Below are 57,671 nucleotides of genomic sequence, written 5' to 3'. Positions count from 1 at the left end.
TAATACCAATTGCATAAATACCATACGTTAAAGCAATCCACATCAATTGGTCGTTCTTAGCTAATGTTGAAAAAATTTGTTTGAAACCAACGGTATCTTTAACGTTTTTACGTAAGTCAGACTGCACTTCCTTGGTTCCCAAACCAACAACCCATGAAGTTGCAATACCAACCAAAGCAACGATTAAACCAAAGGCAAACCAACCACGTGAATCACCTGTACCATTTACTTGGTTAACTGAAAGGAACAATACTAATGGCATTACCACAACACCAACAAGGCCACCACCTAAAGTTGAACCAATACGCGCAAATGATGATGTCCGTTCACGTTCTTTTGAATTAAACGACAATGCCGGAATCATTGACCAAAATGCAACGTCTTTAAAGGCATAAAAATATCCATGATGATATATAAAATTGCAAAGACTACTAAATATAAATAAGGATGGCTTTGATTCAATCCCCCCAAATCAGTGAATAGTAACAACAACATAATTGATGTAATCGTTCCACCAATCACAACCCATGGTTTAAATTGACCAAAACGCGTTTTCGTGCGATCAATCCAATTACCAATAAATGGATCAATAATTAATTCCACAACACGTAAAATCGTAATAATCGCCGTGATATACATAATCATGCGATCATTTTGTGCCTTATCACCTGTGTTAAACAAGTGGGTTGTCACAAACATGATAAAGTACGTTGATAATGCGCCATAAAAAACATCATTACCAAACGCACCGAATGCATACGAAACCCGCGAAATTGCTTTTTGCATCGGACTTTGTCTAGCCTGATCGTTCATTTTTTCCATAATACTTCCCCTAAGATTTATTAAAACAGTGTCTGTAAACAAGTAAATAGCGTCCCTTTGTTTACTTGTTTACCAATCCAATAATTAAATTGTAACCGCTTTCTTTTTAAAAATCAACTTATTTCAAATAAAAGCCTAAGACAGGTATTATCCTATCTTAGGCTTTTAAAATGATAAACAAATTCTTTTTTATTTATATACTATCTCGTATTATTAATTTTGAATTAATAGTTAATTGAATTGCAGATTCACGATCACCAACTAATTTTTCACGAGCTAAGTTAATGGCTTCTTTCCCCATTTCTTTCGTGGCTGGTCGTACCGTTGTTAAGGAAGGATACAAATATTCAGACATCTCAATCCCATCAAAACTAACAACTGCAATATCATCTGGTATTTTATAAGCCATTTCTTGGATGACACGATAAATGCCAATCGCTTGTAAATCATTACTTGCAAAAATTGCAGTGGGGCGTTTTGCTCGTTGCAAGATTTTTTTGGTCACCTGCATCGCATCTTCAGATGTCCAATTCGTAATATGAGTATCTTTGTACGCCTCTAGTTGATGCAACGTCATCCAATCTAAATAGGCTTGATGGCGTACGTCTAACAATTCACTTTTTTTAATTTTTTGCTCGCCAACTAGCTTTTTTTCACCACCTATAAAAGTGATTTGCCGATGTCCTTTAGCAAAAAGCAAATCTAATAATCGTTTTGTTTGGCGTCCAAAATCATTTTGAATGACATCATAATTATCAAAAATGCGGTTATCATCGATAATCACAACATTTTTATTATATTGATAAATTGTTGCTAACACATCATTTGACAGCATACCCACAATAATAACTGCGCCGTAAACTGCCAAATTTTGCCAGTCAACATCGTTGTTTGCTGGCAGTCTAATACTATCTGCGATTTTCATGCCCCATAGTGTCGCTTGTTCATTGATACCAGCTAATATTTCTTGAAAATAAGGATCCGTTAATTCTTCTTGTGCTGTTAAAGCCGTCACAATTGCTAAATGTAATTTATCTTGATGATTGCGGTTAGCAACATTCGCTAATTTGTAATGTAATTGATTTGCTATTTGCCAAACGCGATTGCGCGTAACATCTGAAACTGAAAAACTTGGATCTTGATTTAATATTCTGGAAACCGTTGCTTTTGAAACACCAGCTAATGTTGCAATATCTTGAATACTTGCCATTTTTATCCCCTACTGCCTTATTAATTAAGATAATAGTACCATTTTTGACTTAAATAGATACTCATTTCATATCTCTTTAAATATTGTGAATGTTTTCACTTTATCTATAATTGAGTTTTTGTTATACTTTAATTGTTTTTAACAACTAACATTATCAGGGGGATAAACATTATGAAAGCAGCAGTTGTCAGAGATACTTGCGATGGATATGTCGACATAAAAGATGTTACATTACGTGAATTAAAATATGGTGAAGCACTTATTAAAATGGAATATTGTGGCTTATGTCACACAGATTTACATGTTGCGGCCGGTGATTTTGGTAACGTACCTGGTCGCATTATTGGTCATGAAGGCGTTGGTAAAGTCATCAAATTAGATGACGGTGCCGATAATCTTGCAATTGGTGACCGCGTTTCAGTCGCCTGGTTCTATCGTGGTTGTGGTCACTGCGAATATTGTACAACTGGCCGTGAAACTTTATGCCGTAATGTTGAAAACTCAGGCTTTAATGTAAATGGTGCCATGGCTGAAGAATGTATTGTACCAGCTGATTATGCTATTAAAGTGCCTGAAGGTCTCGATCCAATTGAAGCAACCTCACTAACTTGTGCTGGCGTAACAGTCTACAAAGGATTAAAAACTGGTCATGTGCAGCCTGGTCAATGGGTAGAAATCGTTGGTGCTGGTGGCCTAGGTAATTTAGCCGTTCAATATGCACATCATGTGTTTGGCGCCCACGTTGCAGCAGTGGACATTGATGACAAAAAATTGATGACTGCCAAAGTATTAGGTGCCGATTTAACCATTAATTCAAACAAGGAAGATGCCTCAAAAATTCTACAAGACCAAGTTGGTGGTGTTCATAGTGCACTGATTACTGCCGTTAATTCTGAATCATTTACAACAGCTGTTAATGCCTTACGTCCTGATGGTACCTTAGTTGCGATCGCTCTGCCTAAGGGAGACATGGGATTAAATATCTCTAAAACTGTTTTGGATGGTATTAAAGTTGCTGGTTCATTAGTAGGTACTCGTCAAGACCTAGCCGAAGCTTTTCAATTTGGTGCTGAACATCATGTCAAGCCAATTGTTAAAACACGCTCATTATCTGAAATTAACGATATCATTGATGAAATGAAAAATAATCAAATTATTGGCCGTATGGTAATTGACTTCACCCATTAACTTATCCAATAATTTCATACTTTTGTAATGCTTTATGCTATTAAAATTGTGGGCTCAAAATTAATACATTTTTAACTAAAAAATTGGGATACCTTCTTTGGACCCAATTTTTTTATATTCATTTAACTGCTGCAACAACCCTAATCCTTTCTTTTCACCTAAAACATTAAAAGTAATCCAACCAATGATCCAAACTAGTTTTATAGCATATTTTTATATATAAAGTATATGCATTATAAAAGTGAATTAATTTGCATAATGAACAATTAACAGTATAATGACTTATATAGATTATCAAAATCTATATGCTATCTGGTAAACACAAGAGATAAATGGGGGAATAAAATGAACGATAAGTTAACAACACAAACAGGACAACCTTGGGCTAATAACCAACATAGCTTAACGGCTGGTGCACGTGGCCCTGTCTTGATGCAAGACTACCAATTACTAGAAAAACTAGCCCACTTTGATCGTGAACGGATACCCGAACGAGTAGTTCATGCTAAGGGAGCTGGTGCCAAGGGTGTCTTTAAATTGACCCACGACATGAGTCAATTTACCAAGGCAAATTTGTTCAATGGGGAGAACAAAGAAACACCACTCGCCGTCCGTTTCTCATCAGTTGCTGGTGAATCTGGTTACCCTGATACAATCCGTGACGTTCACGGATTTTCAGTTAAATTCTATACAGAAGATGGTAATTACGACATTGTTGGTAATAACACCCCTGTTTTCTTTATCAATGATCCTTTGAAGTTCCCAGACTTTATCCACTCGCAAAAGCGTGACCCTCGTACGCATCGGCGTGATGTGAATATGCAATTTGACTTTTGGGCACATTCACCCGAATCAATTCACCAAGTCACTTACCTAATGGGAGATCGTGGTAATCCAACTAGTTTGCGTACGATGAATGGTTACGGTAGCCACACTTACAAGTGGGTCAACGCTGCTGGTGAACAATTCTGGGTCAAGTACCACTTTATCAGTGACCAAGGTGTGTCAAACATGTCTAATGAACTAGCTGCTAAATTAGCTAGTGAAGACACTGATTACCTACAGAATGAAATGTTTAACGCCATTGAAGAGGGTGATTATCCTTCATGGACCCTTTCAGTGCAAATTATTCCTTATCAAGAAGGTCTTGATTATAAGTATGATATTTTTGATGTAACAAAGACGGTATCCCATAAAGACTATCCACTCCATGAGGTTGGTGTCATGACTTTGAATGCAAATCCTGACAACTATTTTGAAGACGTTGAAGAAATTGCTTTCTCACCCGCTAACTTAGTACCAGGTATCGAACTTTCAATGGATAAGTTGCTACAAGGTCGTTTGTTCTCATACAAGGACGCACAACGTTATCGTTTGGGCGCTAACTATGAACAATTGAAGGCTAACCGTCCACGCAATGAAGTTCATAACTATGCTCGCGATGGCTTTATGGCACAAGGTCAAGATGGCAGTGTTAATTATGAGCCTAATAGCCAAAATGGTCCCGTTGAAGATCCACATGCGTCAATTACTAGCGACATGTTCCAAGGGATGACTGGTGCATACGAACCATACGATACGGATTACTATTCTGCTGCTGGTCGTTTGTACAGCTTAATGCCTGAAGACGAAAAGCAACGTTTAGTAGAAACATTTAAGAGCAATCTTGGTACCATTGACAGTCTTGAAAACAAGCAACTAATGGTGCAACAAATGGCTCGTGCTGATATGGATTACGGTAAGCGGGTTGCTGATGCAATTGGCGTTAATATCGATGATATTGAAATCTAATTAATCCTTAAAAAAAATGTCCCATAATTGTTAGGTGTATAAGCCAACAATTATGGGCATTTTTACGTTCATTTTCTTTTCTTAACTAAATACACAATACTAATAATTAAAATAGCTGTCATCATTATTGTCCCCAGCCAAGCGAAGTTTCCTTTTGCCAATGGCAGATGCATATTCATTCCGTAGAAGCCCGAAATAATTGGTGGTACTGCTAAAATTAATGACCAAATTGTTAAGAAGCGCATTGTATCGTTTAAAGTATTATTCAATAAATTATTATATGTGTTTGATAAGCGGTCCACTAACTCAGCTGTATCCTGCGTCATTTGCTGACTTTGTTTCGTTTCAACCTCGACATCTGCAATCAAATTTCGTTCTTTATCAGTTAGAACAAGCTCATCTGTCGCATCATTGCCATTTATTTTTATCTGTTGAATCGCCATTACATTATTGTCGATTGCGGTCGTTAAATGAACAAGCTGATTACTCAATGAAGACAATCTCTTAATTTGTCGGTTACTTGGATTATTATGAAACTTTGTCAACGCCTCACGTAGTATATTAATCTCATCAATTTGATCCATATAGTGATCATTTAATCGCCATAACAGTTGCAATAAAATCCTCAGCATACTTGTTAATGGCGTCCCCTGCTGCTCAAACAATGCTTGTAATGCCTGAGTAACCAAACTAGCATTTTTAGGATGAATTGAAATCAAAGTATCTTCTGTCACAATAAAGCTAACGGGTATCACTTGATACTCGGTCATTGATTCATGTTTAACAATCACTTGCCAAATTAGCATTGCTGTTTTAGTCTGATCATTATATTCAAATCGTGAACGCTCTCTTGCATCCTGCACATAAGACTGAAATTTACTTGTTAGGTGAAATTTTGCTTTTAATTGCTGTATATCTTCATCTTTCGGATCAATCACACTAATCCAGTGCTGACCATTTAAAACAACTTTTTCTTGATACATAAGCATTTCCCTTTCGTAACAACCTTGTACCTTATTATACCAATGGTTTTTATAAACGAAATGTTTTTAGTAACCTAAAATTAAAAGCAACGTATTATAAAAACAACCATTATACTAAGCTCAAAATTAAAATTTACTATCAAATATTACTACAACGATAAATGGATTAAAAAATAAAAACACATGCGTTAGATTTGTCTCGCTGGACAACATTATCTAACGCATGTGTTTTTTACTAGTGTTATTTTTCAATCAACGTTTCTTTGGCCTTATTAATTTGATACTTTACCTGATCAAACCCAGTGGACCCTAAAGAAATCCGACGCGCTACTGCGTTTTCTGGGTCAAGGATAGCATAGACATCGGCCGTTATCAGTGGTTCAAATTCTTGCAACTGTGTCAATGACATTTCTTGCAGCGGGGCACAATTCGCAATACCGTAATGAACTAATTTACCCACGACCTGATGCGCTTGTCGAAATGGTAATCCCTTATCAGCCAAGTAATCTGCGAGCTCAGTTGCATTTGAAAAATCATCTGTCAATGAGTCCTGTAGTTTATCTGCTTTAACTTGAAGTGTCGCTAACATGTCAGTAAACAGTGAAACACACGCTTTCAAGGTATCAATTGTGTCAAAAACACCCTCTTTATCTTCTTGCAAATCTTTATCGTAAGCCAGCGGCAACCCTTTTAGTGTGGTTAGTAACGAAAATAACGAACCATAAACGCGACCAGTTTTTCCTCGAATCAATTCGGCAACATCTGGATTCTTCTTTTGTGGCATGATCGAACTACCCGTAGCAAATTCATCACTGATTTCAATATAACCAAATTCATAAGAATTCCATTGAATAATTTCTTCACAGAAACGACTTAAATGCATCATTAAAGTCGCTGAAGCATGTAAAAAATCCAATAGATAATCACGATCGGATACTGCATCAATTGAATTTTGATAATTTTTTGCAAAATGTAACATTTGTGCACTGTACTCACGGTCAATCGGAAATGTTGTTCCCGCTAAGGCAGCAGCCCCTAATGGGGATTGATTTGCACTATTATAGGCTGTTTGAAATCTTTCACGATCACGTGAAAACATTTCATAATAAGCCATCAAATAATGGGCATATGAAATGGGCTGTGCGTGTTGTAAATGAGTATACCCTGCCATCAACGTCTTGATGTTCATGTCAGCTTTTGTGACCACAACTTCCAGTAGCTCGTCTAATAATGACATGATCGTCACGATTTCATCCTTCATAAAAAGATGCATGTCGGTAGCCGTTTGGTCATTTCGACTTCTAGCTGTATGCAATTTACCAGCTACATCCCCAATTTCTTGCTGCAAGAGATGTTCAATATTCATATGAATATCTTCAAACGTATCCGAAAAACCTAATTCACCTGCCATCAATTTTTGTTGTAATTTTTCGAGTCCTGCAACAATTTGCGTTCCTTCTAATTTTGAAAGTATCTTAGTGTGGGTCAACATCTTCGCGTGAGCTATCGAACCGATCAAATCATGTTTTGCTAATCGTTGGTCGAACGCAATCGATGCATTAAATGCCACAACATCTGATCGATTGCCCTTTTCAAAGCGACCACCCCACATTTGATTTGTTGCCATTAATTTGCCTACTTTCTACTTTAAAACTAATTGTTCAGCTGCTGTTAATTTTTGCTGCACTTGGGCATGAACAACTGAAGGTAAACTATACAGTTTAATAAAGCCCGCAGCTGATTCCTGATCAAAGGCATCTGCTGAAGTATACGTAGCCAAATCCAGGCTATATAGAGAGTTGTCTGATTGGCGACCTTCACAAATCACATTGCCTTTAAACATTTTGACACGAACAACACCGTTCACTTCTTTTTGACTTTCACGAATAAATGCCTTTAATGAATCAAATAATGGTGTATACCGTAAAGCATTATAAATGGTCTCAGCAATTTGTTTCTCAATAATTGGCTTAAAATGTGCCAAATCTTTTGTCGTTGTTAAATCTTCCAAATCTTTATGCGCTTTTAGCAAAACTTCGGCACCAGGTGCTTCATAAATTTCACGTGACTTGATACCAATCAAACGATTTTCTACATGATCGATACGCCCAATTCCATGCTTACCAGCCACTTGATTAAGTTCTTTAATGAGCTCAGCCAATTCATATGTTTGACCATTAAGCGCCACTGGGATTCCCTGATCAAAGGTGATTTCTACATAGTCTGGTGTGTCTGGCGTATTTTCTAGTGCATTTGTCCGCTCATAAGCATCCTCGGGTGCTGTTGCCCATGGATCCTCCAATAAACCACATTCATTGGCACGACCCCAAAGATTTTCATCGATGGAATAAGGACTTTCTTTTGTAATTGGAACAGGGATGCCATTCTCTTTTGCATACGCAATTTCCATTTCACGTGACATATGTTGATCACGGATAGGATCTTCAATCTTCATTTCTGGCGCTAATGCATGAATTTCTGTTTCAAAACGTACCTGATCATTACCTTTACCCGTGCAACCATGAGCAATTGCTGTTGCCCCATACTTGTTAGCAACTTCAACAAGTTTCTTTGCAATCAATGGTCGTGATAACGCTGAAATCAAAGGATACTCACCTTCATAATAAGCATGCGCTTGTAGCGCAACTAATACATATTCCTCTGCAAATTCCTGTTGCGCATCAATAACAACAGATTCACTAGCCCCAACTTGCTTCCCCTTCTCCTGAATCTTAACCAAATCCTTCTCTTCCCCAACATCAATACAACATGCAATCACGTCATACCCCGCATTTTTTAACCAGGCAATTTCAACTGAGGTATCTAATCCACCAGAATATGCTAAAACCACTTTCTTTTTGCTCATAATTGTTTCCCCTCTTTGACCGTTTTTTAAATAATAGAATAAATATACATAAAATGCAACGTTTTTTGCTTTTTATACATTATTTTCGTTAATATTCATTTTATATTGCATATTTAAACCATTAGTTCACCATTTAGTAAATTAATAGCAATGCCCTTTGCTTAAAAAATTAAAAACTAATCTCAGAATACTAATCGAATATTTAATGATTCACGCATCACGAATGTCCACCACCATAGCACAAAAAAAAAGACTACCAACATCACTGTCAGTAGTCTCATCAATTTGTATTCTAATTAAGCTTCAGGCGTCAAAATGTCTTTTGAAACAACATTCAAGTTTTCATCTAGGTCGTAAACCCAAGGTTGACCGTTAGCGATTTCAACACCCATGATATCTTCATCAGAGATTTGCTCAATGTGCTTTACTAGGGCACGCAATGAGTTTCCGTGAGCACCGATAACAACGTTCTTACCGTCCTTCAATGCCTTTGAAATGTCTGAATCCCAGAATGGCAATACACGTTCCAAAGTAACCTTCAAGTTTTCACCCTTTGGTAATTCACCAGCAGGTACATCTTGGTAACGACGATCCATTGCAGGATATGACTTGCCGTCAATAGTCATTGTTTCACTTTGTTCCTCTAGTAGTGGAGGCAAAACGTCATATGAACGACGCCATTGGTGAACTTGTTCATCACCCCACTTAGTTGCAGCATCGGCCTTATTCAAACCTTGCAAAGCACCATAGTGACGTTCGTTCAAGCGCCATGACTTAACTTCAGGTACCCACAATTGATCAGCTTCTTCCAAAGCCAAGTGCAATGTTGTGATAGCACGTGTCAAAACTGACGTATAAGCTTGATCAAATTGAATGCCTTTTTCAGCCAACAATTGTCCAGCTTCCTTTGCTTGCGCGATACCTTTATCGCTCAACTTTGTATCAACCCATCCATTAAATAAGTTTAATGCGTTCCATTCACTTTGACCGTGACGAATTAAAACTAACTTTGCCATTGGTACACCTCTTTTTTTATTTTTCTTCGTTACTATTGTAACAAATTTCACGAAGTTTTAGTAGTTACTGATGTTAATTAGTGTTTAACTGTACCATCTTCCACCGTTAATGCAGTTGAATGTGCTGGTCCCTTAACATCAGATAAAATATGTGTCATGAGATCATTAATTGCCGTTGGCGCTTCACCAAACCCGGTTGCAATAACATCATACTTACCAGCGTACACAGCAACATCCCCGATTGCATAAACATTTGGTACTGTCGTTGCCATATTTTGGGTAACGACAATTTTATTTTGTGCATCATGTTCTGGTTGAATTGACCAACCAGCCATAATTTTATTTTCTGTTTGAAACCCATAACTAATGACTATTTCATCAACAATAACGTCCTTGGTCTCTTCTGATCGCGCCAATTGTAGCGTTACTAATAACGCACCTGTTGTATCTCTGGTAATTTGCTTAATTGTATAGGGCGTTTCTAACGTCACTGATGAATTTGATAACTTCGTTAAACTATGTTCAAGTGCACGAAACTTGTCACGGCGATGTGTTAATTTAACGTTTTTGGCGGTTGTTTCTAATTTTAATGCCATTTCGACTGCTGAGTCACCACCACCAGCTACTAACACACGTTTTCCCGCAAAAATATTTAGATCATGAATCGAATAATGAATATTTTGGTTAACATTATCACCCAAAATTTCAGCCGCAATTCGGCGTGGCTCAAAAGCACCAGCACCAGTAGCTAATAAAACACCTTTTGTATGAAAACTATCTTGTTGATCGGTTTTAATTTGGAAACCATCGCCACTTGAAATGATATCTGTCACAGTTGTACCAAGTAACACTTTTTGTTCAAATTGTTCTAGTTGCTTTGTTAAATCAGCCACGATGTCTTTTCCCAAAACATTCACATAGCCTGGAATATCTAAAATGGTTTTTTTAGGATAAAAATTCGTAACTTGACCACCCAAATCAGCTAAACTTTCAACAATGACAACTTTTAATTCACGTAAACCTGCGTAAAAGCCTGCAAACATTCCAACTGGACCAGCTCCAACAATTGTTAAATCAACGTCTTCATTCATTACTTCACACTTTCTAAACATCCTTATTTATAACATTTAATCTAACGTACGATTATATAGACTATCAAATTCAGACAGATCAACTTGGAAATCATCCGCAAAGACAATATCTACAGCACTACCTTCTTCACCTGACTTTTCTTCAAATGTCGTGGCAATTTTTTGATATAAGGCCTGCACGTCTTCACGATCAGGCCCGCTCACGACTAACAAATAATTTGATGTTTGTGCATCATTGTTTGTTAGCCACAATAGATACATACTCTCGATTGCACCCATTGCATCATCTGCAATACCAATTAACTCATAACGTAATGGCGTTGGAATAATCTCTTCAGCAGATGAAATTTCCATATCACTATCGCCAGCATTCTCAGCAGCATTATCTTCTTCTTGGACAGATTCTGCAACTTGCTGTGCAATATACATAATATTATCTCTGGTAATTGGCATACCATTAGTAAATGGATTAACCGCTAAACCTTCAATACTTTGAGTGTCATCATTCTGCAAAATAGGTAGATAATCTGACAACGACATTCCCCAAGGATAAACAGGCAAATCTGCTTCAATCGTGTGTGCATTATAGGCATCCAAATCAGTGAAAACTGGAAAGACTCCATTACCATTTTCTAATTCAAATGTTACCAACTGCATCTGCGCATTTTCTGGAATTTCAATACCATCCCCATCCTCTTTAATAATAGGTGGCTCTGAAAAATTCACGGGTGCAATAAAAACAGCATCAATCAATGCTTGAATAAAATTATGTTCCGTAACCTCATTTTGTTCTTCACGAAAAACTGCTATTGCATCTAGTAGCTTATCATTGCGTAATTCTTCATCTTGGTTATCCATGCGCACTTATTCTCCTTACTTCTCTCATCTCTTTTTAACAAGTATAACGGATATCATTATCTTTGTCAGGCATCGCTATTTTATATCAAGACTAAAAAAGGTTGGTAAATTTACCAACCTTTTTTAGATTATGATAAGTTAAAGCGTAATTACCCCAATATTTGTAAGCATCTTTTTAACTACTATCACATATCCCTATATGTATTTTATATCGCTTGCGTTTCCCCTCAAGCATTATATTTATAATATCCCAAAAAATGGATATTGTAAACAAATAATTCGTCTTTAAAGCCCTAACACTCTGAATAAAAATAAAAATCCTGCGCAGCGTTCGTTAATAACGAACATTACGCAGGAAATATCTGTTTTTTAATATGTAACCGAATTTTTAATTACTAAATTTACTAATTATGCTGCTTTTTAGGAAGCCCTTTATAAAACAAACGATACAGCACCGCGCATATAATTGGTAACACTGCCACCATGGTATACATTTGCTTAAAATCAACAAATCGGCGCAAAGCACCCAATAAGTAAGGTCCAACACCAATGCCTAAGTCTAATCCCACAAAATAAGTCGATAATGCAACCCCGATACGACTAATATCTTTTTCTAAATGTAAAGCAACTGCTTGCCCATTTGACATAAAGGTACCATATCCTAATCCAATCAAAGCTCCTGATAATAATAATGACCATGATGACGTTGTCATACTTAATACTAACAATCCGATTGCTAAGAAAATATAGCTTGGATACATCACCGAATTCTCACCATATTGATCAAAAATTCGCCCTGCTATTGGTCGTGTAATTGTGATAACTAGTGCATAAACAACGAAAAATAACGAACTAATTGATACAAGATTAATTGTGACAACATACGACGCTAAAAACGACAAAACACTTGAATATGCCAGCCCCATCAGAAATGCAATCCCGGCAATAAACATAACTTTCGTATCAATAAAGGTACTTATTTGCCAACTATTAGCACTAAGGCGCTGTTCAGTCGTTAAGTGCATATTGTTAACCTTGATTGTAAAACAACCAATTGTTGTAACGATTAACATAACACTAGCCATGATAACAATAAAATTAATACTCGTTGTGTGTAATAATAACATTCCTAAAAATGGACCAATTGCTGCGGCTAAACTCGTACTTAATCCATAATAATTAATCCCTTCCCCACGTCGTTCAAGAGGAATATACGCTGTAACGATTGCATTAGTTGCCGTAGACACCATACCATAAAAGAAACCATTTAATAAACGGATGACGTATAACACAATCAGTGATGGCATATATAAATACATAATTGTTGTTACTAAATATAATACAATACCGATTCTTAATACCTGTTTACGCCCCATAACCTCAAGCTTTTTACCAATATAAAGACGGGCAATTAACGTACCAATAACATAGATACCTGATGCTAAACCTGCCTGACTCAGTGTTGCACCTAATTTATCTTGGGCGACCACTGCAATAATAACCATCAATAAATAATAAACAAAATAAACCAAAAAATTTATCAATGTGACACTGATAAACCCTTTATTAAACAACTTCTCTGTATTTACCACAAACCTTCTCCATTAAACCTATTTATTTAAACCTATACTGTTGCATTACCGATAATAACGCAACGAATATAATTCTCATTATTATTCACTAATAATGTAAAGTCAAATTTGTAACCGCTTACCCCTGTTATTAGTACCAAGTTTTTTGGTTTACCCTATTTATCGGAAATAAAAAAAACAAGCATCGGATAAACGATACTTGTTTGTAATTATTATTTACTTATTTTACTGAACTTTAACATCACCATCGATAATCTTCTTCTGAGCATCTTGTACAGCTGCCCATGTGTCCTTAGACATATGACCACGTGTCAAAGCAACACCCTTATCATCTAATCCATACACAAGGTGCTTACCACCAGGGAAGTTTCCCTTAGCAGTCTTTTCAGTCACATCACTCACAGCCTTACCAACCCTTTTAACAGAAGATGTTAGTGTAAAGTTAGATTTACCGTCCTTCGCTGTATAGGCACCGTCAGAATTTTGATCACGGTCAACACCAATTACCCAAACTTTATCAGCTGCATTTTGAGCTTTGTTTAGATCCTTAGCTTCTGTAAATACACCGGCTCCAGAACCACCAGCGGCCGTAAAGACCACATCAGTACCGCTTTGATACATCGTTGAGGCAATGGTCTTACCCTTACCAGCATCAGTAAAGCTACCAACATACTGTGCATCAACCTCAATATCAGGGTTAACTGACTTAGCGCCAGCAGTAAAGCCCTTTTCAAACGATTGCACAACCGCTGACTTCATACCACCGACAAACCCAACTTTGTCTGTTTTGGTTGTCTTAGCAGCCGCAACACCAGCCAAGTATGATGATTGCTCAGACTTAAACGTTACCGAAACCGTATTCTTACGTGCTTTAGCAATATCATCAATAATCATATAGTTAGTATTTGGATTTTTCTTTGATTGTTCGTTAATTGTTGAAACCAATTGGAAACCAATACCATAAATGTTCTTAAAACCATCAGAACGTGCTTGATCTATATTAGTGGTAAAATCTGCACTGGTCTTTGAAGGATAGTAAGCATAGCCACCCTTTCCTTCTTTAACACCATTATCCTTTGCCCAAGCTTTCATACCTTCCCAAGCTGATTGATTGAATGACTTATCATCAATTCCACCACCATCAGTTATCAAGGCAACTGAGGTTTTATCATCCTTAGTATCACCTGACTTGTTTCCAGACCAAGCGGCATATGCACCCCCTGCAATAATTACAACTGCGGCACCTGCCACCCACATCTTTGCGTTTGAAGCCATTTTTTACTCCTTTTTATCAAAAAACCAATTATATTGTTCGATAATTACGAACTACTCATTAAATATAATGTATAATGTTCCAAAATTAAAGTATTTTCCTGAAAAAAAGCACAAAAAAAACGTTACAGTGTCAAAACACGAACGTTTCGTTAATTATCTACATTTTTCAGAATTAACCAGGCGTACCAAATAAGATTCTGGCACAAAACCACTCACAGCATTGTAAATACGTTTGGCACGTGATGCCTTTTCAGTAACTGCAAATACCGTTGGCCCAGTTCCTGACATCTGTGCTGCTTCAGCACCAAACTCATACATTTTTTGTTTAAGTTTCAATATTTCTGGATATTTACCACCGGTTATGGATTCTAATACATTAAACATTTGTCGATAAGCCGTTTGAAAATCTGCTTGATTGACAGCTGTCATCAAAGCCGCCATATTACCATGTTGCATGGTATTATAGTTAACCATTTTTAATATTTTAGGGGTTGAAACACTAATACCTGGTTTAGCAACAATTACCCATAGTGGTGGTAACGCTTGCTTTAACGGTTCCACTATTTCTCCACGCCCCCGAACACGTGCTGGCCGTGAATAAACACAAAAAGGAACATCGGCATCGATTTTCAAACCAATCACAGCTAATTTTTCTTCCGTATAATTTAATTGCCAAATACGATTTAGCCCCCGAAGGACGGCTGCAGCATCTGAAGAGCCACCGCCTAACCCGGCTGCTACTGGCACTCGTTTCATGATATGAATTTCAATACCATCAGTCTTACCAGCAATTTCTCGCATTAAACGGGCAGCCTGGTAAGCTAAATTCTTTTCATTGAGTGGCAGGACACCACTTGTCGACTCAACCACAATTTCTTGATGGTCAGTAGTCGTACGAATGGTCACTGTATCAGCTAGATCGATAGCTACCATTAACATATCCCATTCTTGTTCGCCATTAGCATGGAGAAATGGGGTATCAAGGCTAATATTTAACTTAGCGTACGCTTGCTCTAATACTTCCATCGCGGCTTAATCCTTTCATAACATTATGTTAATTATAGCAAGTTGAACGAAATTGTTAAATAACCACCCGAAAGATTTCAACTTTGCCTAACATCATTTTATTGCTATACTTACATTTATATATTTATTAAGGAGTTGCTATGCGTTTTATTTACATTATTCTAGGTCTAATTACTTTTGGTATCGGTACTGTTTTTATTTGGGTGCCGGGTATTCCGACAACTCCTTTTTATCTACTAACCGCTTACTTTTGGAGTCGCTCTTCAAAACGTTTACAGAATTGGTTAGAGCATAATAAGTATTACCAACGGTATATCCATGATGGTATTTATAAACGTCAATTGACGCAGCAAAATCGCATTGTTATTTATATTGTGACAGCTGCTTTCATGTGTATACCATTCTTTATGTCAGGTAAGCTTTGGTTACAAATAACTTTAATTCTCGCATCACTATCCCAAATTTTAGCAATGGAAGGCTTCTATCGTGGTTGGTGGCTCACAAAGTGGTTTGTCGAAAAATAAGGTATCGAAAACAATTGGTTAGTCTACGCACTACCAATTGTTTTTTACTTTACTTTAAATATTGTTTTGCGACCTCACGATAAATATCAACCATCGCAAAATAAGCCTGTTGTGACACATATTCATTGGCTTTATGCGCCGTTGTATTTCCTGGTCCAATTATAGCTAGTTGGACATTTGGATTTGCATGAACAAATGCAGCAGCATCTGTGCCTAATGAAACGGCTATTGTTGGTGCAACCATGGGTTCAATTAAATAATTAGGGATGATGTCCTGCACAATTTTAATCAATTGACTATCTCGTGGTGTCACAACCGCATCATCATATGCATTAACGTGTAATGATAAATTCATTGTCTCATCACCTTGATTAAGATTAGCAATTAATGCTTGTAACCGTTCAATCAACGTTTGGGCTGGTAATTCTGGAATAGTACGTGTTAATTCAGTTAATGTTGCCAAATCAGAAACTGAATTTTGTTGAGCACCTCCCTGTATAATATTAGCGCCACGCATCGTTTTAGCTAAGATGGGACTCTCTTCAGGTAAAGTATCATAAAGCGTTTGTTCTGCTTGATAGTATTGCACCAAATGATTAATCGCATCCACCCCTAATTTAGGCATGGAACTATGGGCTGCTTTACCCGTTGCTGTAACATCATAGGCCAAAAAACCTTTATGAGCAAAAAAGATAAAATGCTGTTCCGCCGCCTTCGAAGTGACCGCCGCCTGCTGTAATTTTTTCAAGGTTGACGGGTCAATAACGGCACCACCACTAGTGAAATACTCTGAAATTTCATTCAAAGCAACACCTGTAGGTTCCCCAATGATAACCGCATCAATATCTGTCAAATACCCTTCTGCTGCTAATTTATCAGCACCTAATTCATTTTTTTCTTCATCAGCTGTTGCAATAAAACGTAACGTACCATGCAGTGGCTCATGACGATCGTGTAATTCCATAAAAGCAATCACAAAGGCGGCTAATCCGCCCTTCATGTCTGTAACACCACGACCAAATAATTTATCATTTTGTATATTTAACGTAAACGGGTCGGTATCCCAAGTATTGAAATCACCTTCGTGTACCGTATCTAGATGGCCAGCAAAAGCTAATACCGGACCTTTGCCATCACCAATTTCAGCAATTAAATTGGCTCTATTTGGCGCAACATCTACCAATTTACTATCAATACCATGTTGTGCAAAATAGTCTTGTAAATACACAGCAATCTTTTTTTCATGATCAGCAACCGTATTAATAGCTACCAAATCGCTTAATAAAGCTATTTTATCTTGATCTGTCATCTTATACTCCTCGTAGTATTCTAAAATAATCTTAATCTATTCTTTCATAATACGCAAAAAAGTGTATAACAAAAGATGACTTGAAACCAATTGTCACACGTTACATTCTGACGACTTTTTTGCACATAATAAAAGCGTCAATCTAAAAACCATTAGATCAACGCTCACTATTGCATTATTTAATTTTCTTCATAACGTATAGTATGACGATATCCCGTAAGGATACTAAATAACAAGCCAAAGAATGCAACAAATGTTAAGGCTGCTGCTGCATAAAATAAAGTGCCATAACCTTGTTGCTGAATGATTAACCCCCCTGCTAACGGTCCCACAGCGCGACCAACGGATGGGGCTGCTGCTGACAACCCTTGGTAGCGTCCTTTTAATGATACTGGGGTTAATTCATTAACTAGTGCTGGAATCATTGGAAAAGCTGTTGCCTCGCCGATTGTCGTAATAATCATTGCGACGGCAAAGCCAAAAAAATGATGACTAAATGGCAAAATCAAAAATGATAAGCCAAACATGATAATGCCTAAGAAAATCTGAATAAACATTGAACGATGGTTACTTGATAAGTTCAAAGCATTCATTCCTAACTGAATAACAGCAATTAAAATACCATTAATCGTCCACAACATCGAATACTGCCATAATGGTAGTTTTAAGACACTGTTCATATAAACTGACAAGTTTCCCTGCCATTGCGCATATGAAATCCATAGTACAACCAATCCTAAGACACTCGCATAAACCAACGCCATATTCCATTTAGGTAATTTAATTTTAGTAATTGCTTGACTAGTTGATCGATTTTTTAGTGTGAAATTAAATTTGGCATGTACAATGACAAATAAAACAAGATATAAAATTAGCGCCAGAATAAATAACCACGTAATACCCAAAGGATAAATTGGACCAACTAATGCCGTTGAAAAAACCATGCCAAAGTTACTTGTAAAGTACAACATATTAAACACAAAACGGCCATCATGAGAACGTACTTGCGTCCCATATGAATTAACAGCCGCCGTAATCCAACCGCCAAAAAAGCCGACTAATGTTAAAATAATGGCGTAAACTGGCCAACCATGCCAAAAAATAAAGGTAATTTGGAGAATGATCATTGCAATCACACCAAACTGAATCAACACATATGGTTTAAACCGATCAAATAAACGACCACTAATTAACGAACCAATTGCTTGCCCTACAGCATTGGCCATCATAACCCACCCAATCGTTACTAATGTTTGATATAGCTCATTATACAAATAAACAGATGTTAGTGGCCAAATAAAGCCAAACGCAAAACTGTTAATAAAACTTGCTATTAATAGCCAACGTAATGACATGCCCTTGTTAACCTGCTGCATCATAACCCTCTTTTCTTTTCATCCACATAAAATAGAGCGAGGTCAATGATAAATATCATCAACCCCGTCTCTTTATTATGCCTGTTTAATTAAAATTACCCGATTCTTCATTATGATAATCAATATTTGAAAACTTATTATAAGATTTTACAAATAGTAATCGTGCTGTTCCACGTGCCCCTGAACGATTTTTTTCCAAGATAACTTCGATTTCACCAATATCTTGTTGTTCTTCATCACGTGGGTCATTTTGATTGTCATCATCTTCATTTGACTTCTCATAATAATCATCACGATATAAAAACGCCACAATGTCCGCATCCTGCTCAATAGATCCAGATTCACGAATATCTGATAACATTGGTCGTTTATCTTGTCGTTGTTCCACACTACGTGATAACTGTGATAAGGCAATAATTGGCACATTCATTTCCATTGCCATCATTTTAATTGCACGTGAAATGGCTGAAACTTCTTGCTGACGTCCTTCACTACGTGTTCCTTCAATCAACTGCAAATAATCAATAATGACTAAGCCTAATTGTCCCTCACGTTTATACAAACGACGTAATTTTGAACGAATATCTGTTACGCGAATACCAGGAGTATCGTCAATATAGATATTCGTTCGTGCCAATGAATCCGTTGCAACAACTAATGAATCCCATTCTTCTGATTCTAATTGACCAGTACGCATGTGTTGCGAATTAATATTACCTTCCGCTGCTAACATACGATTGACAAGGGATGTATCCGGCATTTCTAATGAAAAAATAACCACTGGTAATTTCGGATCAGCTACTGCGACTTTTTGTGCAATATTTAAAACAAAAGCTGTTTTTCCAACTGCAGGTCGTGCAGCAATAATAATCATTTCACCGTCATGAAAACCTGTTGTTAAATTATCTAACGCCGGGAAACCTGATGCTAAGCCAGTAACAGTATCCTCAGTACGAGAATTTTCTTCAATTTCTTCAAAGGATTTATTAACAACATCGGCAATGTTTTTAAAGTCGGCACTTTTTTCACCGCTATTAATTAAGTCTAATTTTGTCGATAAATCAGCGACAGCGTCATCAACAGAATCACTACCTTCATAAGTTTGTGTCAAACTATTTTGCAAGGTGTCAATCATATTACGACGTACAGAACGTTCCCGCACAATCCGCGCATAATACATTGCATTACCAGCAACTGGCACACTTGACGCTAATTCTGTTAGGTAGGCCATGCCACCCACATTTTCAACTTGATTATCTTTATCTAACTCATCTGTAATCGTTAGAATATCAATTGCTCTTTGTGTCTCATCTAAAGCCAAGATGGCCGTATAAATTAATCGATGAGCTGTACGATAAAAATCATCTGGTGCTAAAACTGTCATAATATCAGCCAACAAATCCTGTGGATCGGTTGCCAATAAAATTGATCCTAAAACCGCTTGCTCAGCTTCAACATCTTGCGGTACCTGTAATGGCACACCATCATTTTGATCAGCCATGTGAACACAACCTCCTTTCCATTGTAGATAAGTCTCAAACCTCGTTGTTATTAAACCACAACGAGATTTGGGTTAACGCTAAATTACATTGTACCAAATTAATAATCAGAATGGGAAAAATAAAATAGGCCGATCCTAGGTTAATGAAACCATGGACCAACCCTATTATCATAAATTTGATTAATTATAGCTCATCAGTGTGAATGCGAATAGTTGCTTCAACATCATGATGTAACTTAACTTTTACATTACGGTAACCCAATGCACGAATAGGTTCCTTCATATCCATTTTACGCTTATCAATTTTAATACCAAATTGATCGAGCAAACCAGCAACAACTTGCTTTGATGAGATAGCACCAAATAAACGACCATCTTTACCAGCTTTGGCCTTTAATTCAATAACTGTTTTATCATCTTCTAATTGCTCTTTCAATGCAACGGCGGCTGCTTTTTCTTCAGCCGCTTCACGATCAGCTGCTTTTTTTTGTCCGCGTAATGCTGAAACATTGGCATTTGATGCTGGTTTAGCCTTATTATTTTTGATTAAAAAATTATTTGCGTAACCATCAGGCACATTTTTAACTTCGCCTTTTTTACCGCGACCTTTAACATCTTCTAAGAAAATAACTTTCATTAATTTATACCTTCTTTTCTATTCATTCTCTTGATCATTATCTTTATTAAGTTTTGTTAACAGTAATTCATAAACATCATCTGTCGTTGTGTCCTTAACTTGTGTTGCTGCATTACTTAGATGGCCACCGCCACCCATAGCTTCCATTACTAATTGGACACTGACATTACCAGTCGAACGTGCTGATACAGCAACTGTATTATTATCACGACGACTAATAACATATGCTGATTGAACCCCAATCATTTGAAGCAATGAATCAGCTGCCTGTGCAGCCACTACTGAATCATATTGAATATCATCTTCACCTGTAACAATAGCAGCACTATCATGGATTTTTGCTCGTTCAATTAAATGAGCGCGTTGTCGATATGAACCAACTGACTCCTTCATGAAATCCTGTAGCAATGAACCATCTGCACCCACTGCACGTAGGTAACTAGCTGCATCAAATGTTCGGGTACCTGAACGTAACGTAAATGATTTGGTATCAATTTGGATACCCGCTAACATCGCAGTTGCTTCTAAACGACGTAATCCTTGTGCCCGACGTGGTTGATACTCAAATAATTCCGTTACCAATTCAGAAGTTGATGACGCATACGACTCAACGTAAACCAACTGAGCCTCATCAGGAAACTCTTCGCCACGACGATGATGATCAATAATCACGACACTGTCTTTCATTGCCTCATAAACATCCTTTGATTCTGATAATGATGGTTTTGAGTGATCGACAATTACTAATAAACTTTGATCCGTCATCTGAGCAATAACGTCATCTGGTGCTAAAATAGCATTTTCATCAGAAGCATCCGTTGCCATTTGATCTAATAATAAGCGAATATCAGAATGTTCTTGACCAGTTTCTTCATACACAACCCATGCTGGTTTACCTAACATTTCTGCTAACCGTCGAACACCTAATGCCCCACCAAATGAATCCATATCAGGGCGTTTATGTCCCATCACAAATACTTGATCAGCTTGATCAAATAAATCAGCTAACGCTTGTGAAATTACGCGAGCACGAACACGCGTACGCTTAGCCATTGGGTTAGTATTACCACCATAAAAGCGTGCTGAGCCAGTTGAAGATTTAACAACAACTTGATCACCACCACGACCAAGTGCCAGATCCAAGTTAGACTGCGCATTTTCTGCTAACACATCAATTGCCATTTCATTATAAGCAATACCAATACTTAATGTAATTTGCGTATTTTGCATTGATGTTGACTCACGAATAACCTTTAATAAATTGAATTTATCATTTTCTGCTTTTATCAAGGATTCACGATAACCAACTAATAAGTAACGATCAACAGAAAGACGTCGTGCATAAATATCATGTTCCGTCATCCAATCGGATAGTGTTTTAGTTACATAAGTTCGTAATGTTGACGCCTCTGCGTCACTCATCCCCTCTGTAACTTCATCGTAATTATCTAAAGAAACAATCCCTAAAAACAATTTATGATTCTCATAATCAGCTGTAACTTGTGCTGATGCCGTCATATCCATTAAATAAATCGCATTTAATTCTGGCTGAACTTGTACTTGAAAAAAATGATCTAACCAATCACATTCAGTCATGCGTTTTTCATTATCTGACCATAATTCAACAATTTCAGTTAATGTATTTGAAACATCTTTTAAGTTCTGACCAACAATTGTTTGTTCACCAAGTAATTGTTGTAAATAGGGATTAACCCATTCAATATCACCATTATCAGTAAACAACATAACACCTAGTGGCATTTGAATAATTGATTCTTGTTCACCACGATTAATACGATAAGACAAATTTTCAATATAATGTGTTGTTTGTTCACTTAGATCTTGCAAAGTTTTAAAAATAACAATCAATGCAATAACAACTAGTATTACCCAAATGATTCCTACAACCCAATTAACTAACCATGCTAAAATTGCTCCTACAACGGCAATAAATGACACTAATGCTGCCATACTACCAAGGCGTTGGTTTTTAAAGAATGTCGGTAACGCCGTAAATTTTCTCACCCGTTTCACCTAGCCTATTATTTTATTTGTATCGTATCATTATAACATAAAGGAACTTTGCAATAAAATACTGCTAAATTTGCATAAAAAGCCTACAAACACTTCCTAATCAAGCGCTCACAATTAATTTACAAGCATCAATGACTAATCTTGGGTGTCTCACTACAAAATAAAACACATAACTAAAAAGTTTGCAAAGCTGACAAAGTGTCAACTTTACAAACTTTTTTAATTGATTTTATTAAATTTTTACGCTATTTCCTACAAGTAGTCAGGCTATTAGTCAATCAACCCAAACTCACGCGCACGCTCTTGATACATGGCAATTTCATCCTCAGCTGCCCAAACAAAATGTTGCGGTGCAATTTCAATCATCTGACGATCACGACCGTCTAATTCAGCAGTCGGATCATAGACAATTGGGACACGTTGCTCTTCAACAGTTGGATCAGGTACTGGTATTGAACTCAATAATGAACGCGTATAGTCATGTAAGGGATGGTTATAAACCTCATCGGCAAGTCCAATCTCAACCATTTTTCCCCAATGCATAACCCCAATACGGTCCGAAATATATTTAACCATCGACAAATCATGCGCAATAAACAAGTATGTTAGGCCTTGCTTTTGTTGTAGCTCCTTCATCAAGTTAACAACTTGTGCTTGAATAGAAACGTCCAACGCTGAAATTGGTTCGTCAGCAATGATAAACTTTGGCTGAACAGCTAGTGCACGGGCAATACCAATACGTTGTCGTTGTCCACCAGAAAACTCATGCGGATAACGACTCGAATGATCACGATTCAACCCAACTATCTCCAATAAGTCTTCCACTTGCTTAGCACGGTCAGCATCATTTTTAGCCAAATGATTAACATCAATTCCTTCGGCAACGATATCTTTAACTTTCATACGTAAATCTAAAGATGCTTGCGGATCTTGGAAAATCATTTGAACTGCCTGGCGAAATTTACTTAACTTATTACGCTTTTTAAGCTTTGCCAAATCTTCGCCTTCAAACAAAATTTGACCACCAGTTGGTTCATACAATTTCATAATTGCACGTCCAATGGTTGTTTTACCAGAACCAGATTCACCAACTAAACCAAATGTCTCACCTTCATAAATATCAAATGAAGCATTTTGAACAGCCTTAGTTTCGTTAGATTTACCTGCATTAAACGTGATGTCTAAACCTTTTAGCTCAACTAATTTTTTACGTTCATCAGCCATTATTTGCCACCTCCATTACCAAGGACAGCTGAGTTTTCAACGGCAACTGCCTTTGACCGATCAGCTTCAGGGTGCTCAGCTTGGAAACGCGTCCAGCGTTTTTGAACTTCTGCCGGTGGTACAACTTCTGGTGCACGTTTATCCAATAACCAAGTTGCAGCATAGTGCGTTTGTGACAATTTAAAGAACGGTGGCTTAACCTTTTCATCAGCAGCAACTGCATAACGATTACGTGCTGCAAAGGCATCACCCTTGGGTGGATTCAACAAATCAGGTGGCGTACCTGGAATTGCTTCTAGTGTTCCACGTTCGGTTGCAGTTGTTGGCATTGAATTCAACAATCCCCAAGTATATGGGTGTTGCGGAAAATTAAAGACCTCATCTACTTTACCAATTTCAATAATTTCACCTGCATACATCACAGCAACACGATCAGCCATACCAGCAACAACACCCAAATCATGGGTGATGAAGATAATTGACGTATCTGATTGTGCTTGAATATCCTTCATCAGGTACAAAATTTGTGCTTGAATTGTAACGTCCAACGCAGTTGTTGGTTCGTCGGCGATTAGAATTTCAGGATTATCAATCAAGGCGATTGCAATAACGATACGTTGACGCATCCCACCAGAAAATTGGTGTGGATAATCGTTAATATGGGCTTTAGCATTTGGAATACCAACAAGTTTCATCATCTCCAAAGCTTTTTCCCATGCTTGCTTTTTACTCATTTTTTGATGTTTAATCAACGGTTCTGCAATTTGTTGTCCTATTTTCATTGTTGGGTCCAAAGATGTCATTGGGTCTTGGAAAATCATTGCAATTTCAGAACCACGGACTTTTTGCATCTGCTTTTCTGTTTTACCAATAATTTCATCACCTTTAAAAGTAATTGAACCTTTTTCCACTCGGGCGTTTTTTGCCAACAATCCCATTAATGAACGTGTCGTTACCGACTTACCTGATCCAGACTCACCAACAATTGCCAATGTTTCACCCTTATACAAGTCAAATGAAACATCGCGGATGGCCTGAACACTTCCATTATAGGTATTGAAATTAATTTTAAGGTCATCGACCTCAAGAATTTTTTCTGCCATTTCTTCACTCTCTTCCATTAATCCTTTGTACGTGGATCAAACGCATCACGTAATCCATCACCTAATAAGTTAAACGCAATCATGATAATTCCCAAGATCACAGCTGGAATTGCTAATTGATATGGATAGAATTGCATTGCTTTTTGTCCATCATTTAACAACGTACCCAATGAAGCCATTGGCACTGGAATTCCCAATCCAATAAATGAAAGCAATGCCTCGAAGAAGATTGCTGATGGAATGGTGAACATTAGTTGTACGATAATCGTTGAACTTAGGTTAGGTACTAAATGACGTAACCCAATGCGCCAAGTAGATGAACCCAAAGTACGTGCTGCTAGAATATAATCCTGTTCTTTAGCTGTTAGCACCTGCGCTCTAACCAGCCGGGCCATGGAAGTCCAAGAAGTTAAGGCAATTCCCAATGAAATTGACAACATACCTGGCTTCATAATTAAAATCAAAAGGACAAAGACAACCAAATTTGGAATTGAAGAAACGATTTCAATAATTCGTTGCATCACGATATCAACTTTACCACCACGCCAACCTGACGTAATACCATAGATAACACCAATCACCAAATCCATTAATGTTGCGATTAAGGCAACCTCTAATGAAATACGTGTTCCATATAGGACACGTTTGAAAATGTCACGACCGAATTGATCAGTTCCAAACCAATAATTTTTCTTATCAGACACACCAGCTGATTCATATTGATCAATTTTAGTACCATCTAATTTAGCCTCACCTGTAAAACCAGGGACCTCACCTAGCACACCTGGTAGACGTGCCGGCAAATTTTGAATCGTCACATCTTGACGTGAAGTTGCTTTTGAATTAGCCACTGGTGATGACGCAAAGGCCACTATAAAAACGGCAATTAAAATCCAAAGTGAAACGAATGCCCCTTTATTTTTCTTTAAACGACGCCAGGCATCTTTCAAAAAGCTGACCGATGGCTTTAAAATCTCTTCATTATCAGTATGACGATCAGCGGGAAGCAATTTAAAATCATCTGCTGTTAAATTTACTTTTTCAGACATGAGCGGCTCCTTCCTTATTTAGCCAATCGAATACGTGGATCAATAACACCGTAAAGGATATCTGTAATTAACAAAATAACCATTAACATCATTGAATAAACAATTGTTGTTCCCATAATTATTTGGTAATCATTAGTCAAAATCGAATCAACGAATTGGCTACCAATACCAGGAATTGAAAAAATATTCTCCACAACAATTGATCCGGTTAGCAAGTTAACTGCCATTGGACCAACCAAAGTTACCAATGGAATCAATGAATTACGAAGCGCATGCTTCCAAATCAGTTCATTGCTTGAAAGACCCTTAGCACGTCCCAATTCAATATAGTCAGAACCTAAAACATCAACCATTTCGGTACGAATAAAACGTGCTGATGTTGCCAATGGACTCATCCCCAACGCAATGGTTGGTAGAATAGTTGCGGCAAAGCCTTTCCAACCAGCAATTGGTAACCAATCTAATTTCAATCCAATCCAATATTGCAACAAAGCGGCGAATACGAATGATGGAATTGAAATACCCAACACTGCCAAAATTGATAAGAAGGTATCAGTTTTTGTGTTACGTCGAACAGCAGCCGCAGCTCCCAATCCTGTTCCAGCGATTAGACCAAAAATCAATGCTTGAATTCCAAGTTGAGCAGATGGACCAAGACGTTGTGCCACCAAAGTTGAAACTTCTTGGTTAGCAAATTGGAACGATACACCAAAATCAAAGTGCAGTGCATCCCAAAGGTAAGTAACATATTGCACGACTAACGGCTTATCTAAACCATACTGTGCTTCAATCATCTTTTGTTGACTGGCAGATAAACGTTCTGCGTTAGCCAACGGTGATCCTGGCATCAGCTTCATTAAAAAGAATGTGGCTGAAATAATCAAGACCAAAGTTAACACAATAATTGCTAACCGCTTAATTATATATTTGAACATGGCTATGCCTTCCCCTATTTTTTACTTCTATTCATAATATGCTAGAAAGTCATTTTTGAAATAACCATACTCTCATATCTCATAGTTATTAATTAGATGTTTTTAATTTTACCAGACGTTCACTATTTATAAAAGAGTTTGTGATAATTTTTCACATAATCATTTAATTTATATACGTGTTTTCCTAATAAAATCAAGCATTATCCGAACCTTATTAACAACAGCTATGCTAATTTTTCACTTATTTTAGAGACTAAAAAAGAGAGCAGGACAAATCTGCATTCGTCACTCCCCCCTTTTTAATCAGTCATTTAATCTAAATATTAAATTACTTCTTATAAGCCCACTTCCAGTCAAATGGTGCTCCAGTTGTATTTGAAACAACACTCTTAACTGATGTGTTCAATAGTGATGGCTTTGCTTGGTAGTATATTGGCGCAATTGCTGCATCATCTTGTAGCAACTTTTCAGCCTTAGCATAGTCTTCATAACGCTTATTCTCATCATTGGCATCAGTTGTCTTAGCATCGCTCATCAACTTATCGTAGTCGGCATTCTTCCAGCTACCATTGTTAAATGATGAATCAGATGTATACAAATCTAAGAATGTTGATGGGTCAGCATAGTCACCACCCCAAATTGTGTTAACCATATCGAACTTCTTATCATCTGATAATGAGATACGTTGCTTAAATGGCACCGTCTTAATTGTAACCTTTAAGCCTGGCAACTTCTCCATTTGTGATTGGACGAATTGTGCTGAACGCTTGGCACCATCAGTATCATCTGTTAGGTATTGTAGGTTAACCTTCTTCTTACCAGTTTCCTTCAAGCCTTGCTTCCATAACTTCTTGGCTTCCTTTAGATCGTAACCGCTGGCATCCTTATCAGCTGCTACCTTAGCAAAGTCCTTACCTGAGTTAGAATCCTTAGCTAACTTTGTGGCAGTAAATGAGTAAGCTGGCTTACCTCCTCCACCAAGAATCTTAGATGACATTGTGCTACGGTCAATTGACTTTGACAATGCCTTACGGATATTTGTGTTATCTAATGGCTTCTTGTTTTCATTGAATTCAATAAAGGCTGTTGAAGCTTGTGAAATAACAGTGAAGTCCTTCTTGTCCTTTGAAGCCTTATATTGATCAGGTGACAAGGTTGTATAATCAACCTTCTTTGACTTGTATAAGTTATAACCAGTGTTTTGGTCCTTAATAGTTTGAATATTTATTTTTGGTGTCTTAACGGTCTTAGCATCCCAGTAATCTTTGTTCTTTACCAAAGAAATCTTGTTATTTGAACCAGTCCAGCCCTTCATAACAAATGGTCCGTTAGAAATTGTATACTTTGAAGCAGTACCATATTTCTTACCAACCTTATCCACAAACTTCTTGTTTTGTGGTTCAAAAGTAGCCATTGTCATAACTGATTCTAGTTGTGGCATTGGGCGATCAAGCGTTACTTCAAGTGTCTTATCATCAATTGCTTTAACACCCAAGTCAGTTACAGGCTTGTCACCATTTTGAACTTCATCAGCATTTTTAATACCTGAGAATAGATATGCATATTGTGATGCAGTCTTAGGGTCGTTAGTACGTTGCCAGCCGTATACATAGTCATTAGCTGTAACGGGATCACCATTTGACCACTTTGCGTCACGCAAATGATAGGTAAATGTCAAACCATCTTCAGACTTATCAACTGACGTTGCACCAGCTAGTGCTGGTTTTCCTGACTTATCCGTACGGTACAATCCTTCACCAATTGATTGTAGATATGTAAAATCAATTGCAGCCGTCGTCTTTGAAGGATCCATCGTTCCAACATTAGCGCCTTCTGTCCAGTTAATTGTCTTATACTTTGCGGCACTTGCTGTAACTGGTACAATCGCTGATCCTAAGATCACTGCACCAGACAACAGAGCACTTACCTTTAATGTCTTATTCATAATCGTTCCCCGTTCCTTATAACCGCATTCATAATACGTGCTAACTTTTTCATAATAGTATAATAAACAATTGTAGGAGTCAACAATTTATTTAAGATTATTTTTAATAAACTCCCTTTTTTATCCTTAAAACGTTGATAAACCAGCATATTAAAACGTTTCATTAAAATGAAGTTTCTCATTTTAGACTCATTTTATTATGATTGAAATTCTCATTAAAATAAAAAAGCGTCAATCTAGCCATTTTAGCATGGTAGATTGACGCTTTTTAAACATAACCAAAACTTAATTGGCATATGTTTTTCTTTTATATTCAAAATTTGGTTATGCAGCCATACGACGATCCAACATATCACCAATTTTTGAGATAATGAAATTTAGGATAAAGTAAATGACAGCCAAAGCAAAGAACATTGAAACGATTGCACCTGGCTCTTGTGCATAAACAATTTGTGCACGATAAGTCACCTCAGGCAACATAATAATAGTTGCCAACGACGTATCCTTAATCAATGAAACGAATTGTGAAACAATCGGTGGAATCATCTTCTTATAGGCTTGTGGCAAAATAATATGCCATAATGCCTGCTTAAAGTTCAAACCGTTCGATAGTGCTCCTTCTAATTGTCCCTTTGGCACAGCCATAATACCTGAACGAATAATTTCAGCTAACATCGCTGATTCAAAAATCGTCAAGGCAAAAATAGTTGACGTCACGACACCAAAATGAATACCAACCTTAGGCAAAGCAAAGTACGTGAAGAAAATAATCAACAATAGCGGCAAATTACGAATTAAATCAATAATAAACCCAACAATTTGTGAAAAATATGGAATCTTTACATATCTAATAACACCTAAAATCGAGCCAATAACAAAGCTTAAAATAACTGAAATGACAGCTACTTCGACCGTAACACCCAATCCAGACATCAGGAAACGTAAATTAACCCATGAAAAGGCTGAAAAGAATTCACTCATGCTCGGCCTCCTTTCTTCTCAAGACGATTCTCCAAATAACGCATGTAATAGCTCAAAGGCATCGTCAAAATAAGATAGAAAATACCAACAATAATGAATGGGCCAAATGTATCAAAAGTTGTCTGAGAAATTTGGTTAGCCTGATACATCAAATCTAATCCAGCAACGAATGCCAAAACAGATGAGTTCTTAATCAAATTGATAAATTGGTTACCTAGAGGTGGAATCACAAGTTTAAAGGCTTGTGGCAAAACCACATAACGCATTCCTTGCCACCATGATAAACCATTCGACATCGCACCTTCTAGTTGCCCCTTGGGCACGGCATTAATTCCAGCACGAACTGTTTCAGCAATAAAAGCTGATGTGTATAATGTCAAACCAAATGTTCCAGCTGCAAAACCACTAATTTTAATCACATTAGCAATTACAACATAGAAGAACATCGTGATAACCAACAAAGGAATATTACGTACAATTTCAATATAAATACGTCCGATAATATTGGCCAATCTATTAGGCACGACTTCCATAAGCGCAAAAGCTGTTCCTAAAATAGTTGAGCCAATTAATGCTAAGATAGACGACAAAATCGTCCAACCAAAACCGGTTAGAAATTCACCGGCATGGGATTGAAATAATGATATCATTCTCCAGCCAACTCCTTCCAGTCCATACCCTTTACGTTACCAAACCATTTTTTAGCCATCTTTTCGTAAGTACCATCAGCTTTAATGTCATCAACGGCCTTATCAACAGCTTTTACTAACTTTGGATTTTGCTTTTGCATCGCAACACCATATGGTTCCTTTGTAAAGGTACCACCACGAACTTCTAATGACTTAGAACCTGCTGCCATACCATACAAAATACCATTATCGGTTGTCAATGCATCCCCTTGACCAGCTTTTAAGGCAGTCAAAGCGGTTGCATAGTCTTGAAGACCAACAACCTTTGCTTTAGGTGCAAATTCCTTAATTTCATCAATTGATGTTGACCCTTGCACTGCCAAAACGCGTGCTTTAGACGTGTTAAGCTCTTTAACATTATGGTACTTACTTGATTTCTTTACTAAAATGGATTGCCCCGCATTAAAATAAGGTTGTGAAAAATCAACAACTTTTTGACGATCAGGGGTAACAGACATTGTTGCAATAATAGCGTCAATGTTCCCATTAATTAACATTGGTACACGCGTTCCTGATGTAATTTGTGTATAAACAACCTTAGCATCTGGATTAACACGCTTTGTGATTTCTTTAGCCATCTCAACATCGAAACCTTCTAGTTTACCAGTCTTAATGTTCATCAACCCCATTAATTTAGTGTCACCTTTAACACCCCAATTCATGCGGTCATTTTTCATAATACGGTTGTATGTTTCGTTTTTAGTATTATCAGCAGCATGGACATTATTTGTCGCCGATATCCCAGTAAACAAAGCAAAGGCTGAAGCCGCTAACATTGACTTCACCACAACTTGAAATCTACTTTTCATGTTGCACCTCCTTAACGAATAATTTGCGATAGGAATTCTTGTGCACGAGGTTCCTTTGGTTGCGCGAAGAATTCATCAGTTGGTGAATCCTCCAAGATTTGTCCTTGATCCATGAAAATAACACGGTCAGCGACTTGTTTAGCAAATCCCATTTCGTGCGTTACAACTAATGTTGTCATTGATGAATCATTAACAATGTCTTTAATAATTTTCAAAACACCATTAACCATTTCCGGATCCAAGGCTGAAGTTGGCTCATCAAACAACAATGCTTTTGGCTTCATAGCTAGTGAACGTGCAATCGCAATACGTTGTTGTTGACCACCAGATAATGCTGATGGTACTTTTTCAGCTTGGTCAACTAGGCCAACCCGATCCAACAACGCCATTGCTGTTTTCTTATTTTCATCTTCATCACGATGTAGCACCAAGCGTGGTGCTAACATAATATTTTCCAAAACTGTTTTATTTGCATACAAGTTAAAGTGTTGGAAAACCATTCCCACATTTTTACGCGTACGATTCATATCCGTTTTAGGATTAGCTAAGTCTTGCCCATTAACAATTAGCTGACCGCCTTGTACCGGTTCTAGACCGTTAATTGTTCGAATCAATGTTGATTTACCTGACCCAGAAGGTCCGATTAAAACAACTGTTTCACCAGCCTCTACCTTTAAATTAATGTCCGTCAATGCATGGTAATCACCATAGAATTTGTTGACATCTTTGAACTCGATCATCGACATAACGGTTCCTCCTTATAGATAATCCCCCTAATGGATTATCTTAGTATATAAAATAACCCGTCGCGATTTTTTCGTGACGGGTCGCTAAACTAATAATAATCTGAAATTATCTAAAATGTCAAACATCTTGTTAAGTTTATTAACACGACATGTGAAATTAGTTCATTTAAATTGATTGTTTTTTGGTATATGCTAATTCAACTGATAAAAAGTAAGGTTTTTCAACTGAGGCCAAGGAACTACGTCCACGGGCCTTACCAGGACCACCAGAGACCACCACCGAAGTAATATATAAATTGTATGATTTTAAAGCCAAGTCTACCGGTTGTAAGCCGATGGTTTGGATGCGAGCTAACCGTGATGATAGCATTTCATTAACACCACCATAAACTGACAAGCCCCCCCGTTCTTCTTCTAAACGGAAATAGGGTAATGGTGTCCCCGGATGATTAGCAAAAATATGGGGCTGACCTGTAGCCAAAAAAGCCATTTGTTCTTTTTCTGATAAACCACCATAATTATCAGTAAACATACCACTCTCACGCAATTGATCCACAACTTTACTTAGTTCAGCTGCCATATCACCATCAGATACAGCCGTGGCTGGTAACACTTGTTGTTTATCATATAAACCATTTGCTGGGACATAAGGCATTGCAGCAGAGCCATTGTCTGCTTTAGCTGTTTGTGAACCACCTAACATTTTTTCAAGTAACGGTGAAATATCCCATTTAACAGTTTTTTTAGTGTAATAATAAAGGATATTCAGAATGGCACAATACAAAATAAACAAAAAGGCAATTAATAAGCCGGCGCCTCGTAAATATGCGCCATTTTGAATATGTCGTATTGCTAAATACAAAATATAAAAATTACCAACACCTGCAAGAATCGAGTATACTTGACCCTTCCAACGAGCATTCACATTGAACATACCCAAATAATGATTAAGTAAATCTAAGATTGTTAACATTAATTAGTTACTCCTTCCTGAGATGCATTATCTGTCGCATTATTCGTGGCATCATTTGTTGCATTATCTGTATCAGGGGTAACATCATTCGCTACACTAGCATCGCTACTACTTGATGCCTGGTCGGCATTATCGGTTGTGTCTTCACTTGATGATTGCTGTTCGTCTACTTGGCTACTACTTGCATCGCTAACTGATGATACTGAGCTAGATGAAGAAACATCCGTGTCATCTTCGGCAGATTGACTACTAGTTGCATCGGAATTTTCTGACTCACTAGATGATTTATTACTATTCGTTGAGTCAATCTCAGATGTTGATGTATTTGTGGATACTACTGATGATTTAGGTGCCCCGTTTGATGAATTCGTTGACACGTTAACAATCGCATTTCCAGCACTAACTGCTAAAATAATTGACACCAATGCCACTGGTGTCATAAATGGTGGTGTACGGTATACCATACGTTATTCCTCCTCTGGTTCAACAACCACAGCTTGTTTGACAATATTATCAATTGCCATTTTAGTACTTTGCCAGTCATCATTTACCACCACATGAGCAGTATCTTGTAATGACGTTGGTAATTGAATATCGCGTTGATACTCTTGACTTGTTAAACGTTGGCGCATTTCTTCTAGATTATCGCCACGTTTAGATAGCCGCCCTAAAATTTCATCTGTTTTAGTCACGGTCAAAAAAATAATCACCGCTTCATCTCCTAGTTTATCAGCGTATGTTTTAGCCCCCGCTGTGTCTAGAACAATTGTAATTAAGGGACTCTTTTCCCATGCTCGCTCCAATCCTTCATATGATGAACCATACTGAAAATTAGCATACGCAACACTTTCTAAATAATGATTTTCTGCAAAGCTGTCAGTTGATTCAAAATAATAATCAATTTGATCAATTTCTCCCTCACGCGGTGGCCGCGTGGTATGCGTAATCACTTGCGGCATTTCATAAAATTCATTTAAATAATTAGCAACCGTCGTTTTCCCAGTGCCAGTATTGCCCGTCAAAACGAATATTTTTCGATTCATAACTCTTTCTACTCTCTTTAATTAACTATTATCAGTATAATGCGTTATGCTTAAGGTTCCCTAACATTTTGTTTTAATTTTTACTTTTTAGTTTAATTAACACATTAATTTCTCACAATAAAAGCATGCACAAGATTGTACATGCTTTTATGTGACGACCTATATTTTAAAACACTTTGTTCTTTAAGCACCAATCACTCATCTACATGTAACATAATTGTAACACACTTTTATTGAAAACGAAAAAATCATTGCAAGCTTTTGCATTTGAAAAACGTCTTTTAAAAAAGCAAATCACCAACAATGTTGGCAATTTGCTTTCGTTAGAATAGGTGATTTATTGTTGCTAGACCCTATTTTTTATTTGATTAAACGTTTGCTAATTCATACATTGCTTGACCAAAAATAGCCATTGCACGTGTTAAGTCAGCAACTGGGTAGAATTCATCAGCTTGATGCATCGTGTCAGGAACACCTTCAAACATTGCACCAAAGGCAACACCACGCTTCAACAAACGACCAAATGTTCCACCACCAATAACTTGTTCTGCTGCTGGCAAACCTGTTTGATCACGGTAAACTTGCAACAATGTTTGGACTAGTGGGTCATTACCAGGTACGTAGTGTGGTACTTGCGCATGGCCTTCCACCTTAACAGTAGCATCAAAGCCTTCTGGCAAAGATGCGACAACATGGCCTTCAATTTCTTGTGCTGTCGTATTTTGTGGGTAACGGAAATTAGCATTAACAAAACCATCTTCACCGTCAGCAAAGCGTTGAATACCAACGTTCATTGACAAATCATGCATCAAGTCATCATGCGTCTTAGCACCAATCTTAGATGCAACTGTATCATCATGCAATTGTGTGCCTAAGAATGTTAGGAATCCCTGTGCATTACCACCAAAGTCTTGCTCTTGAAGGAAATTAGCCAAGTAAGTTCCAGCATTTTCCCCAGTTTCAGGAGAAGCACCGTGCACTTGCTTACCATAGAAGGTAAACGTTACTTGGTTATCTGAAACATCTGCTTCACCCTTAACACGAGTTTCAGCTGCTAGATAATCGTTCATGGCAGCAACTAATGCATCAGCATCAGCAGTCTCAACAACAGCTTTGGCAACACCAGGCACCATGTTTGGACGTTCACCGGCTGTAAATGATATCAACTTCAATGAACCACCTTGTGTACCAGCAAAGCGTGTGACAACTGAAACATTTCCTTTTTCACCATTGATGATTGGGAACTCTGCATCAGGAGAGAATCCCATTGTTGGTTCACCATATGCTTCAAAGAATTCGTCCATGCCAGTCCAGTCAGATTCCTCATCGATTCCAACAACTAAGACTAGTTTACGATTTAGCTTCAAGCCCAAATCTTTGATCATCTTCAAAGCATAGTAAGCCGTAAAAGTTGGCCCTTTATCATCAGATGAACCACGAGCATACAAACGACCATCTTCGATAACTGGTGTCCAAGGATCCTTAGTCCAACCATCCCCTTCAGGCATCACATCCAAGTGACCAATAATGGCAACTGTCTCTTCAGCATCTTCTGGACCTAATTCAGCATAGGCCACCAAATTTTTGTAGTTACCAACACGGAAACCATCACGCTTTGCAAACGCTTCAAATTTCAACAAAGCTTCCTCAGGACCTGGCCCTAAAGGTGCATCAGTTGTTGCTGCGTCATCATCACGAACAGATTTGATTGCTAACATTTCTTTTAAATCTGCTAATAAATCATCTTCATATTTTAAGGCTTCAGCATGCCATTGTTTTACCATTTGTAAATCCCTCCAAGAGTCATTCATATTTGTTCTCAATTATACACTTCTTTATATTATTACACACCTTAGTTTAGGCTAACCTACAAATTAGATTGAATGCGTGACATATAATTTGATATGGCATCCGCTATAAATGAAGGTTTAACAACATAACTATGCACCGCCATTTCTTGCGCAATAATCGAATGCGCATAGACAGCTGCTTCTGTTGCTTTAAGATGGTTTTGCTTAAACTGACCAACAAAACCACCAATAATACCGGCCAAGACATCACCCATGCCACCAGTTGCTTGGTACGCACCACCAATCATCAGCTGATGTAACACATTTTCAGCATAAATTAACGTATGATGTTGTTTTAATACTAAGACGTCCAAATTTAAAATTTGTCGTTGCACTTCATTTAACTGATGCTCTGTCTGATAATTTAATTGAATGCCGCTTAAACGGGCCCATTCCATTTGATGCGGTGTCGCAATTGTAAATGCTGACCGTGGAAAAGTTAAGTGATTGTCAGCCATCACCGTCAAAGCAGAACCATCAACAACCAAAATGTGCTTATTAGTTACCGCTTTAAATACTAATTTCACCAGATGTAATGCCTGTTGATCAACCCCCAATCCTGGACCAATCACAATAACATCACTTTTTTCAATATTAGTCAGTAACTGGTCGTCATCTCGCCAATCCAAAAACATGGCTTCCGGTGTTCGCGTGTGCAAAGCAGTTAAATTAACTTTATCCGTTGCCACCGTTGTCAAACCTGCTCCAGCACCAACACTAGCTTGACCAGCCATTAAGATGGCACCACCATATTGCATGCTTCCCCCGATTAACAGAACACGGCCAAAATCCCCTTTATGACTATCGTCAGGACGTCTTAAAATAACTTCATGTAAAATATCTGATTTTAATTCATTAATAGCCATGGTCACTCTCCATTTGTCTAGTATATCAATCATACCGCGTCCAGATAGTGGTATAAGATCAATCGATATTTTTATTTCATATTACTATTCTATCATCTATTGCACAAATACATTAATTAAGTAACAATAATAGTAATTAATATTTTAGGAGAACTTGTATGCTTAATATTGCTTATATTGGATTTGGTAAAAGTACTAATCGTTACCATATTCCTTACGTTAAAGAACGTTTTGAACAATTTCACATCAGTCGTATTGTCGCACCCCATATTGATAAGCGTCCGGATGATCGTGCAAAGCTAGAAGCTACCGGAACCGTCTTTTCAACAGATATTCAAGATATCATTGCTGATAACACACTAGACTTAGTCGTTGTTGTCACACCTGCTCCAACTCATTTTGCTGTTGCTAAACAATTACTAGCTGCTGGTAAAAATGTTTTGATTGATAAGCCTGTTGTTGCAACTGTTAAAGAAATCACTGAATTAATTGATTTAGCTAAACAACATGACGCCTTCTTTATGCCATTCCAAAATCGGCGTTTTGATAGTGACTTTATCACTTTACAACATGTGTTAGACGCTGGTTATATTGGTCGTCCAATTGAACTTGAGCTACACATGGATCACTATCGCCCTAATGACGCTAAACAATCTGGTGGCGTTATGGAAACAACTTGGTTTGATCACGGTGCGCACTTAGTAGATCAAATGGTTTCTTTATTTGGTAAACCACAACACGTTGCATACGACTTACGCATCGCCCGTGATTTATCAGCCAGTTTATCCGACCAATTTGAAGTCAACCTATTTTATCAGGATGCCTTTAAAGCAACTATTCAATCTAGCGAAATGACAGCTGTACACTATCCTAAGTGGATTTTGCATGGTACTAAAGGTTCATACATTAAATACAACATTGATCAACAAGAGTATGATTTAAAAACTGGTATTATGCCTGGTGATGCAGGATTTGGTACTGATGCACCACAAGATTATGGTAAAGTCACTTACTATAACCAAAATAACGATCGTATCGAAAAAATAATTCCTACTATTAATGGAGACTACGGGCGTGTATATGATGCCGTCTATGAAACTCTTGTTAATCATCAAGATAAACTTGTTTCCAATGAACAATTAGTAACAACAATTAGTATTCTAGAAGCTGGTGCATCAGCTTCTAGCCCTCATATCGTAAATTTTAATGATTAAATTAAGGGTTGTTTCTTGTAACCGCTTTCATTAAATGCTACTATATAGGTGTACCAAAAGGAAAGGTAGGTAGTGATTTGACAGATTATATTAATCTAACCACAAATATCACTTCTTCTACACGAATCCATATGGGCGTGTTACAGTAATGAAACAAGATAATTTAAGTATCAAATTTTAAAGATAAACATTAAGTCATGAATTGACTATCTTGTTATCATTAGCATCAGTTTCTTCAACGAGCTATGATAACCCTCATCAGGGCGTAAGCATATAGCTTGATTTGGAGGCTGCTCCCGACACGATTCGCTTTTTAAACGGATAATTTTGGATGCAGTAGTAGTTGCAGCAAGATGTAGTTGGTTTGGGTAATTGCTAGCGACAGTCGTTTAAATCTGCAGATTAAACTTCTAGTAGTTGCCATTACAATTGAATACAGGGTTGCAAATTAAAGTGCACCCCTTGTTAGAAGTATCATATCTAACAAAAATAGCCGCGGGTCAACGAACCGGCGGCTTTTTATATGAAGAGCGTTGCCAATCTGCGGTTAGCATTCCGGTATAAGACCTGTTTTGTGCCCCGACGCTGTCAAGCGACTGGGTCAAAATTGGGCTTATATAAGGAATGTTGCTGGTCGGTGCGCGTTTATGGAGAGCGTTGCCAATCTGCGGATACAACTACCGTTTTGGATAATTAAACAAAAAAGCGTTTGGAACACCGCTCCAAACGCTTTTTTAGATTAATTTTCCATCCGATATTCTTGTAACAAACCTTCACGAACCCCTGAAGCAGAAAAAATCACTTTACTTGCACCAGTGCGTTTGATTAATTCAATCAAAGGTAACAGTCCACTAACAATAATATCAGCACGATTAGCTTCTAAGTCTAATAGTTCTTCTCGTTCATCCTTAGTCATCGTCGTTAATTTATGATAAGTTTCCACAACTGCCGATGTTGACATTTCATAGCCATGAAAATCGGAATCAGCAGGTAAACCATGTTTTACCCGATCCAATCGCGCCAGTGAACGGTTAGCACCACCTAACAAAATAATTGGTAGTGTGACTGTATCATCTAGCCAAGGCAACTTAGCATACTGTGTATTAACATATTTAGCCGCCTTTTCAATTGAATCAGGTGACACAACCCCTGCAACATTCAATTTAAATTTTTCTGATAAATTAACGGCACCAAATGGCAAACTCATCATGTTGGTCGCCATTCGATCTTCGATGCCAACTAATTCAACACTCGCACCACCAGTATCTAACAACCACGCATCAGTAATATCCAATGCTGATGCAGCACCCAGATAATCATAATAAGCTTCTTGATCACCTGTTAGTACTCGAATTTCCACACCAACTGCACGGAAAACTTTATCCAAGAACACAGCTTGATTCTCAGCCTCACGCACAGCTGCGGTTGCAATTCCCACAACTGTCACATCATCAAACATCATATAATCTTGTTGAAATTCCAATAATGCATTAACAACACGTGTCATAGCTGCGTCTGTCAATTCACCATCATTTTCGGCCATACCTTCTGCCAAACGCGTGTCCAATTTACGGCGACGTAATTCAATAAAATTTCCATCTGCTTGCAGTTCTTCAACTACCATACGAGTTGAGTTTGAACCCAAGTCAATGACTGCTAAATAACTCATTTAATACTCCTTAAAGGTACTAATTAATCATCAACCCCAATAATCAACACCCATAGCGTGGCGAACCTCAGCCATGGTTTGTTGTCCGATTAAGCGCGCTTTTTCTGAACCTTCTTTAACGATTTGCAAAACAGCATCACGGTCCCCTGCATATCGCGCACGACGTTCACGAATTGGTGCTAACTCCTTGTTTAATACTTCAAACAAATACTTTTTAATTTTCATGTCACCTAAGCCACCTGCTTGATATTGTGCTTTAAGATCAGCAACATATGCTTTATCTTCATCAAAAATATCAAGATATGTAAAGACCATATTGCCTTCAATATGACCTGGATCAGTTAGACGAACATGTGTTGGATCTGTATACATTGACTTAACTTTTGCCCATAATGTTTCTTCATCATCACTCAAGTAAATCGCATTATCCAAAGATTTTGACATCTTAGCATTACCATCTAATCCCGGAATACGTCCTTGACCCTCTGGTGGGAAGATACCTTCTGGCTCAACCAAAATATCTGTATTGTAATAACGATTAAACGTACGAACTAATTCGCGCGTCTGCTCCAACATTGGCTTTTGATCATCCCCAACCGGAACGACCTGTCCTTTAAACAATGCAATATCAGCTGCTTGGGATACAGGATAAATAAAGAATCCCGTTGGAATGCTTTCACCAAAACCTTTTTGTTGAATCTCTGCTTTAACAGTTGGGTTACGTTGTACACGTGCAACTGAAACTAAGTTAAGAAAATATTCCGTTAATTCAGATAATTCAGGTACTGCTGATTGCACAAAAATTGTTGTTTTCTTAGGATCAATGCCAACCGCTAAGTAATCCAAAACAACTTCAAAAAGAGAGTTTTGAAGTTTTTCAGGATTTCGTGCATTATCCGTAAATGCTTGCTTATCAGCAACCATAATATATGGCTCGTACAAACCAGAATCTTGCATTGCAACACGTGTTTTTAAAGAACCAACATAATGTCCAATGTGTAATTTGCCAGTTGGGCGATCACCAGTTAACAAAACTTTCTTTTCATCCATATCTTTTCTTCTTTCTATGCAGTTAAACCACAAATTTAAATTCGTCAAACCCAATTGTAAAAGTTTTTTCGTACGATAACAAGCACTTAAATCAATATTATTCTAATAATGATGACGCCAACGTATTTTGTACTTGAATTATCAATGGTGATACCGGTCCAACTGTTACAAGATGCAACGCATGCATTGCTCTAGATGCCAATGTATATAACAAACCAATTGCTTTATCATCAGGATAATTATTTTGTGATACGTCATAACCAATAACTGCGTCAAATTCTAACCCCTTGGCTAAATAAATTGGCATCACTAAAACATTTGCCGTCCGTGTACGATCCATTGCATGTAGCAATTGTACTTTTTCTGGGTAACGGCGTAAAGCTTCCAGTACTAATTCGGCTTGTTCTGCTGTTTTCGTTAAAATAGCAACAGTTTGAAAACTTTGGCGTAGCTTGGCTACTTCATCATTTAAAACGGCCACACTAGTATCTGGATACGCTTGTCGTAAGATTGGTTTTTCTCCATGTCGGGTAAAAGTCATAATGTCATTACCATCGGGTAACAGTGCTTTGGCAAAATTCATAATTTCATGCGTTGAACGATAAGCCCTGTTTAATTTAATTAATGCCGGTTTTTGTGCATCAAACCCTTGTGCGTATTTATTCAGCAGCGTCTGCGGTGTCTCAACTTGGCGGAATAACGCTTGTTCAGAATCTCCTAACACGGTAAATTTAGCCTTTGGGAAAGCATGCTTCAAATATAGCAACTGCGCCATTGCATAATCTTGCATTTCGTCTATAAAGACATACGACATCGCCTGATTAATGCCCCCGCCAGTTAATCTGTCTCGTAAAAATAATAGGGGTGCAGCATCTTCTAAATCAATGCGATGGTATTCTAACTGCAGATCAAACCGGCGTTGCTTAGCTTGCCACCATTCAGATTGTTCATCAATTTTTTGTTCAGTAACATATTGCAAAAATGAACGATATTGTTGATAAATATCTAAATAAAAATTATTATACAAAGCATCATCAATAACTTGCCATTGTTTTGTTAAATAACGTTTAGCAACTAGTGAAATAACAGTGTCTTCATTTTCAGAAACCAAGGTTTCTTCAAGGTCATCATCGCCAATTAAATTTTGATATTCTTGGTCCGTTAGATTATCTAGTTCTGTTAGTACCCAATCAGCATCCTGCAAACTTTCAATACGATCAGTTAATACTTGCATAAAATGTTTTTGAAGCTGACTAATCCGTTCACGTATTGTATAACTGGTTGGTATTGTTGCCAGATACGTCTGAAATTCTTGCGCACCAAAGAAAATCTTGTCTTCGTAGTAAATATCAAAAAAATGGATATCATTAGTAGATAATTGTGCAATATAATCATCAATTACTGATACAATCTGTTCACTTTCCAATTCTTGGCGTACCGAGTAACTTGCATGACCGATAAAATGTTGCTCTTGCTCATAACGATCAAACAACGTCTGAACGGTTAACCCTTGTAAGCGAGCACTAAAAAACTCTGCTAACGTTACCTGACGCATATTTCGTTCACCAAGTGATGGTAAGACATCCGCAATATAACTTGAAAATAAACGATTAGGTGAAAATAATACAATTTGATCAGAATTTAGCTCTTCTCTAGAATGGAAAAGCAAAAAAGCAATTCGTTGCAAAATAGCCGATGTTTTACCGGAACCAGCAACACCTTGTACGACTAACAAATCACTAGTCGTATCACGAATAATTTGATTCTGTTCTTGTTGAATAGTAGCCACAATATTACGCATCACATCATCATTTTGTTGTCCAAGTGCATATTGCAACATTTCATCCCCAACAGTTTCATTTGTATCAAACATACTCGTGATTTGACCATCATGAATAACAAATTGTCGCTTTTTTTGTAAATCAACTGTTTGTTCACCACTTGGCGTTGGATAACTAACTTTACCCAATGTTCCGTTATAATAAATACCGCTAATTGGTGCCCGCCAATCATAAATCAAAAAATCACCCGTTTCATCTTGTAAAGATGCTAAACCAATATATAAGGTTTCAGGCCAATTATCTTCAATAATATCTACGCGGCCAAAATAAGGACTTGTCCGCAATAGTTTAAGCGTAGTGACTGTCTTAGCCATGATATTTTCAGTTTCAGTAACACGCGCAACAATATTTCGTTGCTGTTGAATTTCGGCATTTGTTTCCATTGCATCATCTACTTCAGCTGTATTAATTGAAGTATTAGCAATATAATTACTCTCAACTGCTCGCGTTTCTGAATGTGCTTTATCATAAAATGTTTCGGCTTTTTGTAATTGCTTATCAATTTCTTGCGCGACATTGTTTAATCTGTGTTGTTCCAGTTCTCTTTCTTCAGCCATGCTATCCTCCTTTTCACAGATGTTATTAATAAAAACAGGCGGCTAAAGCATTAACGCCTTATCCACCTATCTAACATTAAATTATACTAGACCCAAACTAATGACTAATGCTTGATCAACCTTAACTAACAAACCACCCGGGATCATACCGATACGATCTTGCAAGCGTCGTTTATCAATGGTTCTAATTTGTTCTAACAAAATAACGGAATCCCGACCAATGCCAGCCTCTGTCGCTTCTGCCGGTAAACCAACATGCGTTGGTAATTTGGGCTTTGCGATTTTCGCCGTAATTGGAGCAATAATAACAGTTGGCGAGTGTTGATTACCAACATTATTTTGAATAATAACAACAGGTCGTTGACCACCTTGTTCTGAACCAATAACGGGTGATAAATCTGCAAAAAAGATATCACCACGTTTAATTTCATTTTTATTTACCATACGTCTCTCTTTACTTCACTAATTTTCGTGGTAAGCGGGGCGCTAAACTGGTTGCTACTTCATACGGAATTGTACCTAAGCGATCGGCTAACATTTCTAGCGTGATGGTCTCTTGACCAGCTTGACCAATTAACGTTATCACAGTTCCCACTGGTAATGCTTCTGGTAAACGAACCATTAATTGATCCATTGCAATGCGACCAATAATTTCGACACGGCGACCGTCTGCTAGCAAACCGTACATTCCTTGTAATTGACGTGCATAACCATCTGCATAACCAATTGGCAACGTCCCAATCCATTCTGGTTGAGTCGTTGTATAGGTTGCACCATAGGATACAGATGTACCTGCCGCTACCTGTTTAACATGCACTAAAGCTGCTTTTAACGATAAAGCAGCGATTAACTTATCAGTTGCTAATTCATTACCAGACGGATTAAAGCCGTACATAGCGGCACCAACACGTACTGTGTCTAACGTTGGTTGGTCGTGCCATAGCGTCGTTGCTGAATTAGCCATGTGATACCAAACATCTGCTGGCAAATCTAAATCATCAACTAAGTTATGCCAATTTTGAAGTTGCTTTTGATAGTAAGCTATATCTTTTTGATCAGCCGTTGCAAAATGCATACCAATTCCTTTTAGAGATAATTGTTGATGTGTGGTTATCTTTTCGACCACTCGTGCCAATTCATCTTTTTGATGAATACCAATCCGTCCCATACCCGTATCGACCCCAATTGATACAACTAATTGCTTTTCTGCAGGGATATTGTTAATTAACTCATCTAACCAAGCTTCACTAGATACAACTGGTATTAATTGGTATCTAGCAAGATCAACTGCATATGAAGCTGGTGTTACGCCGAGGATAAAAATTGGTAAGTCGATGCCAAATTCACGTAACCAGATGGCTTCATCAATTGTTGCGACACCAAAGCCATCAATATTTGCCTTTTGCGCAGCTAATACAACTTGTGTTAACCCATGACCATATGCATTGGCCTTCACGATTGCAATAAATCGTTTAGTTCCAGTTAAATGGCGTATTGCCGTTATATTATGTGCAATGGCACTTGCCGAAACTTCAACCCAAGCCGGACGCCGAGTACTAATAACAGCTTGATCAATGACATCGAGTTGATGTGGTTCAGTTATTTGTGGTGTAGCCATTTCTAAAATAACAGAACTATGAACCATATCACCTGTGTGTGATATGGAAATATGTACGTTAGCTTCCCCTTGTTTAGGGTGCTTAACCATAACCGGCTGACCTGATTCATTTGGTAAAACCTCAATGTCTTGCCAACGAGCATGCGTGCCAATACCGGTCCCAATTGCCTTACTGTATGCCTCTTTAATTGAGAACCTACCTGCTAAAAATTCTTTTTGATGCTTGCCTTTTCGAGCATTGTACACTGCCCGTTCAGCTGGTGTCAAAATAACATCAATGAAGCTCGGCCGTCGTTTTGCAACGTCGGCAACATGACTAATCATTTGTGCATCAATTCCATGTCCCACGATCATGTTGTTTCCTCCCAAAAAATACTAATTTCATTATACCCTCTATACCCAAATATATTCGCTTAATTTTTATTCTACCATATACAAAAGCATCACAAGAATTTGAATAAATTCTTGTGATGCTTTTAATAATTTTTTATTTAATGATTAGTCGTTATTATTAATAACAAAGTTACGTGATTGACGACGTGGTGCACCTGAATGTCCACGTTGTGAGCGATCACCTGAACCAGTACGTGAACCACGATCATATGAACGACGCTCACGTTGACCACGGTTACCACGGTAACCACCACCGCCATTACCATGACGACGATCACCATCGCGACGACCACGGCTACCACCACCGCGACGACCACTGTTACCACCATGCTTATGTGGTAATGGACGTTCGTGTGATAGCTTAAATTCAGCATCCATCTCTTCAACGTTAGCAGCAGAACCTAACAAGGCAGCTGCTAATTCACGAGCATCATACTTTTCAGCTAATTGGTCAACTAGATCTGAATCAGCAACATTTGCAGTTGTCTTAACAATTGCATCAACGGATGCAGCCGCAACACTCATACGACCAGCAAGTGCTTCTTCGTGCGTATATGGCTTTAATGGTTGCATACGCTTCTTAGTTAGCTTTTCAATGTCCTTCAAGTAATCCATTTCAGCATTTGAAATAAATGTTACAGAAGTACCATGAGCACCGGCACGACCTGTACGCCCAATACGGTGAACATATGATTCTGAATCTTGTGGAATATCAAAGTTATAAACGTAATCAACACCAGAAACATCTAGTCCACGAGCAGCAACATCAGTTGCAACCAAAATGCGGATTTCACCGTTCTTGAATTGCTTCAAAACTTGTGAACGCTTTTGTTGTGTTAAATCACCGTGGATACCAGCAGCATTAAAGCCACGTAGTTCCAAACCACGTGTCAATTCATCGACACGACGCTTTGTACGACCGAACATAATTGCTAGTTGTGGTTGTTGTACATCCAAAATACGAGTTAGTACATCAAACTTTTCAAAATCACGTACACGTACATAATATTGATCAACTAAGTCTGTTGTCAATTCCTTAGCAGCAATTTGAATGTGCTCAGGATTAGTCATAAATTGAACACCAATACGTTTGATAGCTGCAGGCATTGTTGCTGAGAACAACAATGTTTGGCGCTCATCAGGGACGGCCTTCAAGATTGATTCAATATCTTCTAAGAATCCCATGTTCAACATTTCATCGGCTTCATCTAATACCAATGTCTTAACATGTGATAGGTTAATCGTACCACGACGAATATGGTCAATTAAACGACCAGGTGTTCCAACAACAATGTGGGCACCATGGTTCAAGCCATTAATTTGGCGACGAATATCAGCACCACCGAAAACAGCTTGTACACGAACATGCTTATCACGACCAAGCTTGAATAATTCTTCTTGGGTTTGGATAGCTAGTTCACGGGTTGGTGAAACAACCAAGGCTTGAACATCTTTATTATCATTGTCAATCATTTCTAGGATTGGCAAACCAAATGCAGCTGTCTTACCGGTTCCTGTTTGGGCTTGACCAATAACGTCTTTACCAGCCATTGTCAACGGAATTGTCTTTTCCTGAATTGGCGTAGCTTCTACATAGCCATGCTTCTCAATGGCTGTCAAAAGGTCTTGTGTAAGACCTAACTCTGAAAACTTCAAAATTTTTCCTCCAGTAACGATTGCCGCAACAAACGTTCTCTAATTGTCTTGAACTTATCAACATAAAAACAGACTAGACACAATCCGGCGTCCCTACTGCGTCTGTTTTTAGTAATCGTCCGCTAATTTTTGTAACTTATCTAGTTTATCCTTATAATCAGTAATTAGCAACCATTTACATCTTTTTTTTGCCTAATCACTCAAAAAAAATGTAAAAATCAAAATGAGTCCGCTTTCATGACTGTTCGACTTTTACATTTTAATAATTATTCTTCAGCAATTTCAATATCAGCGTTCAACATTGTTAACTTATAAACAATGCGATCATAACCACGTAATACGTGTTCTGCATTGATCACTTCTGTTACACCATCAGCCATCAATCCAGCTGAGACCAGTGCCGCACCGGCACGGATTTCAGCAGCTGAAACACGCGCGCCATGGAAATCACTACACTGAGCGACTACCATTTTACCGTGTTCGGGATTTGAAACTACCATCCCAAGTTTTTGTAACTCTGGTACATGACGTGTACGCTCTGGATAGATTGTTTCATGCACAACACTTTCACCATTTGCTAATGTTAGTAATGGCGTCACTGGTTGTTGCAAATCTGTTGCAAAGCCAGGGAATGGTGCCGTTTTTATCTGAATAGGCTGTAAGTCAACTGACTTGGGTACGTAAATACTATCCTCGCGAACATCTAACTTGACACCCATTTCAAGTAACTTAGCTGTAAATGATTCCAAATGCTCTGGAATCACATTTTTAACTAAAACACCATCTCCTTGCGCAGCAGCCAAAGCAAGATACGTTCCTGCTTCAATACGATCAGGAATAATTGTATGCGTATTTTTAGATTCTAAACGTGAAACACCAGTAATACGGATAACATCAGTTCCTGCACCCCGAATTTGGGCACCCATATTGTTCAAAAATGTTGCTAAATCAATAATTTCTGGTTCACGGGCAGCGTTTTCTAAAATTGTCGTGCCTTCAGCATGCACAGCAGCCATAATAATATTCATTGTGGCGCCTACTGAAACAACATCCAAAAAGATACGAGCAGCTTTCAAACCGTTTTCAGCATTAATATAAACTGTATCATTTTCTTCATAAACAGTTGCACCTAAGGCTTCAAATCCTTTAATATGTTGGTCAATTGGACGTGGCCCAATATTATCTCCACCTGGGAAAGTCACTGTTGCGCGACCAAAGCGTCCCAACAAAGATCCCATAAAATAATAAGATGCACGCAAAGACTTAATGGCTGTTGATGGTAATTCTGATTCAACAATTGCTGTTGGATCAATCATCAACTCGCCACCCTTAAACGTTGAATTAACGTTCATTGAACTTAAAATAGCTTGCAAATTATAAACATCTAAAATATCGGGTACACTGTCGAATTTCACCGGTGTCTCAGCCAAAATAGCTGCTGGAATTAACGCGACAGTCGAATTTTTAGCCCCCCCAATGGTTACTTCACCACTGAGCCGCCGTCCACCATGGATAATCAACTTCTTCATTTTATTAATCCTTTTAGAGTTAAAACTCTATCATCCTTAATCAAGGTCCATTCATTCAAAATTTTTGTTATTTTACTTCGCATGACTATCGCCAAACGATAATGATCCCATATCATCATGAATAATATACTCAGTCAATTTTACAGTAGTTACATTTAAATTACAACAACATGTCGTTATTAAACATCCTTAAAATAATACAAAATTTTCGAAAAATAACTATATATTTCTTTATAACAACTGAACACTATAATAACCTAAAAAAGGGTTGATAATTTCAAATTATCAACCCTTTTTTTATATAATTTAATTAATTTTCATGATGAGCCAAAGCAGCCTTAACAAATCCAGCATACAAAGGTTCTGGATGATTTGGACGTGATGTAAATTCTGGGTGGTATTGTGCAGCCACAAAGAAATCATTTGCTGGAATTTCAATAATTTCCATTAATGTTTCATCAGGTGAAGTTCCTACAAAGATCATCCCCGCATCTTCTAGTTCTTGACGGTAAGTCGTATTAAATTCATAACGATGACGGTGACGAGCTGTAATTTCAGCTTTATCCCCATACAACTTTTTCGTTAAACTACCTTCTTTTAACTTAGCTGGATATAATCCCAAACGCATTGTTCCACCACGATTAGTGATTTCCTTTTGATCGTTCATCAAAGCAATAATTGGTGTATCTGTATTCTCATCTAATTCAATTGAGTTGGCATCAGCATGACCCAAAACATTACGTGCAAATTCAACTGTTGCCAATTGCATTCCCAAGCAAACACCCAAGAATGGCACATTGTTTTCACGTGCATATTGGATAGCCGCCATTTTCCCTTCAGTACCACGAGAACCAAATCCACCTGGTACCATGACACCATCAGCATCAGCAAGTATCTCGGCAACATTTTCTGCATTAATCTTTTCGGAATTAATAGCAGTAATCTTTACGTCAGCATCAACAGCATAACCACCTGCACGTAACGCTTCATTAACTGAAATATATGCATCTTGCAAGTCGGCATACTTACCAACCAAAGTGATATTAATTTCCTTTTTTAGATAGCGGATTTTATCAATCATTGCACGCCATTCAGTTAAATCAGCAGCAGGTGCTGTTAGACCTAGACGTTTCAAAACAACATCATCCATACTTTGCTTTTGCATATTCAAAACAACTTCATACAAAATATCAACGTCTAATGATTCAATAACAGCTTCTGGTTTAACATCGGTAAACAAAGCTAACTTATCACGCATACCTTGACTAATAGGTTGCTCAGTACGTACAACCAACATATCAGGTTGAATACCTAGTGAACGTAATTCAGCAACAGAATGTTGTGTTGGCTTAGTTTTCATTTCACCAGCAGCACGTAAATATGGAATCAATGATGTGTGGATGTAAGCAACATTTTCTGCTCCGACCTCACTCTTCATTTGACGTAAAGCCTCGATGAATGGTAGCGATTCAATATCACCAACAGTTCCACCCACTTCAGTAATCACGATATCTGCATCAGTCGTTTCCGCTGCACGCATCATTTTTTCTTTTAGAGCATTTGTAATATGTGGGATCACTTGAACAGTTGCACCGTCATAATCACCACGACGTTCTTTTGAAAGAACCTCTGAATAGACACGTCCTGATGTCACATTTGAATATTTATTTAAGTTAATATCAATGAAACGCTCGTAATGTCCAAGGTCCAAATCAGTTTCTAGACCATCTTCGGTAACAAATGTCTCACCATGTTGATATGGTGACATGGTACCAGGATCAATGTTAATGTATGGATCAAATTTTTGTACTGCAATTTTAAATCCGCGGTTTTTTAACAAGCGTCCTAATGAAGCTGCAACGATACCTTTACCTAATGATGAAACCACACCACCAGTAACAAAGATGTATTTAGCCGTCATATAAATATATCCTCCGAGTTCTATGTCAATGCAAAAAATAAAAAAGCTCCCAATGCTTAGGTAGCGTTGGGAGCATTAATCAACTTTGATTACGCCTTGTATATTAATACAAGAGCCCGGAATTTAACTATACATTAGAATTACATAACTGTCAAGCGGTTAACCAAAGATAACTTCAATCGATTAATTAATGTTCAATATCTCCTGAACCATAATCATCATCGACATCCGTCTTAATACCGCTAATTTCATCACCAATGCCGCCGGCAACTTCATCATGACCAAAATCATCATCTGAACTGTCGTCTTCATCAGTATCGTCCTCATCGATATCGTCTTCATCTGCTGCATCTGCCACTTCATCATCAGTCGCATCTACATCAAAATCATCGTCTTCAGGATCATCATTATTATAATCAATAACGTCATCATCATCGTCAGCATCTGCCAAGAAGGCGTTAATCTTCTTACGCTTCTTCTTCTTTGGCTTGCCTTCAACTTCTTCTTCTAGATCCAAATGAACGGCCTCATCAATTGAATCAATTGGGTACCACGAACGCAATCCCCACATCGTATCACCCAATGAAATAAATGAACCGTCAATATTCAAATCAGTATAAAATTGTGATAAGCGCGCACGAATCTCTTCATCCGACTTACCTGTGAATGATTGTACTTCATTCAGCAAATCATTAAATCCCATGGTTTCATTACGGTCCGACAAAATTGCACGAGCAACTTCAATCATTGAAAGCTCATCCTTATTTTGGCCGTCAAATTGTGTTAATGCCAAATCACTGCACGTCCTTTCGCAATCTTACTCAATGTCTAATACTACAATATTTCTAGCTTTTCAGCAAATCTTTTTCACTTTAATTTTCTAACTCAGGAACACTTTTACCTAAAACCCACTTTTCTACAGCCAAACCAACACCATCTTCATTTTGCGAAGCTGTTATATATTTAGCATTCTCTTTAATTTCATCAACTGCATTTGCCATTGCAATACCCAAACCGGCTTGTTGAATCATCGTTAAATCATTATGTTGATCACCTAAAGCCATCGTCTTTGATAAATCAATGCCTAATTTATCTGCCAAAATTGCTAAACCATTACCCTTTGTTGATTCCTTGTGCATTACCTCTAAGAAATTAGGTGTCGATTGCACAATATAATAATTTTCTTGCAACTCTTTTGGCATATTAGCGACTAATTTGTCGATTATATCTGTTTCATCAATAAACATAAATTTGACATAGTGCTCATCAGTCGACATGTCATTAACTGCCTTAATTCGTAACGGCATTTGTACCATATCGTTTTCACCATTTGCATAACGATTAATCAACGTATTGGCAGTAATGGCATAATCTAACGATTCAATTTGAAAATACGCACCGAATTCATCAGCAATAGCCTTAAATTTTTTGAAATCTACTAATGATAATTCATGACCACCCAATTGTTCGCCAGCTGTCGTTTGTACAACACTACCATTGTATGTAATCGCAAATTGGTCTGTTTTATCATCCAATCCTAATTCTACTAAATAATCTTTGACACCAGATAATGGGCGCCCCGTTGCTAACACGACTTTAGCCCCTTGCTCAGTCGCATCCTGTAACGCTTTTTTTACACGTGGTGTAATTTTTTTATTTGAATTCACCAATGTGTCATCAATGTCAATTGTAATTAATTCAATTCCCATTTTAATAATATCCCCTACTCATTTACTCTATAATTTTGGTGCAACCAGCGTTTCGTTATGCACATACCTTTGAAAATCTGCATAAATCGGCGCCATAATATCATCCACGGCATGTTGTACCAACATTTCACGCGGAAAGAAAAAGCGAGCATTACCAAATACGCGCCCCGTCATCGCTTCTACCAAAGCACTTTGCGTTGATAATTCAATCAATGAACCATCTAACTGCATTAATTCAATTTGGGTACGTGGTTTTTTGACTTTGGGATCGTAAGCATCATACGGCAAATCAAAGCTATCATTTTCAGCAGTATAATACCGTGCATCAAATCCAGCTGAATCAATCAACTGTTTGATGGTTGGCAATAAATCTCGTGTTTCATCTGTAATCACAATTGATTTTAATGGTTTACGATCAATAAAGCGTGTCGCTAAATCCCTTAAAATGGGATCTTCAGCATGCCGCCAAGTGCTAATATCAGCTATCATCACAGCATCATCTAGCATCAAATACTGTTGCAAGGTTAAATTCCCCGCAAAAAGCGGGCGTAAAGTTGGCGAAATGAAGTTGATATTAACGCGAGAATCGCGTTTACTTTCATCATATATAAACTTAGCTCGCTCTAGTAAATGCTGCAATACAACTTCAAATGAACGTGATACTGGGTGGAAATAAACTTGAACATACATTTGGTACCGTGACACAACATAGTCCTCAATAGCATACGATCCTTTATCATCAAAGGCAATCCCACCTGCATACGGGCGCATCATATGAATAATACGTGATAAATCAAACTGTCCATATGTAGCACCAGAATAATAAGCATCACGTAATAAATAATCCATGCGATCAGCATCAATTTGACTAGAAATTAACTGGACAACCTGTGGATTTGGGTATGTTTTGGCAATAACACTCGCAACTTTTTGTGGGAAATCTGGACTTACTTTTACCAACACCTGATGAATTTCAGTATCGGGTGACAAAATAATTGATTGCGTATAAGCTTCATGATCAGTATTAAAAATATGTTCGAAAGTATGAGAATACGGACCGTGACCAACATCATGTAGTAACGCTGCACATAATAATACCAACTGTTCATTAACATCCCATAGGCCATCCCCTGCCTCTTGCGAAGGATGAAATTGCGCCAAATGATTTGCAAACCGACGTGCAATTTCATAGACGCCCAAGGAGTGTGAAAATCTAGAATGTTCAGCACCATGAAAAACTGCACTAGCAACACCTAGTTGTTTAATACGACGTAGCCGCTGAAATTCTGACGTTCCAATAAGATCGAGAATAACTTGATCTTTTACTCGTATTGAATTTAACACAGGATCCCTAAAAACTTTTTCCGAACCTGTTTTAATAAATTGTGCCATGATATCCTTTCTAATTCTGACGAATAATACCTATTTCACTATATTATACCTTATTGAACACGGTATAATAAACTGAAGCAATCTTTAATTATAAGGAGTTTAACATGCAAACAACACGAAAAAGTTGGCCAACAGTCGTCACCCTCACCACACAAATCACCCAAGATAACAGTCGTGAAGAATTCTCATTTGAAGAAGAAGGTATTTTAACACTTACTCAAAACGCATTATATATTCGTTACACAGAGCGACAACAAGATCTTGAGACACCTGTTACATTTAAAATATCAAAAATTGATGATATTTTATTACATCGCCACAATGACTTCACTGACATGCAGCTGCATTTCGCACCAAATAAAACCTTTCAAACGCAGTACGTTACTACTCAGGGAAATATCCCAATAGCAGTTCGTACCGATACATTTGTTAATCAAATCACTGCTGAACACCCTTACGGTAAACTAGCAATCACTTATTCATTACTTAATAATGATAGCATCATTGGTACTTATACCTTAAATCTAGCAATAGCAAAAGCTAAATAATAAAACAAAAACCGTTTACAAAAATAGATTGACACTTGTCAATTCTTTTGTAAACGGTTTTTTAGATAAAAAAAAGACCATCGTGCAAGAGGGGGAACGCAACGATGGTCCACCGCCGGCTACTATCGCAACCAGCGAAGGGGGGGATACATAGTTTGGGGAACTATGTAATTTCATATACTTTGGGGAGTAATGAATTCCACTAACAAAAGTGAATATATATAATATATACAATCAAAGTTACAAAAAAGTTTCATAATTCTTTCGTTTTAAAAACAAAAAAGAAAGTATACTCGAAGTGTACTTTCTCGTCATTTTTATTGTGCATTATTTAAAGAACTTGTTGTTTTATCTAATTTAACTGTGACAGTCTTTTCTTGTCCCTTGTGATAGTACGTAATTTTAACAGAATCGCCAACCTTATGTTTATAAAGCGCATCACGTAATTCACCCGAATCGCTAACCTTTGTATCGGCAATTTTCGTAATCACATCATACCGTTCCAATCCAGCCTTTGCTGCTGGAGAATCCTCTTGCGCCTCAACAATAATGACACCATCAGAAACACTATCTGGTAAACGTAACACCTCTCTTTGGTCGCTAGCTGATACATTGCTCAAATCAACCATCGAGACACCCAAGGCTGGTCGTTCAATTTTACCATCCTTTTCCAAACCATTAATAATGGAAACCACTGTATTTGAAGGAATTGCAAATCCCATTCCTTCAACTGATGTACCATCTTCAGATGATGCCAATTTCATGGAATTAATACCAACAACTTGGCCAGCTAGATTAACCAGCGGCCCACCAGAATTACCTGGATTAATAGCCGCATCGGTTTGCAAAACATTTGCTTTACCAAGGGAATTCCCTGATTCATCAGTTGCATCAACTTGACGCTTCGTTGCTGAAATAATACCTTCCGTTACAGAAGTGGCATAATCCGAGCCTAATGGCGATCCAATAGCTAATACTGATTGACCTGCTTCAACTTTACTTGAATCAGAAAAATTAGCAACTTCACTAATTTTATCAGCTTTCACCTTCAAAACTGCCAAATCAGTTTGTTCGTCAGTTCCCACTAATTTTGCAGTTAATTTTGTCCCATCACTTAGTAGCACTTGAATCGCATTCGAGCCCGCCACCACGTGATTATTTGTCACAATATATGCCGTATTGTTGCTCTTTTTATAAACAACTCCTGATCCTTCTGAAGCTGTTTGTAAATCTGACGAATCACTATCACGATTTTGTGTTTGATCCCCAAAAAAATCAGATTGCAATGATTGTTGCTTTTGCAAATTAATAACAGACACAACTGCACCAGAAACGTTTTTAAACGCTTTAGTTGCGCTAGACTTTCCCTTTACATTATTTTCACTAACTTTAACTGCATTACTTTTTGCAGTAGTCACGTTTGCTGCCTGATCCCCTTGCGTGAAGTGAACAACGCCACCTGCAGCAACACCGCCACCAATTAGACCAGCAACAACACTCATGACAACAATTTTTGTTCCCGAAGATAATTTCATATCTATGCCCCATATCTTATTCATTTAATCATTTATTTATCACAACTAACATTATCTGTTACTTTAAGCTGATTCCCTTTAAATCGCCTTAACCCCCTATTTATATTTGAATCAATCGCGTCGCAACATCTGGATCTGTATCTAACAAGTTAAAATCATGATCTACCCCAAAATCATGTTCTGACAAAACTGATTGTACAGTCAAATGAGCCAACGGTTTTTGATTGTTTTCTTGACTCAAGTGACCTAAATAAACTTGTTTTGTACGATTCCCTAGTATTTGGGTTAGCGCCAACGCACCATCTTCATTAGATAGATGTCCTTGATCACCCAAAATACGTTGTTTTAGTGGCCAGGCGTAACTGCCCATACGTAACATTTCATAATCATGATTAGCCTCCATCAAAATTGCATCTGCATTTTTTAATGTACCCACAATACGATCATTTACATAACCCGTGTCCGTCAACATAGCAAAAGTCTTATTATCATGATGAAAGGCATAAAACTGTGGATCAGCTGCATCATGTGAAACACCAAAACTTTCAATGTCTAAATCGTCCATCAGCTTGGTTTGACCTGGTTCAAATAACTGGACTTGGTCAGTATTGATTTTACCAATTTTACCAGCCATCGCCTGCCACGTTTTTTGATTAGCATAAACATCCATACCATACTTACGGGCCAAAACGCCTACACCAGCAATATGATCACTGTGCTCGTGTGTCACAAATAATGCATCAACATCATTTAGTGAACGCCCGATTTGTGACATGAGCGCTGTTATTTTTTTACCGGATAAACCCGCATCGACAAGTACCTTATGTCTGGGAGTTTCAATGTATGTCACATTACCTTTACTACCAGATGCTAACATTGATACTTTAAAATCATTTGACATTCCTAACTCCTTATCAAATAAAAAGCCGATTATTTTAGTCATCCTAAAACAAGCGGCTTTTTATTTCTGATTCCACCACTTGTTATATTTTAACACGTTGTAAAATCTTTATTTCATAATTGCACCATTTATTGCATTAACTGTAACAATCGTTGCCTTTTGTTTATTATTTGACACTAGAAATTGCCATGTTGGTACAAAAATAATATCTTTACCTACTGTCGTCATTTCGTCATATCCTAATTGTGAAAGGGTAATCTGGCTGTTATTTGATAAATCATTATACTGGTATAACGAAATCAAAGCTTGCTCTTCAGAAATTAATTGGACATCATCTCGCAGATACTGCGTATCACTGATATAACTTTGTTCGTATCCTTTAATTTCGTGATTTGGCGTTACTTCAAAAACAATTTGCGCACGCTTTGTAATAAAAGTTCTTTTTTCATTGCCAACTTTTTTTACATAAACATATAATTTATTGGCTGATTTATTATTTTTTTGTGCAATTTCACTCAATTTAGTACTCAATTTATATTGGGTCCCATTAATAACTTGATCTTCCTTCTTTATAAAATCATTCAAAGCATGGACGTCATTTTTACTAGGGTAATGTAGTTTAACTGGTGTAGGCATCGTTACTTTCAACGTATCGCCCACCATTTTACTTTTCCAATTATGATTTAATTGTGTTTGATGTGCTGACAAAATATTCTTACCATCTTTACCAGCTATATATGATCCAGTTGTACGATTCTTGGATAATGTACGATAAGTAATCCCATCATCATGCATCTCATCTATAATTTGTTCTTCTGTTGTACGA

48 protein-coding genes and 1 pseudogene (1 of these 49 cut by a window edge) are annotated in these 57,671 nt (G+C 37.6%); 5 read left to right on the top strand and 44 right to left on the bottom strand.

All coding sequences use genetic code 11. From position 1 onward, the window contains the following. Together FFM61_RS03620 and FFM61_RS03615 are read right to left on the bottom strand one after the other, a co-directional pair. Window positions 1–786: pseudogene (locus FFM61_RS03620) on the bottom strand (glycoside-pentoside-hexuronide (GPH):cation symporter); its annotated part reaches 539 nt to the left of the window's first position; the annotation flags it as partial. A 229-nt stretch (window positions 787–1,015) separates the two neighbouring features. After that, a complete protein-coding gene (locus FFM61_RS03615; RefSeq protein WP_074427287.1) occupies window positions 1,016–2,032 on the bottom strand; it encodes a LacI family DNA-binding transcriptional regulator in 1,017 nt (338 codons plus the stop codon). Window positions 2,033–2,203: 171 nt separating this feature from the next. On the opposite strand from FFM61_RS03615, the gene adhP reads away from it, so the two are divergent. Beyond that, complete coding sequence (gene adhP, locus FFM61_RS03610) at window positions 2,204–3,220, top strand: alcohol dehydrogenase AdhP (RefSeq protein ID WP_074427286.1); 1,017 nt, start codon at window positions 2,204–2,206, stop codon at window positions 3,218–3,220. Window positions 3,221–3,565: 345 nt separating this feature from the next. Beyond that, on the top strand, window positions 3,566–5,011 hold the full coding sequence (locus FFM61_RS03605; protein ID WP_074427285.1) for a catalase: 1,446 nt from the start codon (window positions 3,566–3,568) through the stop codon (window positions 5,009–5,011). Window positions 5,012–5,079: 68 nt separating this feature from the next. Here the strand turns inward: FFM61_RS03605 and FFM61_RS03600 are convergent, their stop codons facing one another. The 9 genes from FFM61_RS03600 to ispE form a co-directional block, all read right to left on the bottom strand. Beyond that, window positions 5,080–5,994: a magnesium transporter CorA family protein gene (locus FFM61_RS03600; protein ID WP_074427284.1), complete on the bottom strand. Its 915-nt coding sequence runs from the start codon at window positions 5,992–5,994 to the stop codon at window positions 5,080–5,082. Window positions 5,995–6,235: 241 nt separating this feature from the next. Then, complete coding sequence (gene argH / locus FFM61_RS03595; protein ID WP_074427283.1) at window positions 6,236–7,621, bottom strand: argininosuccinate lyase; 1,386 nt, start codon at window positions 7,619–7,621, stop codon at window positions 6,236–6,238. Window positions 7,622–7,636: 15 nt separating this feature from the next. Beyond that, window positions 7,637–8,860 (bottom strand): argininosuccinate synthase, encoded by a 1,224-nt coding sequence (locus FFM61_RS03590; protein WP_074427282.1) that lies wholly within the window; start codon window positions 8,858–8,860, stop codon window positions 7,637–7,639. 296 nt (window positions 8,861–9,156) lie between these two features. Further along, window positions 9,157–9,876 (bottom strand): 2,3-diphosphoglycerate-dependent phosphoglycerate mutase, encoded by a 720-nt coding sequence (gene gpmA, locus FFM61_RS03585; RefSeq protein ID WP_074427281.1) that lies wholly within the window; start codon window positions 9,874–9,876, stop codon window positions 9,157–9,159. A gap of 77 nt (window positions 9,877–9,953) precedes the next feature. Next, entirely contained in the window at window positions 9,954–10,967 is a 1,014-nt protein-coding gene (locus tag FFM61_RS03580; protein ID WP_074427280.1) for an NAD(P)/FAD-dependent oxidoreductase, read from the bottom strand. Window positions 10,968–11,003: 36 nt separating this feature from the next. Next, a complete protein-coding gene (locus tag FFM61_RS03575) occupies window positions 11,004–11,825 on the bottom strand; it encodes an SseB family protein (protein ID WP_074427279.1) in 822 nt (273 codons plus the stop codon). A 404-nt stretch (window positions 11,826–12,229) separates the two neighbouring features. Continuing rightward, on the bottom strand, window positions 12,230–13,417 hold the full coding sequence (locus FFM61_RS03570; RefSeq protein ID WP_074427278.1) for an MFS transporter: 1,188 nt from the start codon (window positions 13,415–13,417) through the stop codon (window positions 12,230–12,232). A 225-nt stretch (window positions 13,418–13,642) separates the two neighbouring features. Further along, complete coding sequence (locus tag FFM61_RS03565) at window positions 13,643–14,692, bottom strand: BMP family lipoprotein (RefSeq protein WP_074427277.1); 1,050 nt, start codon at window positions 14,690–14,692, stop codon at window positions 13,643–13,645. Between the two features lie 153 nt (window positions 14,693–14,845). Then, window positions 14,846–15,718 carry a 4-(cytidine 5'-diphospho)-2-C-methyl-D-erythritol kinase gene (gene ispE, locus FFM61_RS03560; protein WP_074427276.1) on the bottom strand — a complete coding sequence of 291 codons (873 nt, stop codon included), beginning with the start codon at window positions 15,716–15,718 and terminating at the stop codon, window positions 14,846–14,848. 140 nt (window positions 15,719–15,858) lie between these two features. Here ispE and FFM61_RS03555 point away from each other — a divergent pair, with 140 nt between their 5' ends. Then, window positions 15,859–16,242, top strand: a complete 384-nt coding sequence (locus FFM61_RS03555; RefSeq protein WP_074427275.1) for a YbaN family protein — start codon at window positions 15,859–15,861, stop codon at window positions 16,240–16,242. Window positions 16,243–16,291: 49 nt separating this feature from the next. Here FFM61_RS03555 and FFM61_RS03550 read toward each other — a convergent pair whose 3' ends face one another. From FFM61_RS03550 to FFM61_RS03460, 19 genes are all read right to left on the bottom strand, one after another. Then, the gene (locus tag FFM61_RS03550) at window positions 16,292–17,551 is read right to left on the bottom strand and encodes a M20/M25/M40 family metallo-hydrolase (RefSeq protein WP_074427274.1); all 1,260 of its coding nucleotides are present in this window, start codon (window positions 17,549–17,551) and stop codon (window positions 16,292–16,294) included. 179 nt (window positions 17,552–17,730) lie between these two features. Beyond that, window positions 17,731–18,927 (bottom strand): MDR family MFS transporter, encoded by a 1,197-nt coding sequence (locus FFM61_RS03545; RefSeq protein ID WP_074427273.1) that lies wholly within the window; start codon window positions 18,925–18,927, stop codon window positions 17,731–17,733. A gap of 85 nt (window positions 18,928–19,012) precedes the next feature. Further along, on the bottom strand, window positions 19,013–20,428 hold the full coding sequence (gene dnaB / locus FFM61_RS03540; RefSeq protein WP_074427272.1) for a replicative DNA helicase: 1,416 nt from the start codon (window positions 20,426–20,428) through the stop codon (window positions 19,013–19,015). 184 nt (window positions 20,429–20,612) lie between these two features. Further along, entirely contained in the window at window positions 20,613–21,065 is a 453-nt protein-coding gene (gene rplI / locus FFM61_RS03535) for a 50S ribosomal protein L9 (RefSeq protein ID WP_042492948.1), read from the bottom strand. 18 nt (window positions 21,066–21,083) lie between these two features. Next, the gene (locus FFM61_RS03530; RefSeq protein WP_074427271.1) at window positions 21,084–23,099 is read right to left on the bottom strand and encodes a DHH family phosphoesterase; all 2,016 of its coding nucleotides are present in this window, start codon (window positions 23,097–23,099) and stop codon (window positions 21,084–21,086) included. 270 nt (window positions 23,100–23,369) lie between these two features. After that, window positions 23,370–24,323: an ABC transporter ATP-binding protein gene (locus FFM61_RS03525; protein ID WP_074427270.1), complete on the bottom strand. Its 954-nt coding sequence runs from the start codon at window positions 24,321–24,323 to the stop codon at window positions 23,370–23,372. Further along, window positions 24,323–25,426, bottom strand: coding sequence for an ABC transporter ATP-binding protein (locus FFM61_RS03520; RefSeq protein ID WP_074427269.1), 1,104 nt, complete (start codon window positions 25,424–25,426; stop codon window positions 24,323–24,325). Before FFM61_RS03520 ends, FFM61_RS03525 begins: the two co-directional genes overlap by 1 nt. 17 nt (window positions 25,427–25,443) lie before the next feature. After that, window positions 25,444–26,475: an ABC transporter permease gene (locus tag FFM61_RS03515; RefSeq protein ID WP_074427268.1), complete on the bottom strand. Its 1,032-nt coding sequence runs from the start codon at window positions 26,473–26,475 to the stop codon at window positions 25,444–25,446. 14 nt (window positions 26,476–26,489) lie between these two features. Next, window positions 26,490–27,410 (bottom strand): ABC transporter permease, encoded by a 921-nt coding sequence (locus FFM61_RS03510; RefSeq protein WP_074427267.1) that lies wholly within the window; start codon window positions 27,408–27,410, stop codon window positions 26,490–26,492. Between the two features lie 328 nt (window positions 27,411–27,738). Then, window positions 27,739–29,355, bottom strand: coding sequence for a peptide ABC transporter substrate-binding protein (locus FFM61_RS03505; protein WP_074427266.1), 1,617 nt, complete (start codon window positions 29,353–29,355; stop codon window positions 27,739–27,741). A 324-nt stretch (window positions 29,356–29,679) separates the two neighbouring features. After that, entirely contained in the window at window positions 29,680–30,336 is a 657-nt protein-coding gene (locus FFM61_RS03500; protein WP_074427264.1) for an amino acid ABC transporter permease, read from the bottom strand. Further along, window positions 30,333–30,986: an amino acid ABC transporter permease gene (locus tag FFM61_RS03495; RefSeq protein ID WP_074427263.1), complete on the bottom strand. Its 654-nt coding sequence runs from the start codon at window positions 30,984–30,986 to the stop codon at window positions 30,333–30,335. The genes FFM61_RS03500 and FFM61_RS03495 overlap by 4 nt, the downstream gene beginning before the upstream one ends. Next, on the bottom strand, window positions 30,983–31,834 hold the full coding sequence (locus FFM61_RS03490) for a transporter substrate-binding domain-containing protein (protein WP_083194463.1): 852 nt from the start codon (window positions 31,832–31,834) through the stop codon (window positions 30,983–30,985). Before FFM61_RS03490 ends, FFM61_RS03495 begins: the two co-directional genes overlap by 4 nt. Window positions 31,835–31,845: 11 nt before the next feature. Further along, a complete protein-coding gene (locus FFM61_RS03485) occupies window positions 31,846–32,580 on the bottom strand; it encodes an amino acid ABC transporter ATP-binding protein (RefSeq protein ID WP_074427262.1) in 735 nt (244 codons plus the stop codon). Between the two features lie 166 nt (window positions 32,581–32,746). Further along, a complete protein-coding gene (locus tag FFM61_RS03480) occupies window positions 32,747–33,553 on the bottom strand; it encodes a DUF6681 family protein (RefSeq protein ID WP_074427261.1) in 807 nt (268 codons plus the stop codon). Further along, window positions 33,553–34,017 carry a hypothetical protein gene (locus FFM61_RS03475; protein ID WP_074427260.1) on the bottom strand — a complete coding sequence of 155 codons (465 nt, stop codon included), beginning with the start codon at window positions 34,015–34,017 and terminating at the stop codon, window positions 33,553–33,555. Before FFM61_RS03475 ends, FFM61_RS03480 begins: the two co-directional genes overlap by 1 nt. Window positions 34,018–34,020: 3 nt before the next feature. After that, window positions 34,021–34,596 carry a guanylate kinase gene (locus FFM61_RS03470; RefSeq protein ID WP_074427259.1) on the bottom strand — a complete coding sequence of 192 codons (576 nt, stop codon included), beginning with the start codon at window positions 34,594–34,596 and terminating at the stop codon, window positions 34,021–34,023. A 368-nt stretch (window positions 34,597–34,964) separates the two neighbouring features. Then, entirely contained in the window at window positions 34,965–36,380 is a 1,416-nt protein-coding gene (gene pepV / locus FFM61_RS03465) for a dipeptidase PepV (RefSeq protein WP_074427258.1), read from the bottom strand. Between the two features lie 83 nt (window positions 36,381–36,463). Next, a complete protein-coding gene (locus tag FFM61_RS03460; protein ID WP_083194461.1) occupies window positions 36,464–37,312 on the bottom strand; it encodes an NAD(P)H-hydrate dehydratase in 849 nt (282 codons plus the stop codon). Between the two features lie 158 nt (window positions 37,313–37,470). Here FFM61_RS03460 and FFM61_RS03455 point away from each other — a divergent pair, with 158 nt between their 5' ends. Then, window positions 37,471–38,526 (top strand): Gfo/Idh/MocA family oxidoreductase, encoded by a 1,056-nt coding sequence (locus FFM61_RS03455; RefSeq protein WP_074427257.1) that lies wholly within the window; start codon window positions 37,471–37,473, stop codon window positions 38,524–38,526. A gap of 739 nt (window positions 38,527–39,265) precedes the next feature. Here the strand turns inward: FFM61_RS03455 and FFM61_RS03450 are convergent. The 11 genes from FFM61_RS03450 to FFM61_RS03400 all read right to left on the bottom strand — a co-directional run bounded on the left by FFM61_RS03450 (window position 39,266) and on the right by FFM61_RS03400 (window position 53,861). Beyond that, window positions 39,266–40,195 carry a Ppx/GppA phosphatase family protein gene (locus FFM61_RS03450; protein WP_074427256.1) on the bottom strand — a complete coding sequence of 310 codons (930 nt, stop codon included), beginning with the start codon at window positions 40,193–40,195 and terminating at the stop codon, window positions 39,266–39,268. A 30-nt stretch (window positions 40,196–40,225) separates the two neighbouring features. Then, window positions 40,226–41,245 (bottom strand): tryptophan--tRNA ligase, encoded by a 1,020-nt coding sequence (gene trpS, locus FFM61_RS03445; protein ID WP_074427255.1) that lies wholly within the window; start codon window positions 41,243–41,245, stop codon window positions 40,226–40,228. A 97-nt stretch (window positions 41,246–41,342) separates the two neighbouring features. Continuing rightward, window positions 41,343–43,643, bottom strand: a complete 2,301-nt coding sequence (gene helD / locus FFM61_RS03440; RefSeq protein WP_074427254.1) for an RNA polymerase recycling motor HelD — start codon at window positions 43,641–43,643, stop codon at window positions 41,343–41,345. Window positions 43,644–43,724: 81 nt separating this feature from the next. After that, window positions 43,725–44,087 carry a type II toxin-antitoxin system PemK/MazF family toxin gene (locus tag FFM61_RS03435; protein WP_074427253.1) on the bottom strand — a complete coding sequence of 121 codons (363 nt, stop codon included), beginning with the start codon at window positions 44,085–44,087 and terminating at the stop codon, window positions 43,725–43,727. A 10-nt stretch (window positions 44,088–44,097) separates the two neighbouring features. Beyond that, window positions 44,098–45,615 (bottom strand): alanine racemase, encoded by a 1,518-nt coding sequence (gene alr, locus FFM61_RS03430; protein WP_074427252.1) that lies wholly within the window; start codon window positions 45,613–45,615, stop codon window positions 44,098–44,100. Window positions 45,616–45,759: 144 nt separating this feature from the next. Beyond that, window positions 45,760–47,310: a degradosome RNA helicase CshA gene (cshA, locus tag FFM61_RS03425; protein ID WP_074427251.1), complete on the bottom strand. Its 1,551-nt coding sequence runs from the start codon at window positions 47,308–47,310 to the stop codon at window positions 45,760–45,762. A 266-nt stretch (window positions 47,311–47,576) separates the two neighbouring features. After that, the gene (murA, locus tag FFM61_RS03420) at window positions 47,577–48,839 is read right to left on the bottom strand and encodes a UDP-N-acetylglucosamine 1-carboxyvinyltransferase (RefSeq protein WP_074427250.1); all 1,263 of its coding nucleotides are present in this window, start codon (window positions 48,837–48,839) and stop codon (window positions 47,577–47,579) included. Between the two features lie 310 nt (window positions 48,840–49,149). Then, window positions 49,150–50,760 carry a CTP synthase gene (gene pyrG, locus FFM61_RS03415; protein ID WP_074427249.1) on the bottom strand — a complete coding sequence of 537 codons (1,611 nt, stop codon included), beginning with the start codon at window positions 50,758–50,760 and terminating at the stop codon, window positions 49,150–49,152. Window positions 50,761–50,947: 187 nt separating this feature from the next. After that, window positions 50,948–51,553 carry a DNA-directed RNA polymerase subunit delta gene (rpoE, locus tag FFM61_RS03410; protein WP_074427248.1) on the bottom strand — a complete coding sequence of 202 codons (606 nt, stop codon included), beginning with the start codon at window positions 51,551–51,553 and terminating at the stop codon, window positions 50,948–50,950. 79 nt (window positions 51,554–51,632) lie between these two features. After that, complete coding sequence (gene yidA / locus FFM61_RS03405; RefSeq protein WP_074427247.1) at window positions 51,633–52,469, bottom strand: sugar-phosphatase; 837 nt, start codon at window positions 52,467–52,469, stop codon at window positions 51,633–51,635. Between the two features lie 27 nt (window positions 52,470–52,496). Further along, window positions 52,497–53,861 carry an HD domain-containing protein gene (locus tag FFM61_RS03400; protein WP_074427246.1) on the bottom strand — a complete coding sequence of 455 codons (1,365 nt, stop codon included), beginning with the start codon at window positions 53,859–53,861 and terminating at the stop codon, window positions 52,497–52,499. Between the two features lie 104 nt (window positions 53,862–53,965). On the opposite strand from FFM61_RS03400, the gene FFM61_RS03395 reads away from it, so the two are divergent. Further along, window positions 53,966–54,409 (top strand): YwiB family protein, encoded by a 444-nt coding sequence (locus FFM61_RS03395; protein WP_074427245.1) that lies wholly within the window; start codon window positions 53,966–53,968, stop codon window positions 54,407–54,409. A 317-nt stretch (window positions 54,410–54,726) separates the two neighbouring features. Here FFM61_RS03395 and FFM61_RS03390 read toward each other — a convergent pair whose 3' ends face one another. The 3 genes from FFM61_RS03390 to yycI all read right to left on the bottom strand — a co-directional run. Further along, window positions 54,727–55,944 carry a S1C family serine protease gene (locus FFM61_RS03390; RefSeq protein WP_074427244.1) on the bottom strand — a complete coding sequence of 406 codons (1,218 nt, stop codon included), beginning with the start codon at window positions 55,942–55,944 and terminating at the stop codon, window positions 54,727–54,729. A gap of 100 nt (window positions 55,945–56,044) precedes the next feature. Continuing rightward, window positions 56,045–56,845 (bottom strand): MBL fold metallo-hydrolase, encoded by an 801-nt coding sequence (locus FFM61_RS03385; protein ID WP_074427243.1) that lies wholly within the window; start codon window positions 56,843–56,845, stop codon window positions 56,045–56,047. A gap of 108 nt (window positions 56,846–56,953) precedes the next feature. After that, a partial coding sequence (yycI, locus tag FFM61_RS03380; protein WP_218020854.1) for a two-component system regulatory protein YycI occupies window positions 56,954–57,671 on the bottom strand: 718 nt, incomplete at its 5' end.

This window comes from Weissella hellenica, assembly GCF_005405545.1.
Classification (GTDB): domain Bacteria; phylum Bacillota; class Bacilli; order Lactobacillales; family Lactobacillaceae; genus Weissella; species Weissella hellenica.
This window is presented reverse-complemented; position numbering and strand designations above follow the sequence as displayed.

Coding starts and splice junctions, on each gene's coding strand:
- FFM61_RS03615 (WP_074427287.1), bottom strand. CDS start 2,032: ATGGCAAGTATTCAAGATATTGCAACATTAGCTGGTGTTTCAAAAGCA.
- adhP (WP_074427286.1), top strand. CDS start 2,204: ATGAAAGCAGCAGTTGTCAGAGATACTTGCGATGGATATGTCGACATA.
- FFM61_RS03605 (WP_074427285.1), top strand. CDS start 3,566: ATGAACGATAAGTTAACAACACAAACAGGACAACCTTGGGCTAATAAC.
- FFM61_RS03600 (WP_074427284.1), bottom strand. CDS start 5,994: ATGTATCAAGAAAAAGTTGTTTTAAATGGTCAGCACTGGATTAGTGTG.
- argH (WP_074427283.1), bottom strand. CDS start 7,621: ATGGCAACAAATCAAATGTGGGGTGGTCGCTTTGAAAAGGGCAATCGA.
- FFM61_RS03590 (WP_074427282.1), bottom strand. CDS start 8,860: ATGAGCAAAAAGAAAGTGGTTTTAGCATATTCTGGTGGATTAGATACC.
- gpmA (WP_074427281.1), bottom strand. CDS start 9,876: ATGGCAAAGTTAGTTTTAATTCGTCACGGTCAAAGTGAATGGAACGCA.
- FFM61_RS03580 (WP_074427280.1), bottom strand. CDS start 10,967: ATGAATGAAGACGTTGATTTAACAATTGTTGGAGCTGGTCCAGTTGGA.
- FFM61_RS03575 (WP_074427279.1), bottom strand. CDS start 11,825: ATGGATAACCAAGATGAAGAATTACGCAATGATAAGCTACTAGATGCA.
- FFM61_RS03565 (WP_074427277.1), bottom strand. CDS start 14,692: ATGGCTTCAAACGCAAAGATGTGGGTGGCAGGTGCCGCAGTTGTAATT.
- ispE (WP_074427276.1), bottom strand. CDS start 15,718: ATGGAAGTATTAGAGCAAGCGTACGCTAAGTTAAATATTAGCCTTGAT.
- FFM61_RS03555 (WP_074427275.1), top strand. CDS start 15,859: ATGCGTTTTATTTACATTATTCTAGGTCTAATTACTTTTGGTATCGGT.
- FFM61_RS03550 (WP_074427274.1), bottom strand. CDS start 17,551: ATGACAGATCAAGATAAAATAGCTTTATTAAGCGATTTGGTAGCTATT.
- FFM61_RS03545 (WP_074427273.1), bottom strand. CDS start 18,927: ATGCAGCAGGTTAACAAGGGCATGTCATTACGTTGGCTATTAATAGCA.
- dnaB (WP_074427272.1), bottom strand. CDS start 20,428: ATGGCTGATCAAAATGATGGTGTGCCATTACAGGTACCGCAAGATGTT.
- rplI (WP_042492948.1), bottom strand. CDS start 21,065: ATGAAAGTTATTTTCTTAGAAGATGTTAAAGGTCGCGGTAAAAAAGGC.
- FFM61_RS03525 (WP_074427270.1), bottom strand. CDS start 24,323: ATGGCTGATGAACGTAAAAAATTAGTTGAGCTAAAAGGTTTAGACATC.
- FFM61_RS03520 (WP_074427269.1), bottom strand. CDS start 25,426: ATGGCAGAAAAAATTCTTGAGGTCGATGACCTTAAAATTAATTTCAAT.
- FFM61_RS03515 (WP_074427268.1), bottom strand. CDS start 26,475: ATGTCTGAAAAAGTAAATTTAACAGCAGATGATTTTAAATTGCTTCCC.
- FFM61_RS03510 (WP_074427267.1), bottom strand. CDS start 27,410: ATGTTCAAATATATAATTAAGCGGTTAGCAATTATTGTGTTAACTTTG.
- FFM61_RS03505 (WP_074427266.1), bottom strand. CDS start 29,355: ATGAATAAGACATTAAAGGTAAGTGCTCTGTTGTCTGGTGCAGTGATC.
- FFM61_RS03500 (WP_074427264.1), bottom strand. CDS start 30,336: ATGAGTGAATTCTTTTCAGCCTTTTCATGGGTTAATTTACGTTTCCTG.
- FFM61_RS03495 (WP_074427263.1), bottom strand. CDS start 30,986: ATGATATCATTATTTCAATCCCATGCCGGTGAATTTCTAACCGGTTTT.
- FFM61_RS03490 (WP_083194463.1), bottom strand. CDS start 31,834: ATGAAAAGTAGATTTCAAGTTGTGGTGAAGTCAATGTTAGCGGCTTCA.
- FFM61_RS03485 (WP_074427262.1), bottom strand. CDS start 32,580: ATGTCGATGATCGAGTTCAAAGATGTCAACAAATTCTATGGTGATTAC.
- FFM61_RS03480 (WP_074427261.1), bottom strand. CDS start 33,553: ATGTTAACAATCTTAGATTTACTTAATCATTATTTGGGTATGTTCAAT.
- FFM61_RS03475 (WP_074427260.1), bottom strand. CDS start 34,017: ATGGTATACCGTACACCACCATTTATGACACCAGTGGCATTGGTGTCA.
- FFM61_RS03470 (WP_074427259.1), bottom strand. CDS start 34,596: ATGAATCGAAAAATATTCGTTTTGACGGGCAATACTGGCACTGGGAAA.
- pepV (WP_074427258.1), bottom strand. CDS start 36,380: ATGGTAAAACAATGGCATGCTGAAGCCTTAAAATATGAAGATGATTTA.
- FFM61_RS03460 (WP_083194461.1), bottom strand. CDS start 37,312: ATGGCTATTAATGAATTAAAATCAGATATTTTACATGAAGTTATTTTA.
- FFM61_RS03455 (WP_074427257.1), top strand. CDS start 37,471: ATGCTTAATATTGCTTATATTGGATTTGGTAAAAGTACTAATCGTTAC.
- FFM61_RS03450 (WP_074427256.1), bottom strand. CDS start 40,195: ATGAGTTATTTAGCAGTCATTGACTTGGGTTCAAACTCAACTCGTATG.
- trpS (WP_074427255.1), bottom strand. CDS start 41,245: ATGGATGAAAAGAAAGTTTTGTTAACTGGTGATCGCCCAACTGGCAAA.
- helD (WP_074427254.1), bottom strand. CDS start 43,643: ATGGCTGAAGAAAGAGAACTGGAACAACACAGATTAAACAATGTCGCG.
- FFM61_RS03435 (WP_074427253.1), bottom strand. CDS start 44,087: ATGGTAAATAAAAATGAAATTAAACGTGGTGATATCTTTTTTGCAGAT.
- alr (WP_074427252.1), bottom strand. CDS start 45,615: ATGATCGTGGGACATGGAATTGATGCACAAATGATTAGTCATGTTGCC.
- murA (WP_074427250.1), bottom strand. CDS start 48,839: ATGAAGAAGTTGATTATCCATGGTGGACGGCGGCTCAGTGGTGAAGTA.
- pyrG (WP_074427249.1), bottom strand. CDS start 50,760: ATGACGGCTAAATACATCTTTGTTACTGGTGGTGTGGTTTCATCATTA.
- yidA (WP_074427247.1), bottom strand. CDS start 52,469: ATGGGAATTGAATTAATTACAATTGACATTGATGACACATTGGTGAAT.
- FFM61_RS03400 (WP_074427246.1), bottom strand. CDS start 53,861: ATGGCACAATTTATTAAAACAGGTTCGGAAAAAGTTTTTAGGGATCCT.
- FFM61_RS03395 (WP_074427245.1), top strand. CDS start 53,966: ATGCAAACAACACGAAAAAGTTGGCCAACAGTCGTCACCCTCACCACA.
- FFM61_RS03390 (WP_074427244.1), bottom strand. CDS start 55,944: ATGAAATTATCTTCGGGAACAAAAATTGTTGTCATGAGTGTTGTTGCT.
- FFM61_RS03385 (WP_074427243.1), bottom strand. CDS start 56,845: ATGTCAAATGATTTTAAAGTATCAATGTTAGCATCTGGTAGTAAAGGT.